Genomic DNA, 57,671 nt, shown 5'->3' with positions numbered 1-57,671 from the left:
ATTTATGACCCTCTTATTAATAGGTTAGTTAGTCATATTCCAAAGGATAAAAAACTATATTTCATTTTCCCAATTAAGATCAGTGCAAATAATTTAAAAAATATAAATACTACGTTGATACCACAATTATTTGATAATATAACTTTCAAATGTTTCGTGCCTATTTCATATAATAATAATAGTAGTTTTCAGTTACAATATCCTCAAAGAGGACAGACGAAAAGTAGCTATTACTTACGTTCGCTTATTGCTGAAGATCCGGAACAAGATCTTAGATCATTGAGATACCTAAGCGAGCATTTTATAAGGGTGAAATTAAATTTAGAATTATTTAAGCAATCTAAAGCAATTATGAAATCTGTTGAAAGATTTATATTGAAACAGCTAGATAAAAAGACTCGCACTGAAATAAAAAGAGCATACAATAAATATGGGTACAATTCTTCTGAAAACATTACAGGTCCATTTATTGATTGGAAAAATAGATGCTATGAGGATTGGTTGTATAATGCTAAATTAGGTAGAAATTACCCCTCTTTTAACTTCAAGAGGCATGATTATTATTCTCAAATATTCCCTTCATTCAATAATGAAGAAAAATTTCAATCCGATTTACATTATTTTCTTAGAAGAGTCGAATCCTACAGTTTATTAACAAATATTTTTAGTAAATTGTTGTTTAGTTATCTTTATGCAAGTTTCTTAGAACTTAATAATGATTATTCTGAGAATCATATCTTTATTAATCCAAGCGTGTTTATACTTACTGAGGTCGAAAATACAGTAAAAGATATTAAATTTATTTGTAACTATTCGAAAATCCTATAATAATCTTAAGATATAGTATTTTAACGGGAAATACATGTACAAGAAATTCAAGACATGATAATTACAGGTAAGAATTAAGTTCCTGTCTTTCTATCAAACCAAAGGGATAACTAACAGATTGTATTATTAAGGTTGCGTAAAAGAAAATTATTCTAAAGTGAATAGTAAAAGCCATTAAGAGAATGTATCCTTAATGGCTTTTTTTGCAAGGGGCATTCATACTATAAATCTAATCCGCATCATTTGATTTATAAAGCAATTTATTTATACCCATGAGGACATAATGGCCTTAAATGTAATTTTAACTAACTTAAGCAATTTAAAATATCCTCTGCAAGCATTTTAGAGCCTGCAGTTCCCTTTATATATTTCAAATTACCAGTAGATAACCAATCAATTTCTTTCAAATTACTTAAGAGCTTCGTTAATTGAACTGAATCAGGTTGTTGAGATTTCATTGAATAATTATCATTAATTATTTCATTTCCTACAATCGCCAATGCATTTAGACAAGTAATATGTGTCATTCTATATAATTGATTATCATCCCACTGTTCTGGAAACAAATCTTTTATTAAATTGAAATAAAATAAAGCAATATTTAGTTTTCGTTCTTTTGATAGATTTGCTAAAGAAGATTTTTTAGTTAATAATTTTATGATGTTGTACAGATTTTGCAATGTTACATTTTTTTCTTTAGTTCTCCTTCCGATTAATGTTCCTTTACTAAAGAAGGGACTCTCTGGCTTAAGTATTAAGTTTGTAGCTACCCAGCTAATGTCATCATTATCCCTGTTTAAATACCGACTTAGTGAAGTTCCAATACCCTTAGCTTTGGAATTAATTACATCAAATAATTTAATTTCTTCATCCTCATCTAAATAATGAAAGGCCAAAAATGGAACGTTTAGTGTACTATATGTTTCATTTATATATTCACTAATTCCACCCAATCTATGCTGCCCATCCATCAATGTAGCTTTTTTAGTACATATTAATCTCCCAAAATTTCTTCTTTGACCATCATATGCATGAAACTCCCAATTTCCAGAAGCATTTAATAAAATCGGTGTGTAAAGTGCCTCTTCTCCTTGAGAAAGATAATTTGCAAAATCTTTACATCTTTTTTTATCTATAGGGCGTTGATATCCTTTGCCAGAAGGATCGTTATAAAGTTTGGAGTATGAAAAGTTGACTGCAATTTGAGATGAGACAAAGCCCTGGTAAGTAACACGACCGCGCATCTTAGATTGTAATACATTTTCTATTGCTATATTTGAAGGTAAGTTATTATTCATATAAAAACTCCTTAATAAAATTTAATACTCAAACATTATAGTACTTATAAGTACATATATCAATCAAATTTATACTATATGTAACTGTAAGATAGTACAAACCTCACATAGTCTAAATGTGAGGTGATTTTGTGGAAAGTTTAGTCAAATTAATTGGTAGCAATATCAAAGAGATCCGAAAGTTGAAGAAACTTACTCAAGAAGAATTGGCTGAAAAATGTGGTCTCCAAACTTCGTATGTGGCTGGGGTTGAACGAGGAGATAGGAATATTACCATACAGTCCTTAGAAAAGATTATTGAAGGCCTAGAAGAAACGCCAAGTAGTATCGTTAATTTTGATACACTGAATTTTAATAATAAGTATTTTGAAAAAAAAGATTTGATTATGATATTACAAAATCTAGTAGAGGATAGAAATGAAGCTGAAGTTCGGTTAATAATAAATATTGCGAATGAAGTATTTAATACGTATGAAAAAAAAGAGAAATAATCAGGAAATTAATTATATTTGAGACTTCAATAATCCACTCAGTAGAGTGGTTTATTTTTTTATTATTTTAGTTGCGTTTTGCAAGTAATTACGTTATAAATATTTTACAAAGCCTTTAACTTAAAGTGTTATGTTAAGACAAAATAAGTATCTTGAACACCGTTTATTCAACATTTGAGGGCAATGTATATCTATTTTTTTACATTAATACTTGCAAAATACAAATAAATAAGGGGGAATAAGAATGAAAGAAATATTTGATACAATCGTTATTGGGGGAGGGCAGGGTGGACTTGCAACAGGTTACCATTTACAAAAAAGTGGTCTAGAGTTTTTAATATTAGAGGCAAGTAATCAGGTTGGAGGATCTTGGCCAAGTTATTATGACAGTCTAAAATTGTTTTCTCCAGCAAGTGTTTCCTCTTTGCCTGGAATGAAGTTTCCTGGAAATATGAATCGTTATCCAACAAGAGATGAAGTTATTCGATATTTGCAGGAGTATAAAAATAAGTTTCAATTACCTGTTTTAGTTAATCAGAAAGTAGATTTGATCGAGAAAAATAAAATAGGTTTTACTGTTCGAACTGTCTCAGGCGATACATTTCAAGCTCATACCATCATTAATGCTACAGGCTCATTTAATAATCCTTTTATTCCTAACATTCAAGGGAGAGAAATCTTTCAAGGGAAAACACTTCACTCTTCAGAGTATCGAAATACACAGCCCTTTCACAACCAAAGGATAATCGTAATTGGAGGAGGAAATTCGGCTGTGCAGATTGCTATTGAATTATCCGAGGTTAGCAAAACTACTCTTTCAGTACGACAACCAATAAAATTTGTAAAACAACGTTTACTGGGATTGGATATTCATTACTGGCTGAAAATAATTGGTTTTGATACATTTCCTTTTTGGCGTTTTGGAAAAACTGCACCCAGAACAAATGCCGTGAATGATACAAGTGGATATAAAGATCGAATTAGTCAGGGAAATCCGGAACAACGGTTAATGTTTACTTCTTTTTATGAAGATGGAGTTATTTGGCCGGATGGAGAAAGGGAACCTGTAGATACCATTATCTATGCCACAGGATTCAGGCCACATTTACCCTATATGAAATTACTCGGTGCATTAGATGGGCAAGGAATGCCTTTACAAAAGGCAGGTATTAGCATTATCCCTGGATTGTATTTTGTGGGACTAGAAGGACAACGATCATTTGCATCTGCAACTTTAAGAGGGATGGGAAAAGATGCCGAATATGTTGTGAAAAAGTTACTTCACCACATGAAAAGTAGAAACTTTTGAATAGAGAAAACATCTTCAAATAAAGTTAAATGTATTTTAGTTGCATTTTGCAAATAAATAATATATATGTCTATATAGGAGATGATTAAATGGAAAATAAACGTGAACTTTTTCAAGTTTTAACTCAAAAGTTTGCCTTACTAAATAAAACATGTTGTACTGTAGGATCAATTGACATCACACCAATACAGAGCCATATTCTTTATGAGATAGACAAACAAAAAAATCCTTCTATGCAACAAATAGCAGAGGCAATAGGAATGGATATTACTACATTTAGTAGACAGATTCAAACTCTTATTAAGATGAATCTTGTCAAAAAAACTCCTCTAACCTCAGATAAAAGAGTGTACATTTTGTCATTAACGCTGGAGGGTACATTTCTTGCTGCTACAATTGATCAAATGATAAACAATTATTTAAATGAAGTTTTTTCGCATTTGAATGATTTCGAAAAAGAAACTGTTTTACGTTCAATTGAACTCTTAAACAAAGCCATGGCTAAATCAAGCTTTTGTTGTATGCCTTCTTCATAATGTGTTACCAAAGAAATACTAATGGAGAATAATTAAAACATGATCTTTAAAGAGTGCATTTAGTTAATTGAGCGTACTCTAATTTTATGTTTAATGACTAATGGTTATAAGCCAATTAATCATTTTATCTAACTGTTAAATAGTCCAAATAAAGATGTAATTGTATTTTATAAAAAATTGATCATTTAAAACAAAGATAGATCATTGATAATAAAGTTTATTAAAAATCCTGTGTTGATTTACAGGATTTTTTTGTTCAACAAACGGGCCAGGTTGTGGAATAATGAATTACATAAAAACCAACTGGGTTGCGTTGCGAAATCTAATTTCTTTCAAGTTCAGTTATACTCAACTAAAACAACCAGCATATAAGTTATGTGCTGGTTCTTCATTTTATAGGAATAATTTAATAAAAGTGCACTATCTACTTTAATCAAAAACCTAATACTAAATAAATTGATTTTTAAAATCATTTTCCTTCAATTTTTTACACGGGTCTAACAAAATCTTTCTTGTTTATTTTGCCCAATAATAATCTTATTTTCAACAAACCAACCATGTAGAAATAGTAATACTACGTCTACTGGGTTATATGTCTAAGTAGGATTAATTTTAGGAACAAATGATGTATGCACAAGAATAACAATTTGAATAATCGCGTTTAAGGATATATTAATATGTTCTTATAAACTTAAATTCTTTACACGACTTTGTAAACACGGGAAGTTATAAAAAAATAGTGAATATTTTACTGTTATATGGGAGAATATAATTATTCGATTTTATTATTCTCTTTAACTTTTTTAGCAAGATCTCTCAACAATTTTTTAATCTTAATTTTGTCATCAACAGTAGTTATTTTTTTTATTATTTCACTTGGTTTCACCTTTAACCCCGCCTTTAAAAATTATAATTAAAGATATTTATGCTTAATCTTTTTGTTTTAAAACACAACTATTGGAGGATAAGATGCAAAAAGTAATTTTACATTTATCGGATTTACATTATGACAAAAAATATGTCAAAGACTTAAGTATTGTTCTATCTGCATTAAAAGAGGATATTAAAAAACAAGCAAAAAAAATCGATTATATTTTATTCAATGGTGATTTAGTAAATCGGGGAAGTGATAAAGAAAGTTTTAATTTTGTTAAAGAGGGATTTATTTCACCTATTCTAGAATTAACAGGATTAACAGAAAATGAATTTTTTATTGTTCCGGGAAATCACGACGTTGATAGAGATATTATAAACTCATTTGTAGACGGTGATTTGTCTGGAAAGTTTAACGATAGAGATATTCTTAATAAATTTATAGATAGTATTGACCAACAAAAACAATTATTAGTCAGACTTGATAAATTCCATAACTTTAGAGATGAATTGCATAGAAATAATCAATCCACCCATACACAAAATCCGCTTTACTCCACTTATATTCTTAATAAAGATAATAACGAAGATATTAAAATTGGATTAGCATGTTTGAATTCATCTTGGTGTGCATTTGGTGGTGAAGATGACTATGGTAAAATCCTTTTAGGAGAAAGACAAGTTGATAATGCAATTGAAGATTTAAAAGATTGTGATTATAAAATAGCTATGATACATCACCCTCTAGAGTGGTTAAAAGAATTTGATAGAGAGTCTGTATATGATAGGTTAATAACAGGATTTAATATGGTATTAACTGGTCATATTCATTCACAAAATTATAAAGATATAGCTTTTGATAGCCATAATACAATTTTTCTTAAAACCGCATCCTTATTTCAAGGTAGAAATTTAAATGGGTACTCTCTAATTAACCTTGATTTTTCTACAAATGAAGTTGAAGTTTTATTTAGAGAATATTTTGAAGGTGGACGAAGGGTATTTGGGAAGGCAGAGAGAATAGCAGAAGATGGTAAGCGTGTATTTCACTTAGCAAATAAACATGATAATGGGCTACTAAAAAAAAACATTATAATTAGAAAGATATTAAAAGAGAGGGCATTCTCAGACATAAATAATAAGCTTTTATCAGTGGCTTCTGATTCTTTAGCGCCCAAAAATATTAATGAAATATTTGTATTACCTATTTTAACTACTAAACCAGAGAATAGTAACAAAGCCAATGAACAAATTATGAATGAAGAAGACATAGAATTAAACGATATTCTTAATAATGAAGAAAATGTTCTTTTTATTGGTAAAAAAGAAATGGGTAAAACAACTTTAATTAACTATATTTGCAATCACTATTTAAGAAAACATGATAATTATAAAATACCGGTTATTATTGATTTTAATGATATACCAAAAGGGAAAAATGTATTTCAAAAATCAATTCAAAGCTTTTTCATTAATTATGATATTAATGATTTTGAGGTAATTAAAAATTTAGAAAAAGGGAACTTCATTATCTTAATTGATAATTTTAATTTAAAAAATGATAAAAATATTACTAAATTTAAAGAGTTTACCTCATTATTTAATCAGAATCGATTTATTCTTGCCATGAAAGAAGATATTCTACAAACATTAAAAGTAAAAAATTTACCTGACCTAGGTTTTGAATATTTAACATTCTATATAAACGCCTTTAGAAGAGGCCAAATAAGGCAATTAGTGAAAAATTGGTTTTCATTCAAAGAAGTAGATGAGGATCAAATTCTCAACTATGTTTTGACTAGCATGAAACAAATAGGTGTACCTAGAACTCCAATGTTTATTTCTTTAATGCTATGGATATTGGAAAAAGAGGCTAATTTTACACCGGTTAATGAGGCTTCAGTAATCGAGAATTTTATCGAAACGTTACTTGAAAAATTACATCCTGATGAGGGGAAATATGAAACTATCGGTTTTAAAATTAAAATAGACTTTTTAGCATATCTTGCAAAAGAGATGATCAAGGATGATAAGTATTTTATTGAAACCCCTGTTTTTGAGCAACTATTTGTAAGTTATTTCAATAATATTGGATTAGAAATAGACACAAAATTAAAAGAAACATTTTTTGAAAAAGGGATTCTCCTTAAAGTTAGTGATGTCGTCTATTTTAGATTTACTTGTTTTTTTGAATATTTTTTAGCCTATGAAATGAATGAAGATAGTGAATTATACAACTTTATAACAAATGAAAATAACTATTTAGACTTTGCAAATGAAATTATTTATTATACCGGTTTAAATCAAAAGTCTAAAAGTTATGGGGTTTTAAAGCTTATTGAAGGAAGATTGTTAGAAGCTTTTAAAGACTTAGATAAAATTATTGATGTAAGAGAATTATCAAATCTTCCGGTAAAAGAGCTTTTAATAAGCCTTAAGGACAGTGAAAGTGTTACTGAGAAAATTGAATCAATTAAGATAGCAGAGGATGAAAGAGACATAATTTTAGATGATACTTTGGTTACTGATGATTCAACTACTCATGTTAAAGAAAGAAAAAACAGATTTAAAGAGGACTTTATTTACAACCTGATGCTTTATTCAAACGTACTTAAAAATTGTGAGTTAGTTGAAGTGGAACTAAAAATCGATGCACTTAAAATTTCTATAGAGAAATACAGTATTTTAATAGGTTTACTTTATAAAATTTTATATGGATCTGCAGCTGAGGAAATTGAACATGGGAAATCAATTGAAACGGATGAAGATTTTATGAATATGATTACATTGGGAGTACCTTTAGTAATGCAGGCAACTATACTTAAAGATTTAGGTTCACCAAAACTAAAAGTTGTTATATCTAAACTTATTGATAGAGTACAAACTGATTTTGAAAAACTATTACTTATATGCCTTTATGGTGATTTGAGGCTCGAAGGTTATATCCAAAAATTCCAAATTCTATTTAAAAATACACAATCAGTTTTAATTAAAGAAATAATTACAGCAAAATTACTTTATTATCAAGCATTCTTTACAATGCCTAAATTGGAACAGGAACAATTAATAGCACTATTATCAGATATTTTAGTAGAGAAAAGCAATACTAAAAATCAACTCGCAAAAGGTCAAATTAGGCAGGAATTACTTAAACGAAATTTATTATCGAAACATAGAAAAACAATAGAATGATTAAAATGACATGTGATTAAACCAAGCTATTATTATGCATAGAAGAGGAAAATTTCGATACTATTAATTTAAATGGAAATATTTAAATGCCTACGATACAGATAATACTTTAAAACAAGTAGATGAATATCAGTTGATGTTTTGGTATTGGAATGATCAAGTGTAAGAAATTCGACGCACTTGGTTACATTGGAAATAACTAAATTTCATAATTGGCTTATTCAACAATCGGGCGCGCTTGTTGAACAACATAGGAATGAAATAATCAACCTTAGTATTACAAAATAAGACCCCATTTTGATCGATTTTTTTCAAAATGGAGTCGTTTTTATTTATTGAAAAATACTGGTTTGTGAGATTTTTTTGATCAAACAAAATTACAAAGCTACATAAAAAGAAATTTTCAAATTGGGTAAATATCTGTTGCAATTCAAAACAATAAATCATAATATAAGAATATAGTTATATAATGATTATGTCACCTTCTTACGAGGTGATTTTATTTAAACCAATATATAAGAAAACAGTTATATAAGGAGTGCAGATAAATGGAAAACACACTAATTGAAAAACAACTAAAAGCAGCAGCAGATTTAAATCGCATTAAATTACTTGCATGCATGAAAAATGGGGAGGTATGTGTATGTGATTTTGTGGATGTGCTTGGAATATCACAACCAGCTGTTAGTCAACATCTACGAAAATTAAAGGAGGCAGGCATTATTACGGAACGAAAAGTAGGGACTTGGAAACATTACCGTTTAGTAGAAGATCAAACGCCACTGATGAAGGGCATTTTAGAACAAATTCAACCTTTAAAGGGGTGCAATTGTGAAACCGATTGCTGCCATGTAGGGGGATCTGATCATGAGTAATGAGTCTTTAACCAAGCAGCTTTCTTTTTTAGATCGTTACCTTACCCTTTGGATATTCGTTGCGATGGGAATAGGTGTTGTATTAAGTATCACCATGCCTAATGTTGGTGAAGTGTTAGAGTCCATGTCTATTGGCACAACGTCCATACCGATTGCTATAGGGTTAATTATCATGATGTATCCACCATTAGCTAAAGTAAAGTATGAAGAAATGTGGCGCGTGTTTAAGGATTGGAAAGTGCTATTACTATCACTTTTACAAAACTGGTTACTAGGCCCGTTCTTAATGTTCTTTTTAGCTATCATCTTCCTGCACGATTATCCTGAATACATGGCTGGATTGATTATGATTGGTTTAGCTCGCTGTATTGCGATGGTCATTGTGTGGAATGATTTAGCGCGTGGAGATCGTGAATATGTAGCTGGTTTAGTTGCATTTAACTCGATTTTTCAAATTTTAACATATTCTATTTTTGCTTACTTTTTCTTAAATGTATTACCTGGTTGGTTTGGTTTAGAGAATTTCCATGTATCCATTTCTATGTGGGAGATTACAAAGAGCGTTCTAATTTACTTAGGTATACCATTTGCTGCAGGGTTCCTCACACGATGGATAGGAATTAAAGCAAAAGGAAAACAGTGGTATGAAGAAAAGTTCTTACCGAAAATTTCACCACTTACTTTAATTGCACTGCTGTTCACGATTGTGATGATGTTTGCTTTAAAGGGTGAGCAATTAGTAGAACTGCCACTTGATGTAGTGCGAATTGCTATTCCATTATTTATTTACTTTGTGATCATGTTTGCTGTGTCATTCTTCTCTTCCCGTAAAGTTGGGGCATCTTATCCTGTCACAGCAGCTCTTTCTTTTACAGCTGCAAGCAACAACTTCGAGTTAGCAATTGCTGTTGCAGTGGGTGTGTTTGGCCTGCACAGTGGCGTGGCATTTGCCGCTGTTATTGGACCACTAGTGGAAGTGCCGGTCCTCATTGGACTTGTATGGGTTGCCTTACGTTGGCAGAAAAAATACTTTAAAACCATTAAATTATAAGGAGCAATTACTATGACACACACACTTTATTTCTTATGTACGGGAAACTCATGTCGAAGTCAGATGGCTGAAGGATGGGCAAAGAAATTACTACCTACCAATTGGACAGTTAAAAGTGCTGGTATTGAAGCACATGGCGTAAATCCGAATGCTATTAAAGCGATGGCGGAGGTAGGGGTGGATATTTCAAATCATACATCCGATTTAATTGATTTTGAGACATTAAACAATGCCACACTAGTTGTCACGTTATGTGGGGATGCAGCTGATAAATGCCCAATGACACCTCCTCACGTTCGTCGTGAGCATTGGGGATTTGAAGATCCTGCGAAAGCAACAGGTACAGATAAGGAAAAATGGACTGTATTCCAAAATATACGTGACGCAATTGGCAAACGAATTGAACAATTTGTAGCTGAGGAGCTGAAATAAATTGAAAAAAATTCATATCTATGAGCCAGCAATGTGCTGTTCTACAGGCTTATGTGGACCCTCTATAGACCCAGAATTATTGCGAATGTCATTTATTATGAATAATTTAAAGAAAACAAACATAGAAGCTGAAAGATTTAATCTTACAAACGAGCCAAATGCTTTTGTAGAAAACGAAGCAATCAATCAACTATTAGTGTCAGAAGGAATGGATGCCTTGCCTGCAACGTTTGTGGATGGAGAATTACTTTGCAAAGGAATCTATCCAACAAATGAACAATTTTCACAGTGGTCAGGACTTTCAGAAGACGAATTACTACAAAAGCCAAAAGTACGCTTGTCACTAAAAGGAGATGCGTAAGATGGAACGCTTTACAAGAATTCATTTCCCTGACACCCCATTCCTGTTTTTCACGGGGAAAGGGGGCGTTGGGAAAACATCGGTTGCTTGTAGCCTATCAATAGCCATTGCAAAGGAAGGGAAAAAGGTACTTTTAATTAGTACAGACCCCGCATCCAACTTACAAGATATTTTTGGCCAAACGCTTTCTAATAGTCCAACAAAAATTGAAGGCATAGACAATTTATTTGCAATAAATTTGGACCCTGAACAGGCGGCACAGCATTACAAAGAACAAATGGTTGGCCGTACCGTGGAAAACTACCTGAAGTGGTATTACAAAATATGGAGGAACAACTTTCTGGTGCTTGCACAGTAGAAATAGCTGCCTTTAATGAATTTGCATCACTATTGACTAATACTTCAGTGATTGAAAATTTTGACACTGTCGTGTTTGATACAGCACCTACAGGGCATACGTTACGATTATTACAATTGCCTTCTGCATGGTCTACGTTTCTAGATGATAACACGACTGGCACTTCATGTTTAGGTCCTTTAAAAGGGCTAGAACCACAACGTGAAGTCTATAAAGAGGCAGTTGAACGTTTAAAGAATGCTAATCAAACAACGTTAATGCTAGTGACACGCCCAGAAGAAAATCCTTTAAAGGAAGCAGCACGTGCTTCTCACGAATTGTTTGAAATAGGCATTCAAAATCAGACTCTACTAATTAATGGATATATGAGCAATGCCAATTCTAATGATGATATCGAAGAGGCTTTCATTGCGCGTCAAGCTGATGCAATAGCAAAAATTCCTGAAGAACTAAATAAATTTGAGCATTTCTACTTACCTTTTGTACCGTACTCATTATCAAGTATTGAGCGTATGCAAGCATGGACGACTGACCAAGAAGTTATACATGAAGATGAATCAAATGAAGAAACTAAGATTCTTGAGATAGAAGAAATGATTGCAGATTATTTAGAACGTAAACCGAAACTCATTTTTACGATGGGTAAAGGTGGTGTTGGAAAAACAACTGTGGCTTCTTATATTGCATTACGATTAGCAGAAGAGGGTACTCATGTACATTTAACTACAACAGATCCCGCCGCACACCTCGATTGGACATTCGGTGATGACAACGTTAAAAATTTAACGATTAGTCGTATTGATCCAAAAGCAGAAGTGGCAAACTATGAAGCAGAAGTGCTTGCAAAGGCAAGTGAAACGATGAATGAGGAAGGTTTAGCATTTGTGAAAGAGGATTTGGCTTCTCCTTGTACAGAGGAAATAGCTGTATTCAGAGCATTTGCTAACGTTGTAGAAAATCATCAAGATGAAGTCATTATTATTGATACCGCACCAACAGGGCATACGTTGCTTTTACTAGACGCAACAGAAGCTTATCATCGGGAAATAAACCGTTCGCAAGGGGATATTCCTCCAGCTGTTTCTAACCTGTTACCAAGGTTGCGTGATGCTTCTTATACAAGTGTTGCCATTGTAACTCTTCCTGAAGCAACACCTGTTTATGAAGCTTCGCGTTTACAAGAAGATTTACACCGTGCTGGATTATCTGTTGATTGGTGGGTTGTTAATCAGACATTTTCATCTATCTATACAACAAGTCCAACATTAATTCAAAAGCAACAAGCTGAAAAGAAATGGCTAAAAGAAGTTAGATCCATCAGCAATAATCAATTTGTGGCCATTCCATGGGTAAAAACGCCACCGGTTGGAACACAAGGCTTACATGAATTAAAAGGAGAGGAGAGAAAATAAAATGAAAATGAGTCCAGAAGGTAAAAATTATTTAGAACAGGTATTAGCTGATTCAGAGGTTAAAACGCTTCGTTTCTTTGGTATTGCAGGCTGCTGTGGATTTAATTTAGGTGTAGGCTTAGAAGCACCAGCAGAAGAAGATGCAATTCAAACAATTGAAGGTATCGAAGTCGCAATTCATCCTGATATTGCACCGCAATTAACAGATGTTACGATCCATGCAGAAGAAGAGAATGGTGAACTAGGTTTAGTATTAGTTGGATACTCACCGACATCTTGCTAACGAGTGATCTTAAATATACTGTCTGTCGTAGCAATTATTCAATCCATTGAATGGAGGATACAATAATGACAGTAAACCATGCTAGCGTATTAACTAAAGATTATTTTATCGCGTATTTAAAGTTAATTATGAATAGTAGAGAATGCACATTGATACAGGCTAAAGAGTTTGCTTTTGATTTCTTCTTTAAAGGAGATATGGATCATTACGGCACTTCTACATGGTTGCAATTTGAAAAAGCTATAAAAGAAATTGATAAAATCATGTGTAAAATTGAAGTGTGTTAACTATTATCACAAAAGCTTAAATAAATTACGTCTAGCTTACTGCTAGACGTAAAAAATATATTTTACATAAGGGAATGCTTATATATAGAAAAAAGAGGGGAAGTTAACGATGAAAACACTAAAAGTAATCAATCAAAATCAATCTTGTTGTACTCCTGCTCAGGACATTGAAGTCCAAGAGACTGTTAATAATTCCAATAAGAATTTACCGATTGTCATAATTGGTGCAGGTCCTATCGGGTTAGCTACTGCTGCTCATTTAATAGAGCAAAACCAGTCATTTATTTTACTTGAAGCTGGCAATGAAATAGCACACAATATTCGTACTTGGGGGCATGTCACATTATTTTCTCCATGGCGTTATAACATCAATAAAGCTGCTAAATCATTATTAGAGGGGTCTAATTGGGTAGAACCTAACTTAGAAACAATACCTACGGGGCATGAGTTAATTGATCTTTATTTAAAACCTTTGGCAGAGTTAACACAAATAAAACCAAGTATCCGATTGAACTCAAAAGTAGTAGGTATTTCAAGACAATTAAATGATAAAATGAAATCAAAAAATCGATTATATCAGTCCTTTAATATATATGTTGAAAAAGAGGATGACATCGATATTATTGAGGCAAAAGCAGTTATCGATGCAACGGGAACATGGGGGAACCCAAACCCAGCAAATTCTACAGGTGTTTGGCTGAAAAATGAGAAAGTATTAGCAGAACACATTGAGTATGGTATTCCAGATATAAATACAAATCCTAAGAGATATGCAAATAAGAAGGTTGCTGTCATTGGTGGTGGTCATTCAGCGATCAATACCTTATTAGCTTTGGCTGAATTACAAAAAGATAATCCTTCAACAAAGCTTGTGTGGATTATGCGTAAAAGATCTGTAGAAGAAGCCTATGGCGGGGAGGAAAAAGATGCGTTGGCAGCACGTGGCGCACTCGGTATTCGCATCCATGAGTTAGTAGATACAGGAAAGATTGAGGTAGTAACACCTTTCTATATTTCACAAGTGAAAAAAGAAGAGAATATCCATATTGTAGGTACTATTAATGGAGAACAAAAAGTACTTACAGGATTCGATGAACTTATTGTTAATGCAGGAAATCGACCTGATTTTACCATGAACAATGAACTGCGTTTATCTATTGATACAGCAACAGAAAGTGTGCAAGCATTAGCGCCACTAATTGATCCTAATGAGCATAGTTGTGGCACAGTAAGAGCGCATGGTGAAGAAATACTACGCCAACCTGAAAAGGACTTCTATATAGTAGGAGCTAAAAGTTATGGACGTGCACCAACATTTTTAATGGCAACTGGCTACGAACAGGTTCGTTCAATAACAGCTTATTTATCAGGGGATGAAGAAGCGTCGAAACGTGTGGAATTAGAATTACCAGAAACAGGCGTATGTAGTATTAATCTTGTCAATCAATCAAATACATGTTGTTAATAATTTGACTGTTAGCGAAAGCTAGCAGTCCTTTTAAAATATTCAAGGGGGGAAATGGAATGGACAAACTTATTATTCGTAAAATGGAAAATAAGGATTTACAAGAGGTATTAAAGATTTATAAAGAAGGAATCGAAACTGGAATGGCAACCTTTCAAACGGAAGTACCAAGTGAACAAGTGTGGGATGAAGGACATCATTCAACATTGCGTTTTGTAGCAGAATACCACAATATAGTGGTTGGTTGGATTGGCATTTTACCGGTTTCTACACGTGCTGTTTATTCTGGAGTTGGAGAAGTTAGTGTTTATATATCGAGTGATCATAAAGGGAAGGGCATTGCTTCAGAGCTTTTCAAAAAACTAATTGAAGAGAGTGAAAAGGCAGGATTTTGGACACTTCAATCATCTATCTTTGCCATCAATACATCAAGTATTCAATTACATAAAAAAATGGGCTTTAGAATAGTTGGAACTAGAGAAAAAATTGCTCAGTTACATGGGAAATGGCATGATACAGTCTTAATGGAAAGAAGAAAGTAGCTTTGAAATATAGTTTCAATCTTTATAATACTTCGTGTATTTCCATTGAATGAATTAAAACTTTATGAATGACTATATAGAATGATAAGATTTTTATTGATAGGTGGTGAGTATGATATGAAAACTAACGACATCGTAATAAACAAAATAATAAATTGGTTAGTGGCTGAGGATAAATCCCATGAATGGTTTGCTAAACAATTAGGTGTAAGTAAAGCACTTGTAGGATTTATGTTAAAAGGAGATTGTACTCTAAAATCGGAACGCATTGAACAATTTGCTAGGATAATGGGTATTACGACAAAAGAATTGGTTCACACAGATGCAATAATAGAAGACCAATTGACTGTTAATTTGCTAGGTGAATTTTCTAATCGTCGCTCTAAGAGAGAGCTGGATTCTTTATTATTTGCCATCAATGACTATCTTGGATTAAAAGAGCAGGTGAAATGATGGTGGCTTTAGTTGAATAAGACTCATTTATTTGATTGAATTTTTTGTAAAAGTTCCAATACATTTAATTACTCTAAATTAAAGCTTTAATGATTATTAAACTAAACATTATCTTTAATGGGGTTATTGCTTTAGTGTTGTTTTTCCTTGGAGAGCTTACGCTATGACTAGCAGTTTTAAGTGATACCGGAGCTGCATTATATGTAATAAAAGAAAAGCATGCTTTATAACATGCTTTTCTTTTATCAGAGTGCTGTACAGTAAAGTTTAATTACAATATATGTAAAAGTAGTCTAAAACTAATTGTCCCAAAAATTTAAGAAGTCCAAAACTAAAGGTTTAAAATCAAGGAAATTATTTTATTTTTAAGGACAGAAAGAATTTTGAAACTAGAAATTAAATGATAAATACAATATTTCCTCATGTAAAGTTTTGGTGTCCAAAACTATTTGTCTCAAGTGTCCAAAACTATCTGACCTTTTACATTTAATTCCGTCTCACTATTATTAGTATACTTTTCAATGAAACATAACTTCCTATAATTTATATTATGTAAACTAAAATTATTTGGCGAGGAGGAGGGTTTAGATACGTCAACTATCCATAATATCTGTACTTTTCGACTTGTAATTCTGAAGTTCCTTATAATTTTCATGTGAACGATAACTCTCCTTTTTTACGATAATGGGATGATTTTGTACAGATAATAATTATTGTTTAATACGATATCTGGAGGTTTTATACTTGCAACTACACGCAGCCATCGATGAATTTGTATTGTATATTGAGATTGAAAAAAATTACTCGGAAAATACGGTTACGAGTTATGAATACAATTTACAGCTCTTCTTAAGCTTTTTAACGGACCATGGCTGTTCAACCTGTTTAAATGAGATCACCAAGACCCAAGTACGTCGCTTTATCCAATATTTATTAGGATCATTAAAACAAAAACCTCCTATTTGCTTCTTAAAGTAAAGAAAATATTCTTCATTGTACAGTTAATGTTGAAAAGCAAACCCATAATAAATACTTATTTATTAAGTCGATATTATAAGGAGAAATAGGCGTTCCGAAAATTTTATGTGACCCTTTTAGTTTTTGTTTCGACACCTAACTTTTGGGGTGCAGTACCGAATTGCCCGATTGTTGAAGATCGTTTATTCGATATAGAAGAAACCCACGCATTTTGAAAAAAGTTTGATCAAAATGCGTGGGTTTTATTTAAATGCGAAGTTATTTTTATTAAACTATATTACAAATAATCGAACTTTATTATAAATGATCAATCTTTTTTACAAACTACAACTCTTTTTTCTTCCATCATTAGGATATTAATTTATTTAAGAAACAATTTTTATCTCTTTACGAACAAATTCACAAGTCCCATAACCAACGAATTTAAACTTCTGTATATTGTCCAATCTTTCTGAATTTCTCATAGCGATCTTCAATTAATTGTTCGCCATTTAGAGAATTCAATCCTTTTAGTGTGACGCTTATACATTCTTTTATATAGGATGCTTGCTTCGCAACATTGCGGTGTGCACCACCAGTTATTTCAGGGATTATTCCATCAATAACGTCGAGCTCTTTTAAGTCAGGTGCTGTTATACGCATTGCTTCTGCTGCTTGCTTCCCTAGGCTACCATCTCGCCATAAGATCGATGCAGCCCCTTCAGGCGAGATAACCGAATACGTTGAGTTTTCTAACATAAAGACTCGATTAGCTACGCCTAATGCAATGGCACCCCCACTTCCGCCTTCCCCAATAACAATACTAATAACTGGTACTGTTAGAATCGCCATTTCAGCAAGAGTTCTGGCAATGGCTTCACTTGGGCCGCGTTCCTCGGCTGCCTTACCCGGATAAGCTCCTTTTGTATCAATAAAACAAATAATTGGGCGCTTAAATTTCTCAGCTTGCTTCATTAAGCGTAATGCTTTACGATATCCTTCAGGGTGTGGCATACCAAAATTTCGTCGAATATTTTCTTTAGTTGATTTTCCGCGTTGATGTCCAACAATTGTTACGGGCTGTCCTTCAAAGAAAGCAATTCCTCCAAGAATAGCTGCATCATCACCAAATGTACGATCTCCATGTAACTCAATAAAGTCTTCACACATAGCTTCTATATATTGTAAAGTTGTTGGTCGTTCTGGATGTCTAGCAACCTGTACACGATCCCATGGCTTCATATTGGCATAAATAGATTGTTCTAGCTGTGTTAGACGTGTTTCAAGCTTTTCGATTTCGCTTGTCATATCTACATCTGCCTCTGTAGCAATCGTTTTTAATTCATCAATTTTTTCTCGTAATTGTATTACTGGTTCTTCAAAAGCTAAATTTTTAGACATGTTGCACACCGCCTTTTGTATGCATTTTTACAAGCATTACTATTTGATTTCGTAAATCCTTCCGATGGAAAACTGCATCAAGCTGACCATGCTCTAGTAAAAACTCTGATTTTTGGAAATCACTTGGTAATTTTTCTCTTAATGTTTCTTCAATGACACGGCGACCAGCAAAGCCAATCAATGCTTGTGGTTCCGCAATATTAATATCTCCAACAGAAGCAAAGCTTGCTGAAACGCCACCGTAAGTAGGGTGCGTCATGATCGAAATAAATAATAGTCCTTCTTCACTATGACGTTTTAATGCCACACTCGTTTTTACCATTTGCATTAATGATAGAATACCTTCTTGCATGCGCGCTCCACCACTAGCAGTAAAGATAATAACCGGTACACGTAATTCAATAGCTTTTTCAACGGCACGTGTGATTTTTTCTCCTACAACGGAGCCCATTGAGCCCATACGGAAATGAGAATCCATAATGGCTACAACAATTTCTTCTCCATCAAGAGTACCTACGCCAGTCAGTACAGCTTCGCTTAATCCCGTTTGTTGTTTAGCCACTGAAATTTTTTCTACATAATCAGGGAAATTAAGTGGATTACTTGTTTGTAAATGATCATCCATTGAAACAAATGAACCTTCATCTAAGAAATATGCTACGCGCTCCTGTGCAGTCATTTTGAAATGATGGTCGCATTTTGTACACACTTTATGATTTTTTTCTAATTCCTTTGTTAACTGAATGTGACGGCATTCTGGACATTTTGTCATAAGTCCTTCTGGAAATCCCTTTTCCTGTCCGTCCTCTTTCTTTTTACTAAAAAAGCTACGTATTGCCATGTTTGACTCCCCCTTTGTTGTCTAAATGCCTTGTTCAGCATTCATCCACTGTTCGTAAGCTTTAAATGCTTCTTTTTCATAGCCAAGTTGCATCGATTTCAACATAGTTTGAATGATTAATTTTTCTTCTTCTGTTGAGTTTCGATTTAAACGGTCATCGCCATAAACTACTAACTGAAACCAGACTTTTAGTGAAAGACGATTTCCTTACGTGATGATTATTTCTCGTAAAACATCCCGACAATTCATCGTACTTTCTATCTCTAGCTTTACAAAAAAACTGCCCCACACTGGTAGTGCTCGCAGAGTTTCTGTACAACTTATAATGCGAATGGCTTCCTTTTCATGAATTGTCGCGTTAATTCGAAATCCTTTTTGATTTTTCATCTTCTAATATAAACATCGACAATATTTCTACGAGCTGATGCTTTTGTAGAAGCTAGAAACGTACCTTCCCCATGTCTCGTTTCAATAAGACCTAATAACTCTAAACTTCGCAATGCCTCTCTCACAGAGGATCGCCCGACACCTAGACGTCTGAAAGGACTCTTTCGGAAGGTGACGTTTCACCAGCCTGTATTTTTACTATTTTAATAAGTTGTCGTAATTGTTGGACGATATCTAAAAACTCTTTCTTTTGTTTGGTTTTTTTATCCATACGATCAACTCCTCGGTCAATCTATTCGCCTTGGAATAATTATTACTGTCGCTTTCCTTTCGCGCAGATAAACAATGCATCCAAAGGCTTTATCTTCATTCAGTAGGTGTTTGGAAACCTACTAAAAAGAAACAAAATCCACCATTTTCAGATGATGGCGTCTCTTACTGAATGAATTCAAAAGTGGTCTGGCCACTTTTGAATTTGGCTTTATCTTACAAAATAATTATTTGAAAGTAAAGAAAAAACTGCATAAAAATTTATGCAGTTTCTAAAATTCCCTTCAATTTCATATTCTTTTCGTCGTTTGTACATATTTTATTTTCACATGAGGTCTACCAAAGCGCTTTTCAAGCGTTCTCTCAATGTAAAGCAATTCATCATATATCATTTGAAGAAACTCTAAGAACTTTTATGGGATACAGTTCTGGTAGTGAAGCAAATATTACAGTTATTGATTTAAGTGGGATTCCATTTGAAATATTAAGTATTACAGTTTCTTTAGTGTCTCGAATCACGTTTGATTTTGGATATTATTCAAAAAAAGTACTTGGAGTTAATCCAACACCTAAGTTAAAATGTGACCGCCTTCTACATGAAGAACGGTTCCAGTCACGAAACCATTTTGTAGCAAGTATAGTACGCTTTGTGCAACATCTTCAGCTCTTCCTATTCGTTTCACAGGGAGTTTGTTTTCAACTGCATTATAGAAGTTATTACGTGCTTCTTCTGCCATTTTGCTACGGGAAGGTGTATCAATTATTCCAGGTGAAACGATGTTTACTCGGATCGGAGCAAGTTCTAAAGCCAAAGTCTGGCCTAGATTCGAAATAGCCGCATTGACTGCACCTAGAATTGCTGAGCCAACCATAGACTTGTAGGCTACAACCCCAGAGAACAAAGTGATTGAACCGTTTGGTAAAATTTTCGAAGCACCGTATTTCGCTGCATAATATTGTCCCCAGAATTTGTTTTCAAATAGTTTTCGGGCTTGGGCTGTATCCGTTTGGAGGAATGACCCGCCGGATGTTTCTGCCGCGCTTACCACAAGATGATCGAACTGGCCGATCTTTTCAAAGAAAGACTGAACTTGCTGTTCTTGCGTTGTATCTAGAGTATAAGCCGTTGCTCTATCTCCTAGCTGCTCTTTGGCATTCCGTAATTTATCTTCGGAACGGCTGGCAATGATTACTTCTGCCCCATGAGCTATTAGCTGTTTAGCTGATTCCAAACCAATCCCAGAGCTTCCACCGATAATTACAACTTTTTTATCTTTTAACATGTTTTTCTCCCCTTATACGTTTACTTAATAGATTAAAAATTCAATACCTCTTGCAGATGTAAATCAAGTTCAGATACAAACTTTTCAACTTTCGGATTTTTGACTACATCATAACAAGAGAAACTCTTTAAAGGCTTCATTCCGAGAAATTTATGTATACGATGTAAATGACTTAATGCATCTTCTAGGTTGCTCCCTTCAAAAAATTGACTTGGATCGTTAAATGCTTTTTCAGGAGCATTCCAGGTAGTCGAAAACATATATTTCTTTTCAGTCAACAACCCGCCTTTTCCATACTGATCGGCACCCCTAAAAAATAAACCATAAGCATATACTTCATCCATATAGGACTTCAATAAGCCGGGGACACTGAACCAATAGATAGGTGTTTGGTAAATGACAATATCAGCCCATATAAATTTTTGTTGTTCTTCTTCGATTTTATATCCTTTTTGAATAATTGTTGTTTTTACATTGTTTTTTTCACTTAAAAAACTGACCATTTTGTTCATCAATGTTTGGTTTAAATTCCCCTCTGCTGAACTATACTTCTGATGACCGTTAATTATAAGTATATTTTTCATCTTTATCTAGCTCCTTCAATTATATGATTTCTAAAAAAACTGCCTAGCGTGTAGTTGATAACCCTACTGCACTTAAGGTAAAATTCAAATCGTTTGCTTCATCCGGAAGATACTCATGATTATGTCTCAATAGCAAAGCATTGATTTATATAGCAATGAGAGCAAACGGTAGTTTGTTTCGTTGATTTCTTGCAATAATTTTAGTCACCTCCTCAATAAGGGATGAAATTATAAGTACAACGATATTATAAATATAGTAACTTCATTTATGGAAGTAGTGATATTTATTTCATAAAGTTTCTGAAAGTATACTATTGTGATATGATAAGGTGAATTAAACAAAAAAATTTTTCGGGAGGATGTTTCATATGAGTGTTATTGAGCCAGTAATATTAACCAAAGGAGCACCAGATGAGACTTGCCCCATTGCTAAAACGCTCGACGTGATTGGGACTAAATGGACTTTTTTAATTATTCGCGATCTGCTTATAGAAGGAACAATGCGATTCAGTGACCTATTGAAATCAATGAATGGAATTAGCCCGAAAACACTTTCACTCCGTCTTAAGACACTAGAAGATCATGGGATATTGAATAAAAAGGTATTCCCGGAGGTTCCCCCTCGTGTGGAATATACGTTAACAGACAAAGGAAAACAATTGGAAAGTATTTTCATTGAATTAAAGAGATTTGGATTAAATTTATAAAAAATTAAAATAAGTCATTCTTTAAATTTTGGTAAGTTAATTATGAATCATATCAGAGCATTTTTATTTTTAAATCTATTTCTCAGGCTATGAACTAAACAAACTACGCTATCACCGCATATTGATAGTAAAGTAAAGCTATTTTAGCCTTACACCTCCGAATTTTGTTACTTAGGGTCACTCCTATCCCAAGTGACCCTTTTTATTTTTTTCCTTAAAGTGTTCATTAACACTTGTTTAAATTTATTTAAATGAACCTAGGCTGCTTCACTTTTGTCTTTTATTAGATTTTGCAAGATCATAATCAACACCTTTTTTAAATACTTTTTAAAAATTAGAGTATCAAATTTATTACTTGTCGCTACTTTCAATCCTTTAGTAATCTTTTCTGAGTCAATTCAACTATATAAAAAAAGTTATCCATTGGTTCTATATAATGTGTAAAAAGAGTCGAACATACAAATTTGTATGTTCGACTCTTCAAGTATTCCCGTTTTAGAATCTCAATATATATTTTCTTATGAACTTGAATCGTGATTCTTTAACAACAAGCTAAGTTCATCTCTCTTAAAATAATTTTTATGAATATGGGACAAATCTACATTAAACGATAATTAACATTATTTAAACGAATAATCCCCTTTTGAACGATAATTTATAGGAACCATCCAATAACTAGAAAGTTGTGACAAAAGTATTTATATTATGTAAATTAAAATTATTTGACGAGGAGGAGGGCATGGATACGTAAATTACCCATTATAATTGCTTTACAATCTTTAAGGAAGAATTAGCTTTTTTTGTGTTCCAAAACTACCCATAACGCACCCTGATAGATTAATAAGTTTTTAGTTTTGTCCCCATTTATTTTCAAAAATAAGATGTTCTAAAGAACGCCTTTTTTCCCAATTAGCTAACTCTAAAATGGGTTTTTCTGGGTAATTTTCAGTATAACCGATTGATATAAGAGCAATGGGATCGATGTGTGGTGGTATTTCTAAAATGTCTCTAATATCATTCTTTTTATAAAAACTTACCCACCCCATTCCAAGTCCTTCAGCACAAGCAGCTAACCACATATTTTGAATAGCACAAGCTGTTGATAATATATCTGTTTCAGGAATGGAATTTCGTCCTAATACATGGGAACCTCCTCTTGTAGGGTCACATGTAACACAAATAGTTATAGGAGCTTCTTTTAAACCCTCAATTTTTAAATCAAGGAATTTCATTTTTTTCTCCCCATCATAATGAACAGCTAATGCTCTGCTTTCTTTTTCTGCTGCCCAAGCCAATTTTTCTTTAATTTCGTCCGTGGAAATCAAAATAAAGTTCCAAGGTTGCATAAATCCTACTGAAGGTGCATGATGAGCTGCATTTAATATTCTTAGTATAATGTTTTCAGGGATAGGAGTTGATAAAAAACTTCGAATATCTCTCCTATTATAAATAACTTTATAAATAGACTCTCTTTCTTCATTAGAAAACATAAATTTCTCCCCTTTTCTTTACAAAAATATTTATTTTTAATATTAACTAATTTTTCATTATTCTGCCACGTAAGTTGAAGTGAAAATACACCAAAAAGCGTGGTTTGGGTATGTTTGTCCTTAACGTTGTATCCGCATAAATCTGACTCCACCTCTTCTTAATTCGGATTAACATTCGTCAAATCGATTACCACATTTCCTTTCAGTTTCATATATGGATAATGGCATCATTAATAATAGACCGGTTTAAAGACACCCTTTGCAGATTTCACAATTGCCTTTGGCTGCTGAATTGATAGTCGTTCTAATAGCCAACGAAGCTCTTGCTGTGAGAAAGTTCATACTTCAGCGTTTCTTCTACAACATAAACAAAAATACCCTCTAAGATGACCTCTTTGAAAGTGTCTATCTTATAGGGTACTTTTTAAAACGTAAACTTCACCTTTTTTCTAATACTTTTACGCTAACTGCAGCATACGTAAATATTACTTTTTTAATCCTTTTTTCAATGAACCCCCACAATGGATAAGCTACTTCTATGTCTTCTTGTAAACTTATTCCTTAGCGTTCAGATTTAGCCTCTCTGAAGATTATCTCAAGGAAAATTATTAGCAGTTATACTATTGCGAATTTCACGCTTATTTTTCCGGTGAATAGATAGTATTACTATTTCCATCAATAATTAACACCGATTTTCCAGGTATTGTCTTGCCTTGATAGTTAAATTCATCTTCTGAAAAATTTGCGACTACTCTTAATGCTTCACCATATTCAGTCATTTGAACGAGTCTATCATCTGATATAATTTTAAAATCTGTCATTTCTTTCGTTATTGCTTTTTTGCTAAAATATGACCATACCCTTGAATGCCTTACAATTGTTTCTTTATGTTTTTCCCACTCGTGTTTATCTATATGATATAAAGGAGGAACATTATAAAGTATCTCATACAACATTCTATTTGTTATTTCGTCTTTAAATTTTAAGGTTCCCCATCCCCACCAATGAGTTGTGATCACTGAATCGTTGTAAACCAACTTATACAATGGAATCGTGTAGTTTGAATCCAAAAATAACTTCTTGTACTTATCCTTTAGTGGTATTTGTTTAGAAAACATTTCGGGAACTCCACCATTACTCGAATAGTATCTCCCTACGTAATACTCACTTTGTTTGTTTTTTGCCATATCCTCGTCCATCCAAGAAAATGATGGCGTTTCTATTCCATGTGCAAAGGCAATAGATTTGCTAGCAAAATCATTTCCGCCCTCAGTGCCTACTACCATATCCCATTCTTTTTGCAGATACTCCATTCTCTTAATCCTAGCCTGGATATCTTCCTTTTCAGTAGTAATATGTTCTGGCGAATAGTCATCGAAGATTTCTCCAGTGCCATCTGTGTCTAAAAACCATGAGTTAAATGCTAAGCCGGTATTTAAAATCGAAGTTACTCTTTCTTTTACACTAGGCATTGCAAGCGTCGGATTCAACTTTCTACCTGCACCTTGGAATCCTTCAATCTTTTCTCCATTTTTATTTGTTACAGTTGCATTCTCGTAAAGTGAAGCATCCTTAAACTTAGCAGTTTCCCACTTCTCTTTACCTGGTTCATGGATAGAATGATATGAATCATAGGTACCAAATAGAAAGCCGAATTCTTCTGCATCTTTTACTAACTCAGGTTTAATGAATCCTTCCTGCCAATCATCCAAGCCGATCCACATATGTTCTAGCCCAGAATCCTTCATGTCCTTTATCACATCTACAGTATTAGCATCTGCCCACTTCTTTATTGGGTCAACTACATCTCCAAGTATGCTTTTTAATAATCTCTTATTTAGGTCAATTAATTCAACGGGATTTAATTTTTCTATTCCTTTGTTTAACAGCCTCTGAGTATCTTTATCTGTTTCAGTAAATACTTCCGGATTATAGAATTCATTTAGTTGCATTACTGCACTTAAGGATTTTATTATTCTTTTCTTATTGTATTTATCTACATAATCTAAGCTTTTTAAATCTTCAAAAGCTGATGAAAGCTCTGATCCATCCTCAACATTAGTAGTTAATAGCCCCTGAATCCATAATTTCAGTTTTTCGGGAAAAATGTCTCTCAGCTTTGCCCATTTAATATTTTCTTCTGAAATCACAGTTCTGTCCCAAAAATAAGCATGAGGTGCTCCATAAAGCTTTTCGATATTACTATTTTCTTTAGCCTTATCCGCCAAGCTTTTGAAGTCCCCCTGTTCAATTAAATAATTTTTATAGGTTTTTGCAACATCTACTGGATTTTTTTTCGTTAAATATATTCTGAAACCATATTCCTTCTCTTTATTAATAGTTGGAAACTCATGATTAAAAGTAAACTCAATATCGTTTTCTGTATGATAAACAATTTCACTATTATAAGGGTTTTTAATTATATATACTAGTGAATACCCACTTTTATCAACTGCAAAAAATTGCATAGATAAAGCCTCAATTACCTTCATTTTTTCTTCACTTAAGTAATTTTTCCAAATTGAATCATTGCTTGGAATATACTTCCCTTGATTAAATGGGAGCATATATCCGTCACCTTTCACTTTTGGCCATGCAAACATGTTGTCTTCATCCTTGCTGGATTTTATGGTTACATCAACATACTTATCTTTTTTTTCGATATCCACCTTAATTCCCTGTTCTGAATAGGTCCAGCTAATGTTATCTCCACTGTCTTTTAAATTTGAAACTTTCATTTTCCCCAATGGTTCAGATAATTTCTCAGTAATTCCATTGGATTCCACCTCAAGCGCAAGTGTCTCAGGATCCACACTAAAGTTAAAGTCTAAATTATTTATTTGTGGCTTACTCTCTATACCTGTATTAATTTTTTCTTTCTTACATCCCGTAAGAACGCTTGTTAATATTGCAGCAATTAACATGATTGATAGAATTTTTTTCATGTAACACACCTCCATACCAAGTGTAATATCGGTTTGTTACACGAATGTCACAAAAAAAATCTACCTTATTATTTTTTAATTCAAATCCTTAGTAGCAAGCTCCTTATTAGAAATCTCGTCAATCAGATTTTGGTTGACCGTCACATCTTCCCTCATTCAGGGTCAGTTTAACTCAGTGACCCCTTTTATAATTTCTATTCTCAGATAAAGAATAAAGACCCAGTTCCAAAATCCACTTCAATTATTTCCGCTATGAAAAAATATTGATTGCCATTAAATTTAACTTCTGCGTTACAATCCTTGACCCTTATTACCTTTACACCTAACTCTTCTAGCGCTTCTCTGCTGCATCTGTTGGCTTAGATTAGATTATTGTCTGACAATTGGAAGTGCAATTAATTGTTACGATGAATATTTTATTCGTCTTAAGGAGGATCTAGATTAAACGATAATTAGTTTATTTAAACGAATAATTCCCTTTTGAACGAAAAATTATAGGAAGCTTTTAATAATAAGAAAGTAGTGACCAAGGTATTTATATTATGTAAACTAAAATTATTTGGCGTGGAGGAAGGCTTGGATACGAAAAGTTTCCATCTCAGCTGTATATGGACTTCCTGACACCCTCTCGTATATCTTGATTTATTTTCATTTTAGATAAGAACATCCATACACACCAAAAAATTAAGTATAGTCTTACCATAAAAATCCATTAAAATTAGGCGATTTTCACACATTTAAAGTCTATATTATTTAGACAGAATCCAAGACACCTAGTTAATCCTAGGTGTCTTTATTAATTTTATTTTTTGTTCCTGATTACTATTAAACTATTGGATGTTACTTAAATTAATTGACGTTCTTTTTCTTAAATGTCAGATAGTTTCGGACACTTGAGACAAGATCTCATCTTTTTTTTGCACGATCTTACTCCACGCTTTTTATTTGTCCCACACTCTCATTTGCTAGTACTACTATTTTATTACCAAATTAGCTGTTTCACTCGGATGGTTAAGAGGAAAATGATGACCATATGGGACAAAATCAACCTTACCCAGGTGCGAAGGAGCAGAATAGCCTCTGTCATAATTCCCCCAAATAATGCGAAGATTATACTTTGTTACTTCATTGAAATCAGCCTGAACGTTTTTCAAAAGTAAACTATTAAGCTGAACCGTAGTATTTAAAATTCTAGGAGAAGTAAAACTTTTACTTATTTTTTCAATATAATGTTTAGGGATACTCTCCGTATTTTCAAATAAACCATTACTTAATAAATAACGCTCTATCAAATTAGTAGTAGCCAATTTCAATGTCCATTTGTTCATAAATTGAGGAAAATTTATCGAGTTAGCATTTTTTTTAGCAACAGGTGGCTGAAGTAAAGTAATTGTATACTTCTTATCTATGTACTTTTGTATTAATGCTTCCAAAAGAATATACGCACCAAATGAATGGCCAATTAGATGGGCACCATTAGTAGCTTTCTCCAATAACTTTTTCACTACATTCAAATAGATATTTAAAAGATTTTTCTCTCGTTTAAAAGGAGAACGTCCCAAACCTGGAAGGTCCATGATCCATACAGGTCGACCCGTTTTTTCATGAAGCTCTTTCCCTAAAGGAAATAAATCCTCTCCATCACTTAATAAACCATGTAATAAAATAAACGGTTTACCCTCTCCTTGTGATTGGTAAATGGTAGTATTATTACATAATGTTCGTTTAAATAATTGACTGTCCTGACCATTTTTATACATCATGCGATAATCCAGATCAGCTACTACGGCTGGAACAAATTTCATTACATTTGTCTCCTTAAACCAATCTTCTCCCATAATCTTTTTCGCTGAACCATTTGAAAAAGTTCGATTTGTAATAAAGTTCAGCCCATCAGCAGGAATTTGGGTTATTTTGCTTACGCCACTATTCATAAGTGCTTTCATAAATGGCAATGGGGCAGAAATTTTAGGTGCAGTCATATTCATACTTTCTGACATAGCATCTAATAATTCTGAAATATTTTGATCTTGTTCTTTATCTTCAACAAGTGTATATGTTTGTATAGTTGGTTGCTCCAATCTGAAAACCTGCACAATAAACTTTGCTAGTTCATCGTTTGCAATAAGTGGTAATCTATATTCCTTACCTCCAGGAATCACTGGCATGAGCCCTTTTCGCATACTCATCACAAGCAAGCCTAAGCCTCCTGTTTGCTCCGTACTCCCTGTTTTACTACTACCAACTACAGTTGGTGGATTAATTACTGAAAGCGGATAACCTACTGTTGATGCCTGCTGACGGATATAAAGATCTGCTAAAAACTTTGTTTTCTCATATGGATTTTTTATTTTCAAAAAATTGTTTCCTTCTTTAAACACATCTATCGCAATCTTGCTATTTTTATCATCAAAGGGACTCATATAGCCTACTACATGAATAAATTGTTGCAATCCCTTCAATTGATGAATATTTTTAGCGAATTCACTAATATGTTGGGCACCATTCAAAAATACGGAAGCTGCCTCCTTGCTTGTCGCTTGAATATCCATGGGGCCACCTGCGTGAATAATCACATCCGTTTTCAATACCAACTCCTTATCTTCAGCACTTAGACCTAAGTCTATTTTCGTCAAATCACCTTCAATAAAGTGCATAACTCCCTCTTTTAAGATGCCTTTTTCTTGAAAAATGCGTGTTGCTTTACTTTTCGATCTCACTAATAGAAGAATTGTAACATGCTCTTCTTTGGCTAATTCCTTCACTAATTGCTTTCCAATAAAGCCTGTTCCACCTGTTAAAAATACTGTTCTCATATAAATCCTCCTTTTAGTACTATTCAGTACTAATTTGATGTAAAAAAAATGCTTCTTTTATCGAAGCAAGTTAAAAAAATGATCTGCTGTTTTCATGATTACAGTTGCATCCTTCAGTGTCTCTGAAATAAATAGCGCTCCTTCAAGATTTGTAATAAAAAGAGATGCAACCTCGTCAATATTAATTGTCTTTCTAAATTCACCATTCTCTACTCCTTGTTTAAGTAATAGAGAAACTTTCGTTTGTAATCCTATAAAGAAAAGACCTATTTTTTCTTTTACTTTTGTGGCATTTGTAGGGCTTTGAATATAAAGCGTAATAAATGGACAGCTCCCCTTATATTCTCTCGTCTGAACTCCTTGTGATAATTGCTTTAAAAACAGTTGGATACGATCTTCAACTAATAATTGGTTTTGCGATAGTAAATCATCAATTGCAGATTGATACATTTCAATCCAATAATCAACGACCCCTTCTAACAATTCTTCCTTATTAGAGAAGTGATAATACACATTAGACTTTGAAACTTTACTTACACGAACTAATTCATCCATGCTTGTATAAGCAAACCCTTTTTCTAAAAATAATGTTGCAGCTACTTCAATCACACGTTTTTGATTCATTAATTTTACCTTTGTCATAATTAGTACTGTACAGTACTATAATAGGTGTTGCAAGTATTTTTGTTAGTTTAATAAAAAAATTGATCAAAAAAGCTATACTTTAATTGATTTTACTGCTAAAAATTAATCTCATTTTGAACAAAGTTGAACTGAACCCCAAAACTGTTTGGGATTGCTTGCAATTCTTTACTTGGGTTTTAACGCTAGGTTCATATATTTTTGAAATGTAACTACAGAACTATTCTCTAGTGGTCTTTATTATCAGCATAACGAAATAATGAGAAAAATGTTAAGCTCCGAAGAGAGGTTGCTCTTGACGTTATGTAACATACCGAGATTCAATATGTACCCTTGCCCATCTCGATCGCTCTCTCAGCACATAATATTTTACATAATACAGGATGAATACCTCATTGATTTTCTACAACTATAGACTTCAGCTTTTCCTTATACCTACAATATTTGTATGTATTAAATAACTCATATATAATACTATCCGTATTTCGGTTTCACTTTGTCTTCTGTTAGATTTTGCAAGATCATACTCAACTTATTATCGATATTTAAATTTGATGTAGCTACCAACTAATTTGACTAAACCATCCACAAAATAATTTCATGATAATAAAAAGTTGAAAGGAGAAATACTCCATATCAACTTTTTATCCTTTGTTAAGATATAGTATCAAAAAAGGCAGGTCTCTCACCTACCCACTTATGTTGCAACACTTACGGCATACTATCCCCTTTTCTTAGCGTTGAGTGCTTAGAAAAGGGGATGGTATTGTTTATAAAAATGCTTATTGGATTCATTAATTATGTTAGCGCTTATATTCGGGCTGTTCTAAAATAATCGGATTCGGATTGTTAAGTACCCATTGCACTGCCAACTCGCATAGTCTCGCAGGTTCCTCACCTCCATCACCATTGTGAAGCTCTTTCACTAAAATGATAGACTCCTGAAGTTCAGCAGGATGTAATGGGGTACCTAAGCTAATGTAATGGTTCAAACTTTTGAGCATTTTACGAAAATCATTATCCCAGTTGATGCCGCCGTTATCTAAAATTTCGTATGAGACTTTACCAGTAATACGAATAACCTCTCCTTGTACAGTTTGCGCATGTCCTTGCGAAGGAATTAGTAAATCCCAAAGTTCATTATGTTGAGCCTGCCAGCCCTTTGTACATACTGTTATTGGAGACGTACCATCATGCGTTTTTCGCTTCTCTACTGGTGGAACATCAAATAGCTTATAAAGACGGGAAAGTGCCTCATCCGTTTCGTTCAAATATTCTTTATTAAAACCTTCTCTGTGAAATTCAAAGTCTTTCCCAATTCGCTTAATAGAATTTTTCATTTCCGGCGTTACAGCTATACCTGCGCTCAGAAAAATCTCAGATACTTTCACTAGATCAACAATATTTATATTTCTACATACTGCTAAAGCTTTGTCCAAAGGGGTCTCATTCATCATATTTACCGCGCTTATATTTGCTCCTTTAGAAACCAATGTGCGCACCGCATTTGGTTTAAAAAAAGAGGCCGCAGCAAATAAAGGTGTTTCGTTTTGATAATCCAAGGCTTCTATATCTGCATCTAACTCAAGAAGTAATTCAATATTCCCCCGCCAGCTTATTGCTTGATTATGTAAAGCCGATCTTTTGTAATTGTCTCTCGCATTTATATTTGCCCCCTGTTCCACGAGCCAGCGAACCAATTCATCCGGTACATTGAAAAAGCTTAAGGCTGTTGTTTTACTATAACCACCATTTGCATCTAGCTCGCACTTTGTAAATACCTCTTGTAATGCCGTAATATCACCTGCTTCAATTAGTTCATTAAAATTTTTAGGTAACGTTTTTCTCTTCCTTGCCATATGTATTTTCGCTCCTTACATTAGATTTTTGAATATAGTTCATCACTTCATTTACCAAATATATACCAATCTGTATTTTACCATGTTTTAATTTCTTTGCTAAGAGAGTTTGCAGTTAATTAAGAAAAGAGGTTATACTATGCAACTGTTTTGGGAAAATGACTATAAAGAAAATGGATATTACGTTTTTGGTAATCCAAGCATTGAAGTGATCGAGCAAACAAAACAATTACCTCTCAAAATCTTTTTCTTTATGTAGCTACCAACTAATTTGACTAAACTATCCCACAAAATCATTTCATGATAATAAAAAAGTTGATAAGGAGGAATATTCCAAATCAATTTTTTATCCTTTGTAAACTACCCATGAGTTGTTGTTGTATATGGACAAGAACTGTGTGTCCATCCCATTTCTCTCCTTAGTTTTTAAAAGGACTGCTAGCTTTCGCTAACAGTCAAATTTTTAACAACATGAATTGGTTTGATTGGCAAGATTTATACCGCATACACCTGTTTCAGGTAATTCCAATTCCACACGTTTTGACGCTTCTTCATCATCAGATAAATAAGCCGTTATTGAACGAACTTGTTCGTAGCCAGTTGCCATTAAAAATGTTGGTGCGCGTCCATAGCTTTTAGCTCCGACTATATAGAAGTTCTTTTCTGGTTGGCGTAGAATCTCTTCTCCATGCGCTCTTACTGTGCCACAACTATGCACATTTGGATCAATTAATGGCGCTAATGCATGCACACTTTCAGTTGCTGAATCAATCGAAAGGCGTAATTCACTGTTAATTGATAGGTCTGGTCTATTTCCCGCATTTACAATAAGCTCATCAAAACCTGTTAATACTTTTTGTTCTCCGTTTATAATACCTACAATATGAATGTTCTCATCTTTCTTCACCTGTGAGATATAGAAAGGTGTTATTACTTCAACCTTACCAGTATCTACTAATTCGTGAATGTGAACACCGAGTGCGCCACGTGCTGCTAATGCATCTTTTTCTTCGCCACCATAAGCTTCTTCAACAGATTTTTTACGCATAATCCACACTAGCTTTGTTGCAGGATTCTCTTCTTGTAATTCCGCAAGTGCCAATAAGGTATTAATAGCCGAATGGCCACCACCAATAACTGCAATTTTCTTATTGGCATATCGCTTAGTATTCATATTTATGTCTGGGATACCATACTGAATGTGATTTGCTAATGCTTTTTCATTTTGGAGCCATATACCTGTAGAATTTGCTGGGTTGGGATTTCCCCATGTACCCGTCGCATCAATAATAGCTCTCGCCTCAATCACACGGATGTCATTCTCTTGTTCAATATAAATAATAAAGGACTGTTCTACACGATTTTTTGTCTTCATCTTATCATTCAATTGTCGTGAAATCCCTACCACTTTTGAGTTCAACTGAATGTGAGGCTTTATTTGCATTAGATTAGACAATGGTTTTAAATATAGATCAATTAATTCATGTCCTGTCGGTAACGTATCTAAATTAGGTTCTTCCCAATAGGAGGTATCTAATAAAGCCTTAGCAGCTTTATTGATGTTATATCGCCATGGTGAAAATAATGTAACATGCCCCCAAGTATGAATATTGTGCGCTACTTCATGCCCAGCTTCTAATAAAATAAAGGCTTGCTTGTGTTCCACTAAATGAGCAGCTGCAGCTAATCCAATGGGGCCTGCGCCCATTATGACAATCGGTAAATTCTTATTAGGGTTATTAATACTCTCCTGTACTTTAATTTCCTTAGTAGTAGGACAACAAGATTCATTTTGGTTGATTATTTTTAGTGTTTTCATCATTCACTTCTCCACTTTTATCTTTATATAAGCATTTCCTTATATAAAATGTATTTTTTACGTCTAGCAGGTAGCTAGACGTTTAATCTTTGCATGTAATTAACACATTTCAATTTCACATATTATTTGATCATTTTTTCTAGCATTTTCAAATTGCAATCATATCCAAATCCCGAAACGATCCATCTCTCCTTTATAGAAGAAATAAAAAGCAAACTCTTTAGCCTGATTTAATGAGTATCTTGAGTTAATATGTCTAGTATGATTTACTGTCATTTTTAATCCTCCATTCAATGGTCTGAATAATTTCTAACAGACAGTATTACTGGTACAAATTGCTCATTTCGTTTGCCTATTACATCAGGTGCATTTTGAAATACAGTCGATTTTTCTTCGTCTGTACCAGTTGCTTTCGTTTGATCTTCGAACCCCGCATAAGGTAACTACTAGTGTGGTTTTGTTTAATATCTCAAAATCAATTAAATCTGATGTATGATTTAAAGTATCAATTTCTACCTCTGCCATTACTTTAATGGCATTCGTATTTACTCCATGCGCTTCTATGCCTGCACTTTTAACTGTCCATTTTGTAGGTATTAATTTATTTGCCTATCCTTTAGCCACCTGACTACTGTATGAGTTCCAGTACACAAGAAGTAAAGTGTGTGTGTCATAATATAGTTCCCTATTTAATAGTTTTAAAGTATTTTTTCTGCCAACGTAAGGCAACCCATACAAGTCCTATGAGTACAGGTACTTCTACAAGTGGACCAATAACAGCAGCGAATGCTACTCCACTATGCAGGCCAAACACCCCAACTGACACAGCAATCGCTAGTTCAAAGTTGTTACTTGCAGCTGTAAAAGAAAGAGCTGCTGTGACAGGATAAGATGCACCTGCTTTACGAGAAGAGAAGAATGAAACAGCAAACATCACCACAAAGTAAATAAATAATGGGATCGCAATTCGGACCACATCAAGTGGTAGTTCAACTAATTGCTCACCTTTTAAAGCAAACATCATCACAATCGTGAACAACAGTGCAATTAGAGTCAGTGGTGAAATCTTCGGTAAGAACTTTTCCTCATACCATTGTTTACCTTTGGCTTTAATCCCTATCCAACGTGTGAGAAATCCTGCAGCAAAAGGTATACCTAAGAAAATAAGTACGCTCTTTGTAATTTCCCACATTGAAATGGATACATGGAAATTCTCTAAACCAAACCAACCCGGTAATACATTTAAGAAAAAGTATGCAAAGATCGAATACGTCACGATTTGAAAGATGGAGTTAAAGGCAACTAACCCAGCTACATATTCCCTGTCCCCACGCGCTAAATCATTCCACACAATCACCATGGCAATACATCGAGCTAAACCGATCATAATGAGCCCAGCCATGTATTCAGGATAATCGTGCAGAAAGATGATAGCTAAAAAGAACATTAAGAACGGACCGAGTAACCAGTTTTGAAAAAGGGATAGCAAAAGCACTTTCCAATCCTTAAACACTCGCCACATTTCTTCATACTTTACTTTCGCTAATGGTGGGTACATCATAACAATTAACCCTATAGCAATCGGTATGGACGTTGTGCCAATAGACATGGACTCTAATGCTTCACCAATATTGGGCATCGAAATACTTAATAAGACGCCTATTCCCATTGCAACAAATATCCAAAGTGTAAGGTAACGATCTAGAAAAGAAAGTTGTTTGGTTAAAGACTCATTACTCATTATCAGTTCCCCCTACATGGCAGCAATCTGTCCCACAGTTGCACCAATTTAAAGGTTGAATTTGTTCTAAAACACCCTCCATCAGTGGTGTTTGATCCTCTACTAAACGGTAATGTTTCCAAGTCCCTACTTTTCGTTCCGTAATAATGCCTGCCTCCTTCAATTTTCGTAGATGTTGACTAACTGCTGGTTGCGATATTCCTAGCACATCCACAAAATCACATACACATACCTCCCCATTTTTCATGCATGCAAGTAATTTAATACGATTTAAATCAGCTGCTGCTTTTAGTTGTTTTTCAATTAGTGTGTTTTCCATTTATCTGCACTCCTTATATAATCATTTGCTTATATATTGATTTAAATAAATCACCTCGTTAAAGAAAGGTGATTTGATACATATATAACTATATGCTTATATTATGATTTAATGTTTTGAATTGCAACAGATATTTACCCAATTTGAAAATTTCTTTTTCAACCATTTAGATTTCCCCTTTACACCCTTGAATTACCGAAATATCCCATATTAATTATTCCATTAAACTGCACCGTTAGTAAAAAAGCGTCTTCACTTGTTGTAAGTTAAAGGGGAAAGTTTCACAAATAATAAAAAATAGATTATACTGGACTAAATAACATATTCAAAAAGGAGCATTTCCTATGACCGAGAATAATCAAACTGAAGTACCCCAAAAAAAGATCAGCCTGCAAGAGGCAGTGAAACAGCAGCTTGAAAACAAAAAGAACCGTTCCTCTGCTAATCAAGGAAAAATGAATCACGACCTTTCAACAAAAAAAATGAAAAGCCAGCAAACGAAAAAAACAAGCAATACCCGTAGAAAAATGGGTGTCTAATATACGGACAATATCGGAAAGACATATAACAGGAAAAGCTGTTAATATTGTTAAAAAAGGTTGGAAAAAGGGACAATTACCAGAGATATCATTTAAGATATTTTTAACAAATCAGGCACCCTTCCCCACGGTATTAAAGTTAGGCTAACAGATGGACAGGTTGGACGCATACAGGAAATCCACTCTAAATAAAAGAAGTGAAAAAGCATTCAAGGGTAAACTGTTCCCTGTATGCTTTTTCACTTCTTTAATTCTTTTCATTTTATAACTGATGTAGCTATATACCACGGTAGTTTAAGTGCAACACCTCACAAACTCTTCACTATAACCATTTTCGTAAAATAGGTTACTCCATTAATTGGCCCTTTTGTTGAATAAATAACTTTAATAATTTTTATGATTTTATTGTTACTTAACACATTCACCTCATTTCTACAATGAAACTAACTATCGACGTTGAATTGATATGGTGCATTTCCCTGTTTTTCAACCAAAGAAGTTAAAATTTGTCTTATGAGTTTTTATAATGTAAATATATTTCGACTTCAGAAAATTCTTTAATACATTAGATAATTAAAATATTATACCTATTGAATTTTAATAATTTCACTTAATTGGAATATACCTTTTTTTATTTCATCGAGTGAAGCATACCCATAAGAGATTCGTATAAACTGCTACAGGTTTTTTATGACTAAGACAATATAGCTTTTACGAACGATGAGACAATGTACTTATAGAACTCTTCCTCGGTGACGAATTGAGACTGATATTGCTGGTGAATCAGCTCGCTCATCTGAAAGCCGTAGCACGTCGAGAGAAAAGACATGGCGGCAAGGCGCGCATCCTGACTCGGTATGACTTTTTTCCTCTGTAGTCGTTCGAAATATTCAACCAGCAAAGAGTGCAGCTTCACCGGCGGCTCAGCCAGCACTCTGTCTAATTCAGGAAATATTCCTTTTTCGCGTATGCCAATCAAAATAATATCCGTATTTTTATGGAAAAACAAGCGGTACTGCTGGCTTACATTCAGCAGATCAACTTCCGGATTATCGGTCGCTTCCTCCATTAGAAGCTTCTCAAATTGCGGGATATCCGAATGCCTTTCAATGATGGCTTCCAGTATGCCTTGCTTGCTTCCAAAATTCCGGAAAATTGTAGATTCATTGACTGTAGCTTCCGCTGCAATGGCTTTAGTGCTTACTCCCCGATAGCCATTCTTTTTTATGAGCCGTGTCGCGGCTTCGATAATTCTGTCTGAAGTATGCATTGTATTACTCCTTTTGCATATGTTAAATCTTATTATACAACAAGTTATTCATACACAATAGGTTCGGGGGTTCATCATCTTCGTAAACGTTTATTTAAGGTAAATCACTTCTTCTTTCCCAGCGACTTGCTTCCGTAATCTTGACATTATCAGGCACCAATTGCGTGAGCGTTCCTAATTTATCGAACGTAATCCGGATTCGGTCAGAGGGCAACAGCCATTGCTCGGTCTCGATTGCGCAGCAATCCGGTATCGTCCCCATTCCTATAATCGTGCCCGGGAGCGGCGTGAAAACTTTGAGAACCTCCTCCATCACCTTCGCAGGGTGCGCGGAATACTCGGATGTGCTTCCCTTCCAGTGCAGTCTCTCTCCGATTCGTACATCCACATCCAGTGCCAGCGGGTTATCGATTTCATCCGGTGTAACCAGAAATGGTCCTATTCCTTTGCTGTTATCAAAATCTTTGCACCGCGTTGGTCCGGTCAACGCCTGAAAATCTGGCCACTGCACATCGCGAGCAGTACTGTCGTTAAAAATTACATAACCAGCAATACAGTTCCCCTTCCCTGTAACAAAGGCCAGCTCCGGTTCGATATCCAGATAAGAAGAATACGAAGGCCAATGGATTGTAGCCCCATCTCCAATCAATGCATTATGGTTACATTTGTAATAACTGAAGGTTACTTTATTCGGTTCTTGCTGGAATTTTTCCGCAATTTTTTGTATAAACTCTTCTCTTTCCGCTCCTGTGTATTCTCTTTGCAGCAGATTTACGCCAGCGTTTTTCAGATGTCTTGGCGTCAGCCCGAAATCAATAAGTGCAGCCGGTTTCAAAATAGGTGGCAGCAATTTTACTGCTGTAATTGGACAGATTTCATTTTCATTGAATTGATGCAGCTGTCTAACAGCGTATTGCATCAGCTCCTTAGCGGCAGTATGGCTTGCCGGCAAATGTTGTAGATAGCTGTCCATACTTTGTAGACTGTCAACGAATGTCCCCTGCTTTTTCATGATTGCGGCAAAAGACACGACAAATTCCTCGTTAATGACAAGCCCAAAAAAATATTCCTTCGAAGTTTCAGTGTGATAGGTTACCAGTTTCATCTTTGTAGCGCCTCCATCCATGTAGTGTGATGTTGTTCAGTTATTAGCATATTACATTGAGTAAATGCACGCAAGTGCTCGCTTGCTTTTTATTTTCCATTCTCTATAATAAAGATGTAGTCAGTGTGACTAACTCAAAAAAACATATATGCAAAGGAGAATTGTTATGCAGTATAGAAGTATTATCCAAAAACCTCGGGTTAAATTTTTTGAAGTCGCAGATGGCGTCTTTGCTGGTATTTCGCCGTATCGTGGCATTAGTTGGGCCAATGCTGGGTTTATCAACAAAGGTGAAGGCTTGGTGTATGACACGTTCTTTGATCTGTTCCATGCGCAAGAAATGCGAGATGCTTTTAAGGAAGTAAGCAATGGCGGCTCTCCCGCCTATGTAGTGAACTCGCACTATAACAGCGACCATACCTGGGGGAACAAAGTGTTTGAAGAAGCCTGCATTATTATGCACAAGGAAGCGGCCAGGGAGCGTCTTACTGAAAATATTGGCTGGATGGATAACGTCATCAAAAGAGGGAAGAATTCTCCGGAATCGACTCAGGGAGAGCAGTTCTTTGCAGCGGAATTTGAAGGCTTCGACCTGGAGGGCGTAGAATGGGTGCACCCGAATATTGAGATAAAGGACGATATCAACATACGGCTTGGCGATACGGAAGTTATGATTTACAATGTAGCTCCGGCCCACTCTGACAGTGACTTGCTGTTGTGGATGCCAAAAGAAAAAGTGCTGTTCGCTGGCGATGTCGTGTTTAACGGCTGTACGGCATACAGTGAAGAAGGAACCCTCAACTGGATAAAAGTACTTGATCGCATTATTGATGACATTAAACCTGAAATCGTTGTTCCAGGACATGGTGCCATATGTGGCCTGGACTTCGTGAAGGAACAGAGAGACTACCTCTTGAACTTGATAAGCGAGTTCAACAAACATTACAATGACGAGATTGATTCCTTGTCCCTGACTAAGGAAATCGATATTTCTCGCTTCCTTCATTGGATTCAGCCAGAACGTTTGTATGTTACGGTGGATATTCTCTTAAAAAGTAAACGCGGGTTGCCATCCCTTCCAAATTGGAACGAGGTTCCTACCAAACTGGAAGACATGAAAGCTTTTTTATCCGGGAAATATGGCGATCGAATCAAGCCATGGGACCCTATGAGCGTGTGGCAAGAATAGAGTATGCATCCTCCTAAATACGTATGAATATCCATCAGAATAATTTGTGGCTTTAGTAGAAAACTTAATTAGAAAATCTCATAAATCCCATATTCCATGATAAATTAAAAGACTCTCTTCTGAAAATTAGTTCACCAAAAGAGAGTCTTATTAAGCAATATCTAAGTTGTTCAACAATTGCGCCCGTTGTTGAACAACTTTATCTACTAGATGTCCAAATTCTATACATATCTTTACCGTCTACCTCAATCTTATCTCTATGCATTGTAACATTTACATTTGTGTATCCCGCCCATTGTGGTATTAGTTTCGTTAAACAATCAATTACCTTTACATCAGGAGTTGCATAACCAATATTTTCTTTTCTCAAAAAACCGTTGGAGAAATCTTGATATAATGAGTCCGTCCATTCATAAACTTCAAACTGAGAGTCAAAAATCCGTTCATCTTCTTGATATTGTCCGTTAACCCAGTATACTTCCATAATAATGCTCCTCCTAATGAATGTAGCGTTCAATAACAGTAATAAAGACACTTACCTAGTATTCCGTTTTTATTGTATTTGCTAGAATATTTACAATAATTTTTTATATTGTTATATATGCTTCGTATAATAAAGAACAAAAGTATCACACAAAGAATAAGGACTATTGTGAGACTTGTTTGGTGAGGTTCATCAAATATAAGCTCTGCAAGTGTGAAACGAATCTCTAACCATTATGAAGTTTGCGGTCCACATTTTTCGGCCAATTCTTCCTGAATAAATTTTTTCAATTTCCGAATTTCCTTAATGTTGCTACCAACTAACTGAAATATAAGGAAAAATACTCCTTGGCAATTTTTTAACCTTTGTCAAAATATAGTCATAACCACTTAAATTGTTCCCACTTTATGAATAAATTTAATAAATATTGGATAAATCTACATTAACGATAATGAGCATTATTTAAACGAATAACCGCCTTTTTTACGATAAATTATAGGAAGCATTCGATTATGTAGTGAATTTGTTTGATTGGCAAGATTTATATTGCATATACTGTTTAGGGTAACTCCAATTCCACTAGTATTGCCGCTTCTTCCATCATCTGATAAATTGAGCTGTGATTAAACGAACTTGTTCGTAGTCCGTTGACATTAAAAATGTTGGTGCGTGTCCATACTTTTAGCTCCGACGATACATATCACTTAGTCTTCTTATTAATGTATGGGATACCCTATTCAATGTGAATTGCTAATGCTTTTTCATTTTGGAGCCATCCCCCAGTAGAATTTGATTTGGATTTCCCCTTATACCTGTCACATCAAAAACGGCTCTCGCTTCAATAATCAGGAAATCTTAGTAAAAGATGTTTACAAACACCTTAAATATAGCTATACTTACAAAGTAAACATAAAATTCTTAAGGAGGTCGAATGAAATGATCCGTATCGTTAAATTGATGTCATTATTAGCCACAACTAAAGTAAAAATGAAAATCACACATTCGACCAGTTCGGAATGGATCGCTTAAGTTTTTTGTAATTTAGCATACCCATACCGCAGGGAGAAGTGTGCCCCTGCGGTATTTTTGTGCCTTTTTTCACCGTAGGGGGAGTCTCTCTACGGTTTTTTCATTTTTCATGGTAATTTAAGGAGGTGATCATAAATGATATTAAACTTTTTTGCTCTCACGATAACTATTACAAAACGTGAGAACTCTCTTGAGAAAGCACTTCATAATGAAAATGCGAAAAAAATCTTTGAAGAGAACCGAAGAAAAGTAGAAAATTATATTCGTCTTCGTCAATATTAATTTTCTTCATTAAAAAACATGAAAGGTGGGAATTGAAATGATTTATATGATCAAAAGACGTCATGCAGTTTTATGGCTGGAGAAAGACACAACCACCAGATGAAGTAATATAAAGAGACAATATAACTATTTAATTTTATAATTTCCGTGAAACTAACCCGTTCTAATCTAGGACGGGTTGCTTCATGAGGTATTTTGCAATTTTTAAGCGATATGTTACACATAGAACTTGATGTAGTTTTAAAAAAATACTAAACTTAATTCCATTAGTCTGCCCTATCGGCTCCATGTTGTTTATTACTATTTCATTTGTAATAAACAAATTTTCCACATAGTAATTGCTATGCTATTAAAAGATTTATTCGAAAAAATCGAACACTTTTTATTCAATAACGAAGTCAATCGTCATAACTATCAGCTATCTTTATCTGAATAAAACGTCACTGCTGCTACCGTAGTCATATGGATTGACCAGAATTCTTCTGCAATGGTTTTATTGGATTAATTGTTAAACTTCCTTCAATAGGTTTTTTGCTAACACTTTGGATAAGGGTGTTCAGTGATTCTCTCCTTGAACACTGATAGCATTTATTCCCTTTCTGCGCACATAAACTCCATCGACTACAATTTCAACCAGGATTAGGATTACCTGACGAACTTATCCTACGAGCTTCTATTCGCTAGTTTTTTAATATGAGGCCCTACTACTTGGTAGAAGGTGACTGGCAGCCATAAGAGTATGCAAGACATAGAAAACCGCACTTTTCTAGGATAGGTCTACTCATCGGACTGGCGTCAACCGTAAGGATAGGATGCCCATTTTCATATGCCTTTTTTGCTCGAATTGCTAAAAGCGCTGTATAGTAACCTTTTCCTCGGGACAACGGTAGCGTTGAACCTCCCCATAAGCTAGCAAAGGAGGAGTTTTTCTCTAAGTACATCCAAGCAGCACTTACAAGCTGACCATCTTCATAAATTCCATAAAGGTATAGGGATTCAGGATCATTCTGTTTATCTCTCCAAAGTCTTTCTCCCAGCTCAGCATGCGGTACATTCCAGATGGCATCTTCTAGAACAATAATGTCTTGAATGCCTTGTTCATCCGTTATTTCCTTTAAGTCGAAGTGTTGATCATTGTTAAGCAAGGGGTGCTGATTATCTAACTTCATGACCATTAGTGCTTCAGGATCATCTATTGTGAATCCTTCTTGTTTAAGAATATCTTTCAAACTATCAGGCTTGTCGTAGCTATATACTTTCCACTCAAAATCCTGCTCAAAGTTACTAAAATAGTTTAACTCGTTCTTAATAATTTCTCTTACATTGCCTTCGTTTACATTAGATGAGACAATGAACCCATTTTCACCAAACTGTGAAATGTGGCGCACGACATGCCCCGTTTCCTCTCTTATGTAACCTTTTACTTGAGCTTCTTGTCGAAGTTCTTTGTGGAATAGTGATATTAATTCATTTTTATCCATGGGCAACCCTCCAGTATTTATTAATTTTTTTCTATTGAATCATCTTATTCCATTAATTAATCTATTGATTAGTACCAATTATTTCAGAAATAGACGTTCAACTTAATCTTTTTTATCCGTAAAAAAGACAACTTTTCCTTGTTCTACGCTCATCCCTTAAAATAGATTCACCCCGTTAAATATGTTAGCGATTTTCATAATATTCTGCCTCCTTCTTATGATAATTATATAAATTTTATCAGATTTTTCCCAAATATACACTAATAACTAATAAATCACTGTTTTCATACACTATAAAATCCCCCTCAAAAAAAGAAAAAGCGCAATTCTTGCTACAGAATCGAGCCCGTTTGCTTAATGAAGGTTTTGTAAAAAAATAGTAAGAAAGTCAAAAAGTTTGCAACATCTATAGTCCGTGATTACTCACGTCATGACTTTGCAAACTTAATGGATGATGGTCCTTGAACCATACTTTAAACTTATTTTGTTATTCGTGTACCTGCTTTTCCATTTAATGCAGCTACTGCTTGATCGATTGAACAAATGATTGACTCTTTCCCTAATTTTGCAAACTCTATAGCTGCTTGCATTTTAGGTAACATACTACCTGCCGGGAATTGTCCTTCTGCAACATACCGTTCAGCTTCAGCTACGGTAATGTGGCTTAGCTTTTGCTCATTTTCTTTACCGAAATTAATATAGACATTTGGTACATCTGTTAGCATCATGAAAACTTCCGCATTCACTTGTTGTGCTAGCTTTAATCCTGACCGATCTTTGTCAATGACTGCTTCAATACCATGTAATTGACCACTGTCTTCACGATATACTGGTATACCACCACCACCAGAAGAAATAACAATCGTTTCATCAATTAAACGTTTAATTTCATCTATTCCGTGAATCACTTTTGGTTCTGGTGAAGGGACAACGCGTCTATATCCCCGCCCTGCATCTTCTGCCATAGTAAAGCCTTGTTCTTCTAAACGATGTGCTTCTTCTTCTGAGAAAAATACACCTATTGGTTTAGTCGGATTTTTAAAAGCTTGATCATCCCTGTCCACTTCAACCATCGTTAGCAATGTAACCACATTTGTAGTAATGCCACGTTCTTTCATATGGTTTTTTAAAGCTGTTTCCATCATATAACCTATGAAACCTTGTGATTCTGCGTTACAAACATAAATTGGTAGTGGTTCGACTACATTTTTTGCAGCTTCATTTTGGGCAATGATATTCCCCACTTGCGGACCATTACCATGTGTAATGACGATATTATGACCCGCTTCTCGAATTTCTACCATATGGCCTGTTGCCGACACTACATTTTTGAATTGATTATCATAAGTTGCTTCTTGTTTTGGCTGTAAAATGGCATTACCACCTAAAGCAATAACTACACTTTTTCCCATTTCTTTCACTCCTTAGTTAATGACAAGTAGATGCCATATAACGTATCCATTCCAGAAGATGATCCTACTTCTATAAGCCTGTTCATGCTTTCTAAAGATGGATCATGTTGCAATGCTGTAATCTTCGAACTAAATACACCGTCTATAGCACAGGTTAAGAAACGCTTACTGACAATGGTTGTTAAAGGTTCCTTGATAAGTGCTTTTAGTGTTTCTAGATGCTTATGTTCGATAAAATTTTTAATAAAATGTCCGTACAATATGCCGACTAGTATATCATCACCTGTTGGCGTTAAACCATGTCCACGCCCAATAAAATAACGGAATGTCTTGTCAAGATTTTGCGTTGGATCTTGTAATCGATTAATCAAGGATAATACACGTGCTCGTTCAAAATCTGATGATTCATAGGATGTAAAGGAAATGTATTGAAAATTTTCTTTCAATTTATTTATATTTGCATGTTCAAAATCCATATCTAACGGTATTATTTTTACATTAAACACCATTTGGAAGCGATTATGAAAAAGACGATTATTGCGAAACATTAATGTATCGCCTACCTTAATATTGGTCTTTACAGTTTGTCGCGTTTGAGGATCAAGTAAGATCCCAAACGGAAATGTCCCATTTTCATCTGTACCAACAAATATCAATTCGCCATCTTGATCAACCATATTTAAACCTTTTTCAAACATACTGTGCACGGTAAAGGTTTTTTCATCATTCAATAATTGAAGTGCGATTGAACCAACCGCACTTGCTTGTAAAATCATCCTTTAAATCCTAGCTTTTGAGCATATGCTGTGATAGCTTTCTCAAAACATTCGATTGGCGGATGTACTGTACCGGCACCAATTTGTCCGTACCCCGCAATTTTATGGGCAATACCAGTGTTGATAACTGGTGTGATCCCTGTTTCAACAACTTTCCGTGCATCGATACCTAAACATGCGCCTTTAAAGTCCCAAGTTGGGATGACAAAGTTCGGGTTTTCGCTAATACAGATCTCTGTCATTTGATTACTTGTTTCAAGTGCATCATTAAATCCACCCGAACCAACAAAGCGTGTTACTGCAGGTGCTGCAATCATCGCCATACCTCCGACACCGATTGTTTCTGTAATCGCTGAATCACCGATATCTGTGTTTGCATCTTCTGCTGAGTAACCAGTGAAATATAATCCTTGCGGGGTATTCACAGGACCAGTAAACCATTCGTCTCCCATACCAGCAATACGGATACCAAAGTTTTCACCGTTTCGGCACATTGCGGTAACGACTGTACCGTGTTCGATTGTACGTGCAGCATCCATCATCGCTTTGCCAGTTGCCATAGCAATATTTAAGAAAAATTGGTCTGTGTCAGCTAAGAATTGGATTACTTCTGTACGTTGATCTTTTTCAACGTCATCTAATGAAGAAATGATTGGAGATAGTTCTTTTAAAAATGCAAGTGAAGCTGCAATATTACGCTGGTGGAACTCATCACCCATTGCAATAGCTTTAGCAATCAATACGTTGACGTTCAAGCCTCCATCAAGTGTTTTTAGGGCTTTACTTAATACGGGACCTAATACATCTTTCATCCAGTGTAAACGATTGATGACTTGCTCATTATAAGCGCCGAAGCGTAATACGGCACCAATCCCTTCGTTCATTTGACAATACGCTTCGTTACCACTCTCCTTGTTAATAACAACAAGGACTGGCATGTTAGGTGAAGTAATACCACCCATTGGTCCAACTGCATTTACATGGTGACATGGAATGAATTTGATTTGATTGTTTTCAAGTAATTCTCGTGCATTCTTTTCGTCTTCTGCCCATCCTTCAAAAAGGATTGCGCCAACACAGGAACCTTGCATAGGATCTGTCATGTTTTCATATTTAATTGGAGGTCCAGCATGTAATAACACGTACTCTTCTAATTCAGGAATCACAGATTTAGCAGGTACAACATCCGTTAAAAATGGTGCCGCTGCTATGATCTTCTGGATAACGGCTTCGTTCGCTTCATTTATTGTTTTGTATCCCATTAGATTGTACCTCCTTCATAATAGTTTAAGAATTGAAGTACTTTCATTAACTTCTCATCGCCACCAGCAATTGGGCGCCAGTTAAATTGAACACACTCTGAGCCACTGTTTTGAACAGCTTCCGTAAAGCTTTTTAGCCCAATATTGATAACGCTTGGTTTCATATTGATAAAGGACATAATTTTCTCATCCACTACTAAGCTTTCTTCTGTATAGTTAAATTTTTGTACATCAGTAATTGGTTGTTCCACTTTACCGCCTACAAGTTGGATAGCTGTGCGGACCATTTGATCGTTTGTCTTACAAATAATTGCACCACTCTCTTTTAAAATGGCAATTTGTTTATCGTACCCTTGAGTGTCCTGTGCTGTACCTACAACCGTTGCAAGCACTGCAAGTTGACGACCTTGTTGACGTGCACTATCCAAAATACGTTTGATTGTTGGTGCTAGTTCACTAGCCATATCTTCATGACCACCGTTACCGATCACGTTATCAATCATAATGACTGCAGTTGCAGGGTCGTTCATAGATTTTTCAAGCATTTCGATACGTTTTTCAGGGTCAATCATTGGATGTGGTTTACCTTTTGTATAAACATCATCACCTAAATCAATGATTTCATGAGTGTTTGTTTTTAAAACATAGCTTTCGCTTTTCTCTTCAGTCATTGTATCTTTAAAAGCATCTCTCACTAGCATAGCCGCCTCAGATGCCAAAGTACCGCCAGAATAATAACCTTTAATACCAACTTGTGATTCTTTTAATACAACGTTTACATCGGCTGTTGTTGGTTCAAAATTCGGTTTGTCACCATTTGATAATTGGACAGCTACAACTGCTGCTTCTTCAAGTGTGTAAGCATGATAGATATTCTCTTCTTGATACGAAGGTTTGTCACCTAAAAATAGCGTAACAACTGGTTTATCAATATTTCTTAATAAATTTAATACTTTGCGTTGTACTTCCTCTGCAGGTGGTTTGGAGATCACTGTAATTACTTTTACTTTCGGATCTTGATTTAACGCTTTGATGCTATCTAACATCGTGATGGCACCAACTTCCGTCGATAAATCACGTCCACCTGTACCAAGAGCGTTTGTAACACCTTTACCAAAACGGTCAATAATTGTTGTTACTTCTTGGATCCCTGTACCTGATGCCCCAACAATACCGATATCACCTTCGTTTACGTTATTGGTAAAAGCAAGAGGGACGCCGTGAATAAGTGCCGTACCGCAGTCTGGACCCATCACTAATAAACCTTTTTCATGCGCTTTTTGTTTCAGTTTCACTTCGTCTTCTTTTGAAACATTGTCACTAAACATGAACACATGTAAACCTTCGTTCAATGCGTTTTCCGCTTCCATTGCAGCATATTGACCAGGAATTGAAATTAATGCTAAATTTGGATTGTTCGCAAGCTCCATTGCACGTTTCCAGTTATGAGCTTCTTGACCTTTAGACGTATTTTGTGAATCTGAATCACCTTTTAAAGCGATCTCTACTTCTTCTTTCACTTCGTCTACTTTTTCTTCTTGATCTGTATCTACAACGATGACGATATCATTTGGCTTTGCTTTTTCTAATTCATCCGTGCCTAAGCCAGAAGATTTAAAAATGTCTTTGTTCGCTGGTGTTCCCATCATGATCGAAACTTTGTTTACACCATCAATTGCAGACAACTTGTTGGATAAAAGCATTAACACGATGGAGTCTTTATAAGTGTTTTCTTTTATAATTGTGTATAACATGATGATCCTCCAATTTATTATTCTGCAAATCTATTTTTTCCATGATAACGATCGTAATGAACGTCGTCTGACACAAGATAGTTGTAAATGTCGTCTACGATTTCAATACCTTCCTTATCATATTCTTTACTTCTTAATACACCGCGTTCACCTGGATAATAAATTTCTCCATAGCCCTCTGCCGCTGGCTGTGTTTTTAATTCATTGAGCATTGTTGTAATTTGTAGCTTGAAAGCATTCAAATCTGTGAAATAAGCAGGGTTAATGACGATATGAATTTGACCTAAATCGCGTCCTTTAGTTAAGTCTTGATACATAGAAGACACATGTATACCATGTGGGACTCCTAGAAGACTACCTGATAAAATATCTACCATCATCATCAACCCGTATCCTTTTGGACCTGCAATTGGCACGAGTGCATGAACATCTCTTGCATTCGTCGTAGGTGCACCAGTAGCATCCACAGCCCATGTATCTGGGATCGATGCATTTTTACTTCTTGCATCTAAGATTTTGCCCCATGCTTGGACAGTAGTCGCCATATCAAATGTAATGATGCGGTCATCAGCAGACGGTGCACTATAAGCAATTGGGTTTGTCCCAAAATAAGGTTCAGTTCCGCCAAACGGTACGACCATTGGATCTGATTGACACATACTTAGAGCAACCATATCTTGCTCTGCTGCCATTTCAACAAAGTAACCTAATGCACCACTATGTGAGATATTTTTCATACCAACAACGGCAACACCTGATTTTTTAGCCATTTCAATCGCTTTTTCCATCGCTTGTTTTGCTATTTGGTGACCTGGACCATTATCCCCATTAAAGACCGCAGATGCTGGTCCTGTTTGTTCAAATGTATAGTTTGGATTGGTTGTAATACCGCCTTTTGCAATCCGTTCAGAATAGTATTCAACACGTACAGCCCCATGTGAGTGAATACCTCTATAATCAGCGTATGTTAATACGTCTGCAACATCATGTGCCGCTCCTTCATTTAATCCCGCTTTCATAAACTTTTGTTTCATTAGATTAAAAAGTTCTTCTTTAGATACACGCATCTTGTTTACTCCTCATTTAATTAATATTTTGTTTCAGATTCTAAATAATCTAGAATTTTTTTAAGAAATTCTTTTGTAACTAAGATGCCTAATTTATCTTTGGATAGCTATCGGAGATAATATACTCCCTTTTTATAAATCAATATCTCTGTTTGCATCTTTAGAATAAATGTATGAGAATGGTTCATCTAAACCAATTGCATAGGTTGCTTGCGGTACATAAGCGCCCATAAAAATATAATCACCTTTATCAACCGGCATCCATTCATTGTCTAAGTTGTACATGCCTCGCCCACTTAAAACATAAGCGCCGTGTTCTTGAACGTGTGTTTCAATGTAACCATGTGAAGCACCTGGTTTGAATGAAAGAATATGAATGTTCATGTCATATCCAATTTCTTTTGGTAATAAGTCTTGAATTAATACTTCTTTCATACCTTCATATGCCTCTTGTTCGATGTCGTTCACATTACCTGTAACGACTTCTGGTGTATATCCTTTAAGAGGTTGTCCTTTAAGAGGTTGATAACGTTTTTTATATAAGAATAAGCGGCTATCCTCACCGTTATTATTATTTTCAAAAGTTAACTGTAAGTGTGGAGGCACATATAAATACCCACCTTCTGTTAATTCGTATCGCTTACCATCTGCAAACGCATTGATTTTGCCATAAACGACGTATACAAAAGATTGAATACCATCACCAGCGAAACCAGTTTTGTTTCCACCTTGGTTTTTTACAGTTACTAAGTAATCTACAAATCTTGCACCTAAACGCGGGGATCCTAAGATTGTTACGTCACAATCTTTGAAACCAGGTACAACATTATTAACTAGACCATCCGGTGTAATTACCGCATAATTGTCTTTTTTAATGACTGAACGTGTTTCTAATAAACCTTCTCTGTATCCTTGAACTTGATTTATGTAACCCATAAGTATCTGGCTCCTTTTTCATTATTTTTATTCTTTATAATTTTTATTCTTTATATGCTAGTTCATAAAGTACATCACTTAATACTTCAATACCTTTAACAAGGTCTTCTATCTTAGTCTCTTCACTAATGTTGTGACTAATTCCACCAATAGAAGGTACAAACAACATCGCCGTTGGTACATATTGAGCAAAGATTTGTGAGTCATGTCCTGCACCAGATGGCATCACTTTATATTGATTCCCTACATTGCTCTTTGCTGCTTGTTCTATGATTTGAACGATTTTTTTGTCCATCAATGTTGGTGCCTCATCCATCCATAAATGAATGTCGTAAGTCATGCTATTTGCTTCAGCGACTAATCTAATTTTGTCTTCGATTTCTGCTGCAAAATCATTTAATATTTGCTGATCAATATGACGACAGTCTACTGAGAATGTAATTTCACCAGGAACTACATTTACTGTGTTTGGTACAAGTGTGATATGACCGAACGTTAATACAAGTGGTTCCCCTATTTCTCTAGCACGTTTTGTTAAATCTGAGACAATTTCACTATAGGCAACAACTGTATCGCGACGTAATGACATTGGCGTAGTACCAGCGTGGTTTGCTTCCCCTTTTAAGTTGATCGTGAAGCGTTTTTGACCAACAATGCCATTAACAACACCGATTGTTTTGTTTTCTGTCTCTAACACTTTACCTTGTTCAATATGAATTTCAACAAATGCTTTGATGTCATTACGAACGTCAGTAGTTTTACGATAATCGAAGCCTGATTTACGCATCGCGTCTTCGAACTTAATGCCCTCAGCATCTGCAATTGTGTCAACATCCGATTTTTTAGCTAAGTTAAAGAAGTTTTTGCTACCCCAGAATGTGTAAGGGAACCGACTACCTTCTTCTTCTGCAAGGGATAATACTTCTAATGAGCGTAGTGGTTGGCCATGTTTAGCTTTTAAATATTTCACAGCCGCTAGTGCTGCTAAGATACCGAATTGGCCATCTAGATGACCACCTTCCACTACTGTGTCGATATGTGATCCTGTTAAAATGGTTTCTTCCGGATATTTACTGCCAACAAGACGCCCAGTTAAGTTCCCGATATCGTCAAAGCTTGCTTCTAACCCTTCTTCTTTGAATGCTTTTTCCAGTTCTCGAACTGCATCATTCCATTCTTGAGAATATAAAAGTCGTGTAATTCCACCTTGTTCTAAGCCACCAAAACCTGTGAATTTCTTATCTAACGATTCAAAAGTTGATTGAATATCCATACCTCTTTCACTCCTTCCTTCTTCACATTTATTATAGGTCCTACCCCATAACCATTCATTGACACAATAAACAATAATGGATGGTCTTTTTATGCACTTTAGACAAACAAATTTTGATAAGGAGCAACTATCTTGGAGTAAAAAAGAACGTAGCTATCGATTATGGAAAGGGTTTAAGGAGGCTTGTGAGTAAAGTAAATGATCAATTCTATCTTACTAAAAAACAAAAACCACATAGTAAATCTATGTAAAAACTTAGATTTTCCATGTGGTATAGTCCAGATTAAAATGATTAAAAGATAAACAATAGCCCGAGTGTCATGACACATACAAGTAGGAGCAAACCTAAGCTATATCGTATTGTATTGAAAGATATTTGACTCATTCTCAATTTGATTAACGGCTGCTTCTGCATCAAACCCTTTTAATTTAAAGATTATTAAACTAAGTAGAAATAGAAGTACAGGAAGAAAGGCTATGCCACTCACTATTTCGGTTCCAAGTGGTTTGTATGGTTGATCTCACATTGTTGTCACTTCTTTCTAACATAGCTATTCCTAACAGAGTTTAGTTGTGCAAAGGTGAACTTCTTTGTTCAAGCTACTTTAGCCATGCTATCCTTGTTGTAACCATATTTTATAAACAAAGCATCACGTAGAATATTCTGACCTAGGTCAAGCATATGATTCTTCTTTACTATTTCAAAATAAAGAATTTTATATAATAACCTTCAAAAATAGTATACAATCAGAGTGATAGGTTATCCTTGTAGCGTTTTACATACTTATTTTGGATTTATTTAACAAATATAAAGGGGATGACTCTTATGACAACATTAAAAGAAATCATGTCTGTCCAACAATTTTCTGATTTAACATTATTAAATGATGAGGGAGATTTAGAAAGAGAAGTAGAAATGGTCGATATTACAGAAACGCCTGATATTAAAAATTTCACAGCTCCTCATTCATTTATCGTCACTACTGGTATGTGTTATCAACACGACCAATCCGGATTAAAGGATCTCATTCGAGAATTAAATGATATACAAGTTGCTGGAATAGGCGTTAAATTATCACGCTTTTTAGAAAAAATTGATGATGAAGTAATAGAATATGCAAACAAGTTAAAATTCCCCATTATTAGAATCCCTGATAGTTGGAATCTCGGATCCATTACGCACCATATATCATCCTATATCTTGGATGAAGAAACTGAAAAGTTATATTTTGCATTAGATATCCAACAAGAGTTAAATACAATGCTTATGAGAGGTTTGAGCTTGGAAATGATGATTGAACGAATGAGCAGACTCCTTAGAGTCCCTGTGATGCTATTAAATCCTTTTCATCAAATTAAATCGATGAGCCATCACTTCCAAGAACACGCAGAGCAAATTCAGAAAAATCTTAGTTACTTCAAAAGATGTGTTAATTCCAAGCAAATCTCACCTAATAATAAAGCATCTTTCCAAGAAGAACATATTATATTTGAAGTTCCAGCATTTAAATATTTTCCGTATTATTTGATGGTTTCAAATGTTAATACGCTCACTTATCCATTTAGTTTGCTTGCCATAGAACAAGCCGTGAATACACTCAGTCTCGCCATTTATAAAAATAGTAAAATCAAAGAAGCAGAACAACAAGATGTAAACCGATTTTTCGAAACATTGATGTCTGAACATCCAGATAATCTTATTTCAGTCAAACAGCACCCTGAGTTTTTAAAAAAGCACCTTATTCAACCATCCAATTTCTATCAAGTGATCGTTTGTGCGATTGATCAAGAAAGGGATATGGAAAATAATATCTATTTGAATGAGCGCTATCAAATGACTTTTGAATGGCTAACACATAAGTTTACTGACATTGATCCTTCTATCAGTGTTTATAGATCTCCAGGTAATCATCGATTTACGATACTATTACAAACTAAACATCAATATTATTTAGATTACTGCAAATATATCCAAAAAGAGTATCAAAAACTTTTTAATAGCACAATGTCATTCGGTATTGGTAATGAAGTTACTGAATTCTCACAGTTACCACTCTCTTATTTTGAAGCGAATGAAGCTTTTGATCATAAGTCAGAAAGTGGTAAAGTTGAATTTATAGAACTCTATAAATCTAAAAGTGTAGAAGAATTGTTACAACTCATTCCAGCAAATAAATTAAAACCGTTTATCACGTATACACTAGGTTCATTAGCCTATCCAAAAACGACGAAAGAAAAAGAACTAAAATATACATTGAAAATCTATTTGGCGAATCATTGTGATCTGACAAAGACTTCTGAAGATATATTTATTCATCGGAATACGGTAAAATATCGTATAAAAAAATGTGAAGAGATTTTAGGTCAGTCTATCGAATCACCTGATATTTCATTGGATCTACGATTAGCATTATTTGCGTCAGAGAAAGTAAATTTTTAAACTTAAAAATCCCGCTAAAAAGCTGTTATGAATGCTTTTTAGCGGGATTCTTTTTGCCTATTTTACCGGAACACTTGCTTCCCCACCTCAATTATGAGTATGCAAATGTAGTAGCTTCTTCACAGAATTAGCTTCTTCATGGGAAGACCTCTCTGCCTTTGGGCAGTAAAAACAAAACTACCTATCAGCGGAAGATGTACTAAACCTCCATCGATAGGTAGCTTTACTTTATTCATTAGTTAGGGGATTGATTGCTTTCTTCTCTTTCACCATCACGACAAGGAAGAATAAAATCGCTGCTGCTGCAAGAAGTATTGCTGCAATATAGAATGCCAATACTTTCGAACCAGTGATATCACCAATATAACCTGTAAGAGTTGGCGCAATAACTGACGATGTCATTCCAAAGAAGTTAAAGATACCTAGTGCCTTGGCCATGCTGTTGGAAGGTACTGAATCTGTTACATAGGTAATTAAAACTGGATCAATGGCAAGTTTACCTAATAAACCATATAAAACTAATGCTGCATAAAGGACAGATGGGTTAGGTGCAAATACAGTTAAACTAATTGTTACGGCTGCACCAATTAACAAGAAGATAATTAATTTCTGTCGCATATGTGCATTTTTGTCAATATACTTAGAAAATATCAATGCGCCAGGTACTGCTGTGACTGCAACTAAAGCAGCTACATATCCTACCGAACCTTGTTCAAATCCTTTTTCTGCAACAAGGAATGATGGTAACCATGTCACAATCATGTAATAACCATAACATGTTGCAAAATAGACGAAATAAATAACTATTTTTTTGAGCGAGAATAATTCTACGCCTTGAGATACTGTGGCTTGTGTTGTTTGCTTATCTTCAGATGTTTCATTTGTAGCTGTTTTTTTGTCTTGTTTAACAAATAACGCAAATACAAATATTACAGCTACTATGAAGACTGCTATAATATAAAGCATGTTATTCCATTGGATTTCAAGGCCACCTACTAATACAGATGAGCCTACTAGACCAATAACCATCCCTAATGCCGAACCGCTGTTGATGATCGCATTAGAAAAGCTTTTCTTATCTTTTGGCATATATTTAGCTGATAAAGAGAAAGCCGCACCATAGTATGAGCCTGTCGAAAGACCTGCCATTAAAGCGCCTACATAAACTTGAGTGATTGTCGTGCTTGATCCAATGACGAATGCTGCTAATGCAAAAATGATAAACGCAGGGATTAATACTCGTTTTTGTCCAAATTTATCAACGAGTATTCCTGATGGAATTTGCATACCAGTATAGGCAAAGAAATAAATAGAGGCAATAAGTCCTACTTGAGTATCGCTAATATTACCAAGCGATTCTTGAATTTGTGGATATATTGGTGTAAGTATTGTACGATAAATCCAAATAGCTACCCAACCTAAACACAGTGCAAAAATGATTTTTTTGTAATAATTCGGGTCATTCTTAACTGTTTGTCCCATAATATGACACTCCCATTTTTCTTTTTTTTACTTATGTAGTGCTTAATTTAATTTTAGGTTATGAGTACGTAAATAACATTGTTCACTTTTAACAAAAACAGAACCAGCATTGCACATTTTAGACAAAATCCTATGTTTGAATTGTTTATAAAAGTATGACTTATGGCATTCTCATTTGCCGATCCCTACTCAGTGTTTTTGTACCTTTGCAAACTCTCCTCACAGTAAAGAAGGCTCAAATAAACAAAAATAAGCCCGACTACCCTATAGGTAATCGGACTGATCGCAATCTACGTGCAAACACCTTTGCTCAAACCCTAAATTGTAAAATAAAATTTTACTCAGGTGTGACAATTCTTTGTGATCGCACGAAAGATTCCTCCGTAGTAGATAATGCATCTACAAGGAGGAATCTTTTTTACTATGAAAACTAGTTAATCAACAGACGTGATCGTTAACTTAATGATGTTTATGCGCAATAAAGCCGATTGGTGTCGGACCTGCAATCCCTAACATGACGAAATCTCTACTAGAATTATTAGTCATTCCGTGCTTTTCACCCGCACGTGAAACTACAACATCACCAGCTTTAATTTGAACCATTTCACCACATTCTGGATAATAGTCTGCTGTCCCTTCAACAACAACCCAAATATCATCAGCTTTCTCGTGTGAGTGAAGTGGCAAAGTTTGACCTGGGTGCATACACCATATAGCTCCAACAGTATTTGGTGTTTCATAAAAAATATGTTTTGTCGCTTTATCTTCTCTAAACTGTTGAATATCAGGCCAATGGAAAATACGATTTTTTAAATCTTCTCTTGCTAATTGTTTTAATGTCATTGTATTTTCTCCTTGTTTCGAATTTCAAACTATACCCACGTTATTTACCGTTTATCAGAAAATGATTATCTGCGAATAATATTTTGAGGTTTTCCCTCTATGAATGCCATTGTGTTATCAAATGCAATTTTAGCCCGTAATTCCATTGCCTCATTCGTTAGGAAGCCTACATGAGGTGTTAAAATCGCATTTTTGGCTTGTAATAGTTTATAGTCTCCAGGAATAGGCGGTTCCATATCAAATACGTCAATACCCGCTCCTGCAATTCGCCCTTCATTTAATGCATCTGCTAATGCATCATTATCAACAATTGGGCCTCGTGCACAGTTGATTAAAATAGCTGATTCCTTCATTAATTCTAATTTTTCTTTAGAGATTAATCCTTTTGTGCTTGAAAGTAATGGTATATGTAATGACACAATATCAGATTGTGCTAATAACTCATCTAATTCCATGTATTCGATACCCAAAACTTCTGCTGCCGGATTTCTTCTAGATTGGTCTGAAGCTACTATTTTTGCGCCAAATGCTTTAAACAAACGAGCAGTCATCATACCAATCTTACCTGTACCAATCAAACCAACTGTCTTCCCTTTAATTTCACTACCTTGGAATGCTCCTGGGAAATTATCGGCATGGATTTCTTTATCACCCTGAGTGATATGACGATACACATCTAACACTAAACCAATTGTTAATTCAGCAACTGCTTGATTCGCATATCCAGCTGCATTACATACCATAACATCTTGGTTTCTCGCTTGTCCGATACCTACATGATCTACACCTGTAAAGGCTACATTTATTAATTTTAAATTGGCATTTTGATCAATTACTTCTGTAGGATAAGGATTATTAGCAATCATAATTACATCTGCACCTTCACTACGTCTTGCTAATTCTGCACGATCCGTTGTTTTCTCGTTGTAATAAACAAATT

Annotated in this window: 47 protein-coding genes and 3 pseudogenes (2 of these 50 cut by a window edge); 21 read left to right on the top strand and 29 right to left on the bottom strand. The window is 34.7% G+C overall.

Translation table 11 applies throughout. The annotated features are described in order from the left end of the window. Nucleotides 1–828, top strand: the 3' portion of a protein-coding gene (locus MKY80_RS11525) for a hypothetical protein (protein ID WP_342529254.1). The gene continues 489 nt to the left of window position 1, outside the view; 828 of the gene's 1,317 nt are visible here — the last part of the coding sequence; its start codon lies off the left edge, out of view; its stop codon occupies nt 826–828. 305 nt (nt 829–1,133) lie between these two features. Here MKY80_RS11525 and MKY80_RS11520 read toward each other — a convergent pair whose 3' ends face one another. Next, on the bottom strand, nt 1,134–2,126 hold the full coding sequence (locus MKY80_RS11520) for a DGQHR domain-containing protein (RefSeq protein WP_342529252.1): 993 nt from the start codon (nt 2,124–2,126) through the stop codon (nt 1,134–1,136). Between the two features lie 131 nt (nt 2,127–2,257). Between MKY80_RS11520 and MKY80_RS11515 the strand changes: the two genes are divergently transcribed. The 15 genes and pseudogenes from MKY80_RS11515 to MKY80_RS11445 all read left to right on the top strand — a co-directional run bounded on the left by MKY80_RS11515 (nt 2,258) and on the right by MKY80_RS11445 (nt 17,024). After that, entirely contained in the window at nt 2,258–2,617 is a 360-nt protein-coding gene (locus MKY80_RS11515; protein ID WP_328017063.1) for a helix-turn-helix transcriptional regulator, read from the top strand. A gap of 244 nt (nt 2,618–2,861) precedes the next feature. Further along, nucleotides 2,862–3,926 (top strand): NAD(P)-binding domain-containing protein, encoded by a 1,065-nt coding sequence (locus MKY80_RS11510; RefSeq protein WP_342529250.1) that lies wholly within the window; start codon nt 2,862–2,864, stop codon nt 3,924–3,926. An 89-nt stretch (nt 3,927–4,015) separates the two neighbouring features. Further along, nucleotides 4,016–4,462 carry a MarR family winged helix-turn-helix transcriptional regulator gene (locus tag MKY80_RS11505; protein ID WP_342529248.1) on the top strand — a complete coding sequence of 149 codons (447 nt, stop codon included), beginning with the start codon at nt 4,016–4,018 and terminating at the stop codon, nt 4,460–4,462. Between the two features lie 969 nt (nt 4,463–5,431). Continuing rightward, a complete protein-coding gene (locus MKY80_RS11500) occupies nt 5,432–8,527 on the top strand; it encodes a metallophosphoesterase (RefSeq protein ID WP_342529246.1) in 3,096 nt (1,031 codons plus the stop codon). A gap of 548 nt (nt 8,528–9,075) precedes the next feature. Then, entirely contained in the window at nt 9,076–9,402 is a 327-nt protein-coding gene (locus tag MKY80_RS11495) for a metalloregulator ArsR/SmtB family transcription factor (RefSeq protein WP_328017067.1), read from the top strand. Beyond that, nucleotides 9,395–10,453: an ACR3 family arsenite efflux transporter gene (arsB, locus tag MKY80_RS11490; protein ID WP_342529244.1), complete on the top strand. Its 1,059-nt coding sequence runs from the start codon at nt 9,395–9,397 to the stop codon at nt 10,451–10,453. Before MKY80_RS11495 ends, arsB (MKY80_RS11490) begins: the two co-directional genes overlap by 8 nt. Nucleotides 10,454–10,465: 12 nt before the next feature. Then, nucleotides 10,466–10,885, top strand: coding sequence for an arsenate reductase (thioredoxin) (arsC, locus tag MKY80_RS11485; protein WP_342529242.1), 420 nt, complete (start codon nt 10,466–10,468; stop codon nt 10,883–10,885). Between the two features lies 1 nt (nt 10,886). Then, nucleotides 10,887–11,246: an arsenite efflux transporter metallochaperone ArsD gene (gene arsD / locus MKY80_RS11480; RefSeq protein ID WP_009370518.1), complete on the top strand. Its 360-nt coding sequence runs from the start codon at nt 10,887–10,889 to the stop codon at nt 11,244–11,246. Nucleotide 11,247: 1 nt separating this feature from the next. Then, a pseudogene (arsA, locus tag MKY80_RS11475) lies at nt 11,248–13,016 on the top strand (arsenical pump-driving ATPase). A gap of 1 nt (nt 13,017) precedes the next feature. Further along, nucleotides 13,018–13,299, top strand: coding sequence for a Fe-S cluster assembly protein HesB (locus MKY80_RS11470; RefSeq protein ID WP_342529237.1), 282 nt, complete (start codon nt 13,018–13,020; stop codon nt 13,297–13,299). Nucleotides 13,300–13,364: 65 nt separating this feature from the next. Further along, nucleotides 13,365–13,586, top strand: coding sequence for a hypothetical protein (locus MKY80_RS11465; RefSeq protein WP_342529235.1), 222 nt, complete (start codon nt 13,365–13,367; stop codon nt 13,584–13,586). Nucleotides 13,587–13,695: 109 nt separating this feature from the next. Then, nucleotides 13,696–15,051: an NAD(P)-binding domain-containing protein gene (locus tag MKY80_RS11460; protein WP_342529233.1), complete on the top strand. Its 1,356-nt coding sequence runs from the start codon at nt 13,696–13,698 to the stop codon at nt 15,049–15,051. 59 nt (nt 15,052–15,110) lie between these two features. Then, the gene (locus tag MKY80_RS11455; protein WP_328017074.1) at nt 15,111–15,593 is read left to right on the top strand and encodes an N-acetyltransferase family protein; all 483 of its coding nucleotides are present in this window, start codon (nt 15,111–15,113) and stop codon (nt 15,591–15,593) included. 81 nt (nt 15,594–15,674) lie between these two features. Continuing rightward, nucleotides 15,675–16,046, top strand: a complete 372-nt coding sequence (locus MKY80_RS11450; protein ID WP_342529230.1) for an XRE family transcriptional regulator — start codon at nt 15,675–15,677, stop codon at nt 16,044–16,046. 744 nt (nt 16,047–16,790) lie between these two features. Beyond that, entirely contained in the window at nt 16,791–17,024 is a 234-nt protein-coding gene (locus MKY80_RS11445) for a site-specific integrase (protein ID WP_043990338.1), read from the top strand. Nucleotides 17,025–17,447: 423 nt separating this feature from the next. On the opposite strand, the gene MKY80_RS11440 is transcribed toward MKY80_RS11445, so the two are convergent. From MKY80_RS11440 to MKY80_RS11420, 5 genes and pseudogenes are all read right to left on the bottom strand, one after another. Next, nucleotides 17,448–18,404: an acetyl-CoA carboxylase carboxyltransferase subunit alpha gene (locus MKY80_RS11440; protein WP_342529226.1), complete on the bottom strand. Its 957-nt coding sequence runs from the start codon at nt 18,402–18,404 to the stop codon at nt 17,448–17,450. Then, complete coding sequence (gene accD / locus MKY80_RS11435) at nt 18,397–19,245, bottom strand: acetyl-CoA carboxylase, carboxyltransferase subunit beta (protein ID WP_089986506.1); 849 nt, start codon at nt 19,243–19,245, stop codon at nt 18,397–18,399. Before accD ends, MKY80_RS11440 begins: the two co-directional genes overlap by 8 nt. A gap of 21 nt (nt 19,246–19,266) precedes the next feature. Continuing rightward, a pseudogene (locus tag MKY80_RS11430) lies at nt 19,267–19,903 on the bottom strand (GntR family transcriptional regulator). 568 nt (nt 19,904–20,471) lie between these two features. Next, entirely contained in the window at nt 20,472–21,185 is a 714-nt protein-coding gene (locus tag MKY80_RS11425) for an SDR family oxidoreductase (RefSeq protein ID WP_008177498.1), read from the bottom strand. A 32-nt stretch (nt 21,186–21,217) separates the two neighbouring features. After that, nucleotides 21,218–21,769: an NAD(P)H-dependent oxidoreductase gene (locus tag MKY80_RS11420; RefSeq protein ID WP_008177500.1), complete on the bottom strand. Its 552-nt coding sequence runs from the start codon at nt 21,767–21,769 to the stop codon at nt 21,218–21,220. Between the two features lie 368 nt (nt 21,770–22,137). On the opposite strand from MKY80_RS11420, the gene MKY80_RS11415 reads away from it, so the two are divergent. Beyond that, nucleotides 22,138–22,476, top strand: coding sequence for a helix-turn-helix domain-containing protein (locus MKY80_RS11415; RefSeq protein WP_342529218.1), 339 nt, complete (start codon nt 22,138–22,140; stop codon nt 22,474–22,476). 848 nt (nt 22,477–23,324) lie between these two features. On the opposite strand, the gene bluB is transcribed toward MKY80_RS11415, so the two are convergent. The 9 genes and pseudogenes from bluB to MKY80_RS11370 form a co-directional block, all read right to left on the bottom strand. Continuing rightward, nucleotides 23,325–23,966, bottom strand: coding sequence for a 5,6-dimethylbenzimidazole synthase (gene bluB / locus MKY80_RS11410; protein ID WP_090001461.1), 642 nt, complete (start codon nt 23,964–23,966; stop codon nt 23,325–23,327). Between the two features lie 638 nt (nt 23,967–24,604). After that, on the bottom strand, nt 24,605–26,911 hold the full coding sequence (locus MKY80_RS11405; RefSeq protein ID WP_090001463.1) for a glycoside hydrolase: 2,307 nt from the start codon (nt 26,909–26,911) through the stop codon (nt 24,605–24,607). 974 nt (nt 26,912–27,885) lie between these two features. After that, entirely contained in the window at nt 27,886–29,727 is a 1,842-nt protein-coding gene (locus tag MKY80_RS11400; protein ID WP_342532976.1) for an alpha/beta fold hydrolase, read from the bottom strand. Between the two features lie 57 nt (nt 29,728–29,784). Next, nucleotides 29,785–30,351, bottom strand: coding sequence for a TetR/AcrR family transcriptional regulator (locus MKY80_RS11395; protein ID WP_239354587.1), 567 nt, complete (start codon nt 30,349–30,351; stop codon nt 29,785–29,787). Nucleotides 30,352–31,172: 821 nt separating this feature from the next. Continuing rightward, nucleotides 31,173–32,228, bottom strand: a complete 1,056-nt coding sequence (locus tag MKY80_RS11390; protein ID WP_342532974.1) for an ankyrin repeat domain-containing protein — start codon at nt 32,226–32,228, stop codon at nt 31,173–31,175. A gap of 463 nt (nt 32,229–32,691) precedes the next feature. Then, on the bottom strand, nt 32,692–34,047 hold the full coding sequence (locus MKY80_RS11385) for an NAD(P)-binding domain-containing protein (RefSeq protein ID WP_342533037.1): 1,356 nt from the start codon (nt 34,045–34,047) through the stop codon (nt 32,692–32,694). Nucleotides 34,048–34,337: 290 nt separating this feature from the next. Further along, nucleotides 34,338–34,721 (bottom strand): annotated as a pseudogene (locus tag MKY80_RS11380) (arsenate reductase). 11 nt (nt 34,722–34,732) lie between these two features. Next, nucleotides 34,733–35,788 (bottom strand): ACR3 family arsenite efflux transporter, encoded by a 1,056-nt coding sequence (arsB, locus tag MKY80_RS11375; RefSeq protein WP_008177518.1) that lies wholly within the window; start codon nt 35,786–35,788, stop codon nt 34,733–34,735. Then, on the bottom strand, nt 35,781–36,107 hold the full coding sequence (locus MKY80_RS11370) for a metalloregulator ArsR/SmtB family transcription factor (RefSeq protein ID WP_008177521.1): 327 nt from the start codon (nt 36,105–36,107) through the stop codon (nt 35,781–35,783). Before MKY80_RS11370 ends, arsB (MKY80_RS11375) begins: the two co-directional genes overlap by 8 nt. A 344-nt stretch (nt 36,108–36,451) precedes the next feature. Here MKY80_RS11370 and MKY80_RS11365 point away from each other — a divergent pair, with 344 nt between their 5' ends. Continuing rightward, entirely contained in the window at nt 36,452–36,646 is a 195-nt protein-coding gene (locus MKY80_RS11365) for a hypothetical protein (protein ID WP_008177524.1), read from the top strand. Between the two features lie 694 nt (nt 36,647–37,340). On the opposite strand, the gene MKY80_RS11360 is transcribed toward MKY80_RS11365, so the two are convergent. Both MKY80_RS11360 and MKY80_RS11355 read right to left on the bottom strand, forming a co-directional pair. Continuing rightward, on the bottom strand, nt 37,341–37,916 hold the full coding sequence (locus MKY80_RS11360) for a TetR/AcrR family transcriptional regulator (protein ID WP_090001475.1): 576 nt from the start codon (nt 37,914–37,916) through the stop codon (nt 37,341–37,343). Between the two features lie 94 nt (nt 37,917–38,010). After that, nucleotides 38,011–39,021, bottom strand: coding sequence for a fumarylacetoacetate hydrolase family protein (locus tag MKY80_RS11355; protein WP_043990342.1), 1,011 nt, complete (start codon nt 39,019–39,021; stop codon nt 38,011–38,013). A 166-nt stretch (nt 39,022–39,187) separates the two neighbouring features. On the opposite strand from MKY80_RS11355, the gene MKY80_RS11350 reads away from it, so the two are divergent. After that, a complete protein-coding gene (locus MKY80_RS11350) occupies nt 39,188–40,210 on the top strand; it encodes an MBL fold metallo-hydrolase (protein WP_043990343.1) in 1,023 nt (340 codons plus the stop codon). Nucleotides 40,211–40,409: 199 nt separating this feature from the next. On the opposite strand, the gene MKY80_RS11345 is transcribed toward MKY80_RS11350, so the two are convergent. Further along, nucleotides 40,410–40,694, bottom strand: a complete 285-nt coding sequence (locus tag MKY80_RS11345) for a hypothetical protein (protein WP_008177533.1) — start codon at nt 40,692–40,694, stop codon at nt 40,410–40,412. A 1,164-nt stretch (nt 40,695–41,858) separates the two neighbouring features. On the opposite strand from MKY80_RS11345, the gene MKY80_RS11340 reads away from it, so the two are divergent. Then, a complete protein-coding gene (locus tag MKY80_RS11340; RefSeq protein ID WP_008177535.1) occupies nt 41,859–42,005 on the top strand; it encodes a YrzI family small protein in 147 nt (48 codons plus the stop codon). Nucleotides 42,006–42,709: 704 nt separating this feature from the next. Here the strand turns inward: MKY80_RS11340 and MKY80_RS11335 are convergent. The 8 genes from MKY80_RS11335 to allC all read right to left on the bottom strand — a co-directional run bounded on the left by MKY80_RS11335 (nt 42,710) and on the right by allC (nt 51,966). Beyond that, on the bottom strand, nt 42,710–43,486 hold the full coding sequence (locus MKY80_RS11335) for a GNAT family N-acetyltransferase (protein ID WP_008177538.1): 777 nt from the start codon (nt 43,484–43,486) through the stop codon (nt 42,710–42,712). Between the two features lie 479 nt (nt 43,487–43,965). Next, complete coding sequence (arcC, locus tag MKY80_RS11330; RefSeq protein ID WP_090001481.1) at nt 43,966–44,898, bottom strand: carbamate kinase; 933 nt, start codon at nt 44,896–44,898, stop codon at nt 43,966–43,968. Between the two features lie 5 nt (nt 44,899–44,903). Beyond that, entirely contained in the window at nt 44,904–45,674 is a 771-nt protein-coding gene (locus MKY80_RS11325; RefSeq protein ID WP_008177542.1) for a DUF2877 domain-containing protein, read from the bottom strand. Continuing rightward, complete coding sequence (locus MKY80_RS11320) at nt 45,671–46,936, bottom strand: DUF1116 domain-containing protein (protein ID WP_090001485.1); 1,266 nt, start codon at nt 46,934–46,936, stop codon at nt 45,671–45,673. The genes MKY80_RS11325 and MKY80_RS11320 overlap by 4 nt, the downstream gene beginning before the upstream one ends. Next, nucleotides 46,936–48,690 (bottom strand): acyl-CoA synthetase FdrA, encoded by a 1,755-nt coding sequence (locus MKY80_RS11315; RefSeq protein WP_239354579.1) that lies wholly within the window; start codon nt 48,688–48,690, stop codon nt 46,936–46,938. The genes MKY80_RS11320 and MKY80_RS11315 overlap by 1 nt, the downstream gene beginning before the upstream one ends. Before the next feature lie 17 nt (nt 48,691–48,707). After that, complete coding sequence (gene allD, locus MKY80_RS11310) at nt 48,708–49,757, bottom strand: ureidoglycolate dehydrogenase (protein WP_008177548.1); 1,050 nt, start codon at nt 49,755–49,757, stop codon at nt 48,708–48,710. 132 nt (nt 49,758–49,889) lie between these two features. After that, nucleotides 49,890–50,693, bottom strand: a complete 804-nt coding sequence (gene allE / locus MKY80_RS11305) for a (S)-ureidoglycine aminohydrolase (protein ID WP_008177550.1) — start codon at nt 50,691–50,693, stop codon at nt 49,890–49,892. A 43-nt stretch (nt 50,694–50,736) separates the two neighbouring features. Next, on the bottom strand, nt 50,737–51,966 hold the full coding sequence (gene allC / locus MKY80_RS11300) for an allantoate deiminase (RefSeq protein WP_090001487.1): 1,230 nt from the start codon (nt 51,964–51,966) through the stop codon (nt 50,737–50,739). An 826-nt stretch (nt 51,967–52,792) separates the two neighbouring features. Between allC and MKY80_RS11295 the strand changes: the two genes are divergently transcribed. Then, the gene (locus MKY80_RS11295) at nt 52,793–54,406 is read left to right on the top strand and encodes a PucR family transcriptional regulator (RefSeq protein ID WP_008177556.1); all 1,614 of its coding nucleotides are present in this window, start codon (nt 52,793–52,795) and stop codon (nt 54,404–54,406) included. 228 nt (nt 54,407–54,634) lie between these two features. On the opposite strand, the gene MKY80_RS11290 is transcribed toward MKY80_RS11295, so the two are convergent. The 3 genes from MKY80_RS11290 to MKY80_RS11280 all read right to left on the bottom strand — a co-directional run. Next, nucleotides 54,635–55,888: an MFS transporter gene (locus MKY80_RS11290; protein ID WP_008177559.1), complete on the bottom strand. Its 1,254-nt coding sequence runs from the start codon at nt 55,886–55,888 to the stop codon at nt 54,635–54,637. Nucleotides 55,889–56,347: 459 nt separating this feature from the next. Then, on the bottom strand, nt 56,348–56,731 hold the full coding sequence (locus tag MKY80_RS11285; protein ID WP_008177563.1) for a cupin domain-containing protein: 384 nt from the start codon (nt 56,729–56,731) through the stop codon (nt 56,348–56,350). Nucleotides 56,732–56,796: 65 nt separating this feature from the next. Continuing rightward, nucleotides 56,797–57,671, bottom strand: the 3' portion of a protein-coding gene (locus tag MKY80_RS11280) for a 2-hydroxyacid dehydrogenase (RefSeq protein WP_090001488.1). 85 nt of this gene lie beyond the right edge of the window; 875 of the gene's 960 nt are visible here — the last part of the coding sequence; its start codon lies off the right edge, out of view; it ends in the stop codon at nt 56,797–56,799.

The organism is Lysinibacillus sp. FSL R5-0849, assembly GCF_038595075.1.
In the GTDB taxonomy this organism is placed as follows: Bacteria; Bacillota; Bacilli; order Bacillales_A; family Planococcaceae; genus Lysinibacillus; species Lysinibacillus fusiformis.
This window is presented reverse-complemented; position numbering and strand designations above follow the sequence as displayed.

Excerpts from the sequence above, each read along its gene's own strand:
- MKY80_RS11520 (WP_342529252.1), bottom strand. The coding sequence starts at position 2,126 with ATGAATAATAACTTACCTTCAAATATAGCAATAGAAAATGTATTACAA.
- MKY80_RS11510 (WP_342529250.1), top strand. The coding sequence starts at position 2,862 with ATGAAAGAAATATTTGATACAATCGTTATTGGGGGAGGGCAGGGTGGA.
- MKY80_RS11505 (WP_342529248.1), top strand. The coding sequence starts at position 4,016 with ATGGAAAATAAACGTGAACTTTTTCAAGTTTTAACTCAAAAGTTTGCC.
- MKY80_RS11500 (WP_342529246.1), top strand. The coding sequence starts at position 5,432 with ATGCAAAAAGTAATTTTACATTTATCGGATTTACATTATGACAAAAAA.
- MKY80_RS11495 (WP_328017067.1), top strand. The coding sequence starts at position 9,076 with ATGGAAAACACACTAATTGAAAAACAACTAAAAGCAGCAGCAGATTTA.
- arsB (WP_342529244.1), top strand. The coding sequence starts at position 9,395 with ATGAGTAATGAGTCTTTAACCAAGCAGCTTTCTTTTTTAGATCGTTAC.
- arsC (WP_342529242.1), top strand. The coding sequence starts at position 10,466 with ATGACACACACACTTTATTTCTTATGTACGGGAAACTCATGTCGAAGT.
- MKY80_RS11470 (WP_342529237.1), top strand. The coding sequence starts at position 13,018 with ATGAAAATGAGTCCAGAAGGTAAAAATTATTTAGAACAGGTATTAGCT.
- MKY80_RS11465 (WP_342529235.1), top strand. The coding sequence starts at position 13,365 with ATGACAGTAAACCATGCTAGCGTATTAACTAAAGATTATTTTATCGCG.
- MKY80_RS11460 (WP_342529233.1), top strand. The coding sequence starts at position 13,696 with ATGAAAACACTAAAAGTAATCAATCAAAATCAATCTTGTTGTACTCCT.
- MKY80_RS11455 (WP_328017074.1), top strand. The coding sequence starts at position 15,111 with ATGGACAAACTTATTATTCGTAAAATGGAAAATAAGGATTTACAAGAG.
- MKY80_RS11450 (WP_342529230.1), top strand. The coding sequence starts at position 15,675 with ATGATAAGATTTTTATTGATAGGTGGTGAGTATGATATGAAAACTAAC.
- MKY80_RS11440 (WP_342529226.1), bottom strand. The coding sequence starts at position 18,404 with ATGTCTAAAAATTTAGCTTTTGAAGAACCAGTAATACAATTACGAGAA.
- accD (WP_089986506.1), bottom strand. The coding sequence starts at position 19,245 with ATGGCAATACGTAGCTTTTTTAGTAAAAAGAAAGAGGACGGACAGGAA.
- MKY80_RS11425 (WP_008177498.1), bottom strand. The coding sequence starts at position 21,185 with ATGTTAAAAGATAAAAAAGTTGTAATTATCGGTGGAAGCTCTGGGATT.
- MKY80_RS11420 (WP_008177500.1), bottom strand. The coding sequence starts at position 21,769 with ATGAAAAATATACTTATAATTAACGGTCATCAGAAGTATAGTTCAGCA.
- MKY80_RS11415 (WP_342529218.1), top strand. The coding sequence starts at position 22,138 with ATGAGTGTTATTGAGCCAGTAATATTAACCAAAGGAGCACCAGATGAG.
- bluB (WP_090001461.1), bottom strand. The coding sequence starts at position 23,966 with ATGTTTTCTAATGAAGAAAGAGAGTCTATTTATAAAGTTATTTATAAT.
- MKY80_RS11405 (WP_090001463.1), bottom strand. The coding sequence starts at position 26,911 with ATGAAAAAAATTCTATCAATCATGTTAATTGCTGCAATATTAACAAGC.
- MKY80_RS11400 (WP_342532976.1), bottom strand. The coding sequence starts at position 29,727 with ATGAGAACAGTATTTTTAACAGGTGGAACAGGCTTTATTGGAAAGCAA.
- MKY80_RS11395 (WP_239354587.1), bottom strand. The coding sequence starts at position 30,351 with ATGAATCAAAAACGTGTGATTGAAGTAGCTGCAACATTATTTTTAGAA.
- MKY80_RS11390 (WP_342532974.1), bottom strand. The coding sequence starts at position 32,228 with ATGGCAAGGAAGAGAAAAACGTTACCTAAAAATTTTAATGAACTAATT.
- MKY80_RS11385 (WP_342533037.1), bottom strand. The coding sequence starts at position 34,047 with ATGAAAACACTAAAAATAATCAACCAAAATGAATCTTGTTGTCCTACT.
- arsB (WP_008177518.1), bottom strand. The coding sequence starts at position 35,788 with ATGAGTAATGAGTCTTTAACCAAACAACTTTCTTTTCTAGATCGTTAC.
- MKY80_RS11370 (WP_008177521.1), bottom strand. The coding sequence starts at position 36,107 with ATGGAAAACACACTAATTGAAAAACAACTAAAAGCAGCAGCTGATTTA.
- MKY80_RS11365 (WP_008177524.1), top strand. The coding sequence starts at position 36,452 with ATGACCGAGAATAATCAAACTGAAGTACCCCAAAAAAAGATCAGCCTG.
- MKY80_RS11360 (WP_090001475.1), bottom strand. The coding sequence starts at position 37,916 with ATGCATACTTCAGACAGAATTATCGAAGCCGCGACACGGCTCATAAAA.
- MKY80_RS11355 (WP_043990342.1), bottom strand. The coding sequence starts at position 39,021 with ATGAAACTGGTAACCTATCACACTGAAACTTCGAAGGAATATTTTTTT.
- MKY80_RS11350 (WP_043990343.1), top strand. The coding sequence starts at position 39,188 with ATGCAGTATAGAAGTATTATCCAAAAACCTCGGGTTAAATTTTTTGAA.
- MKY80_RS11345 (WP_008177533.1), bottom strand. The coding sequence starts at position 40,694 with ATGGAAGTATACTGGGTTAACGGACAATATCAAGAAGATGAACGGATT.
- MKY80_RS11340 (WP_008177535.1), top strand. The coding sequence starts at position 41,859 with ATGATATTAAACTTTTTTGCTCTCACGATAACTATTACAAAACGTGAG.
- MKY80_RS11335 (WP_008177538.1), bottom strand. The coding sequence starts at position 43,486 with ATGGATAAAAATGAATTAATATCACTATTCCACAAAGAACTTCGACAA.
- arcC (WP_090001481.1), bottom strand. The coding sequence starts at position 44,898 with ATGGGAAAAAGTGTAGTTATTGCTTTAGGTGGTAATGCCATTTTACAG.
- MKY80_RS11325 (WP_008177542.1), bottom strand. The coding sequence starts at position 45,674 with ATGATTTTACAAGCAAGTGCGGTTGGTTCAATCGCACTTCAATTATTG.
- MKY80_RS11320 (WP_090001485.1), bottom strand. The coding sequence starts at position 46,936 with ATGGGATACAAAACAATAAATGAAGCGAACGAAGCCGTTATCCAGAAG.
- MKY80_RS11315 (WP_239354579.1), bottom strand. The coding sequence starts at position 48,690 with ATGTTATACACAATTATAAAAGAAAACACTTATAAAGACTCCATCGTG.
- allD (WP_008177548.1), bottom strand. The coding sequence starts at position 49,757 with ATGCGTGTATCTAAAGAAGAACTTTTTAATCTAATGAAACAAAAGTTT.
- allE (WP_008177550.1), bottom strand. The coding sequence starts at position 50,693 with ATGGGTTACATAAATCAAGTTCAAGGATACAGAGAAGGTTTATTAGAA.
- allC (WP_090001487.1), bottom strand. The coding sequence starts at position 51,966 with ATGGATATTCAATCAACTTTTGAATCGTTAGATAAGAAATTCACAGGT.
- MKY80_RS11295 (WP_008177556.1), top strand. The coding sequence starts at position 52,793 with ATGACAACATTAAAAGAAATCATGTCTGTCCAACAATTTTCTGATTTA.
- MKY80_RS11290 (WP_008177559.1), bottom strand. The coding sequence starts at position 55,888 with ATGGGACAAACAGTTAAGAATGACCCGAATTATTACAAAAAAATCATT.
- MKY80_RS11285 (WP_008177563.1), bottom strand. The coding sequence starts at position 56,731 with ATGACATTAAAACAATTAGCAAGAGAAGATTTAAAAAATCGTATTTTC.